The organism is Streptomyces sp. SID3343, assembly GCF_009865215.1.
Lineage (GTDB): Bacteria > Actinomycetota > Actinomycetes > Streptomycetales > Streptomycetaceae > Embleya.
In genome coordinates, this window is the sequence record NZ_WWJX01001556.1 from 1 (window position 1) to 57,193 (window position 57,193).

A 57,193-nucleotide genomic window follows, 5' to 3' on the forward strand; every position below is an offset into this window, starting at 1 on the left:
GGCCGGGTGGGGTGGGTCGGGGCGGGTCGGGCGCTTGCCGGCAGCGCAGCCGGCCCGACGCACTGCGGCCGAGCCACGGCAGGCTCGCCGTCGACCAAGCTGACGCCGGTCCACCGCCGAGTCCTGGTGGCCACCGAAACAAGGAGAAGGACGAGCCTGAACGTGTCCACTGCACCCACGGTCCTCAGTGATACCCCCGGCTCCTTCGCCTGGGGCGTCTTTCACGAGCGGCACCCGAAGCTCATCCGACAGGTGCTCGACGCCCTGCCGTACGGACCGACCGAGCGGGCAGCGGTCGACGAACTCCTGTCCGAGAGCATCGGCGGCGTGCTGGAGCCGCTCAGCGAGAGCGCCCACGATCACGAACAGTGGCTGGTGTGGGGCGAGGGCTTGTTCGGACGGCCATGGGGCGAGGCGCCGTTCCTGTGGGCCGAGAGCTACTTCTACCGCAGGCTGCTCGAAGCCACCGGCTACTTCCGGCCCGGGCCCTGGCAAGGCATCGACCCGTTCGCCCCGTTCAAGAACGCCGAGTTGGCCGGCCCCGCCGTCGACGACGAACTGACGGCTCTCGACGACCTGCCTTCCCTGTCCGCCGACAAACGAGCCGAGGCGCTGCTCTCCTCAGCCCTGTGGGGCAATCGGGCAGACCTCGGTTTCCGCATCACCGCCTCGGCCGGACACACCCAAACCCCCGCCCTGCTCGCGGACGACAGCCCACTCCTGTGGTCCACGCTCGCCGCAGCGACCACCGCGAGGGTCTGCGTCATCGCGGACAACGCCGGCCGGGAACTGCTGCCCGACCTCGTCCTGGTCGACCATCTCCTCACGAGCGGATCGGCCGCCGAGGTCGTCCTGTACGTCAAGCCCTCCCCCTATTACGTATCGGACGCGACCACCGCCGACGTACTCGCCACCGTTGACCGCCTCCGCTCGGCCCCAGGGCAGGAGGCCGGACTGATCGGCCGACGCCTCTGGCAGGCGATGAACGGCGGCACCCTGGCGGTCCGCACCCACCCGTTCCTCTGCGCACCGCTGCCGTTCCACGACATGCCCGCCGACCTCACGGCAGAGCTCTCCCGTGCCACGCTGACGATCAGCAAGGGCGACCTCAACTACCGCCGCCTCGTCGGGGACCAACTCTGGGACCCCACAACCCCATTCGCCGACCGCGCCGCCCACTTCCCATCCCCGGTCGCCGCCCTGCGCACGTTGAAGTCGGACGTCATCGTCGGCCTCGACGCACCCGTGGTCACCGCACTGAACACCACAGACGAACCCTGGCGCACCAGCGGCAAGTACGGCCTCATCCAAACCCACACCGGAACGTAGTACCTCCCCAAGCCCTAGCCGACACCACAGAACCCCAACAGCAGCCACCCCCACCCCCGATCCCGAACACCAACCCACCAACCCCTCCGGCCCACCAACCAAGTCACTGCCGACCGAGTCCCCCACAAACCAGGTCGCCGACCCCGAGGTGATGCCCCGACTCACGCAGGCAGCCCCGGACAGAGGTCCAAAACTGTGAAGAAAACCGCAGCCCGCAGTGTTCGTGCCGGCCAGAAGCCCAAATCCGACCCTGACGCAAGTGGACCGTCAGCGGACCGAACCCTGAACCCGCGGATCAACAAGCTGGACACCGTTGGTAGTACCGGGGGCTGGGGCGGGTAGCGGTGCGCAGTTCCGTCCGACCGCGTCCCGCTGACACCGCCCGCAATGCGAAGCGCGAGCACCTCCGCTCACGCAAGCGGCCCCGGACCAGAGGTCCAGGGCCGTGAAGAAGACCGCTGTTCGCGGTATTCATGCTGGTCAGAAGCCTAAAGTGGGCCCTGACGCGAGTGGGCCGTCAGGGGATCGAACCCTGAACCCGCGGATTAAAAGTCCGCTGCTCTGCCAATTGAGCTAACGGCCCGGTTGGGCGCCGGCGGCGAACCGCGTTTTGCCCACCGGCAGCGTACCGGTAACCGATCGAACCTGCTGCGAGTATCCCCGGACACGCCGTGACCTGCGGGAACGTGGATGCGGGCATGTGAGGTCGGCACGTAGTCACGAGCATCTGAAATACGCATACCAGACATCGCGAGGTGCCCTTCTGGGCTCGCGGTCGTTGTGGCCGGAGCGCGGAAATCCGCGTCAGGGGTCCAAAATCCGCGTGAGTCGAACTCATCCGTGGGTGTCCGCGCTCACCTACGCGCTCACATGGACCGCATCGCCGTGTCCGCAGTGGCGGCAATTTCATGACTGTCCGTGTTCGCAAATCAGCTTCACCGGAGAAGTTGGAACTCCTCGGAGGCTCATGGCCTCCGATCCATGACTCCGTCGGATGCCCTCCGGCATGGGCGAGGCGTGCCTTCTGGAAGGATGCCGTGCCGTGCGCATATCCCCGATACCTCTCGATGGGGACACCGTCGGCGTGCTACGCCGTGATTGGCAGGCGATCGCGGTTGCGTCCGCCATCACCGGTGCGGCCGTGGCGTGGCGGGTCGGCCTGCACGCGGTGTTGCCGGCCTTCCTCGCGTTCACGCTGCTTGCTGTTGTGCTTGTGGTGTGCGATCTACGGCTCCTGCGGCTACCGGATGCGCTGACTCTCCCGGCCTATCCGTTGCTCGTGGCGCCGTTCGCGGTTCCGCTCGACTGGTCCGCGACCGCGCGTGCGTTGACGGCGATGGCCGCGATGTTCACGGGCCACGTCCTGATCGCTCTGCTCGCTGGGGGAATCGGCCTCGGCGACGCCAAAGCGGCGGGCTTGATCGGGCTGGCGCTGGGCTGGTCGTCGTGGACCGCGCTGGCACAGGGGGAGGCTGTCGCGTACCTCTGTGCCGGCGCGTACGCGGTCGTGCTGGTGGTGAGCAGACGCGCCTCGCGCGAAAGCGTCGTGCCGTTCGGGCCCTTCTTGTTAGGCGCGACGGCACTCGTCATGATTGCCAAGGGCGTCTGACCGCCGGCAGTTCGTCTGCGCCGGGTCGGCGCTTGGAGAGCCGGTCGAGGTGTGGGGCGGTCACCCGTGCGAATGGGCACCCCGGGTTTCCGGTCGGGGCGTCCGGGGTGCGCGTTACTCCTCGTCGGTCAACCCGAAGCGCTGGAAACGGCGATCACCCGCCCGGGCGACCCACACCGCACCACTTCCGCGCGGCGGACGATGTGTCGAAACACGTGCGACGGTCGGTGTCGCAGGCAGTTCACACGGAGGGCGCTGGGCCTCGCGCCGTTGTACACGCCTTGCGAGGGGTCCGCTCTGTTGTGGTCGATCACGTTCACGCGGTACGCCGCCGGGCGGCCACGCTGGCCCTGGTGCCGGTGGCGCCTCGGGCAAGGGGTGGGCTAAGGGGTGGGCAAGGGCACAGATGTAGCGGCGGTGGATCGCTGGCAGGCAGCGGCACCGTACGTGGCTCCGGTGGGGGTGAGGATCGTGTCGGGTACCGGCTTGATGCTCTCCACGCGTACGGACGGGTAGGGGTGGCTGTATTCCTCGGTGCCGCGGCGCAGGGCATGGGCGGTGTCGCTCAGGATCGTGGCGACCTGGTGGAGGCGGTAGTCGATGTGGGTGTGCCACTCGGCGCGTTGTTGGTTGCCGGCGGACCTGGGGAGGTCGGGGCGTTCGTCGACGTCGGCGGTGTCGTGGATGGCCGACGCGAGTTGGGCCAGGGCGCGGCTGGTGTCCGCGGCTGCGGCGGTGAGGACGGCGGTGGTGCGGCGGGAGAGGGGCGAGGCGTCGGCGGTGTCGGCGCTCGCGACGATCTCGTCGCCGAACTCGGAGGCGAGTGAGGCCAGCACGCTGTGTGCGGAAGCGAGCCTGGCGACGGGCGCGAATGTGGAGTCGCCGCCGTGGGTGAGCCTGGTCACGGTTAGGTGGTGGCGCACCTGGTCGAGGGCTGCGGCCAGGTGCAGGTGGTCGCGCAGGTAGGAGTGGGGGTACTCCGCGGGGGGGTCACATGTTCCTCCGAAAGGCGTTGTGACCGGCGGCCCTTGGTGTGGTGGATGGGGTCGGCGCCGTTGGAGTGGCGGCCGGGGCGGTCGTGCGCGAGCGGGCCGTGTCTGCGGTGGAGGGCCGGGTCGGCGCGCTGGTCTTGGGGGCGACAATGGGAGCATCGCCCGGCTTCGGGGGGCGGGCGCGCGCGTGGTCGCCGGATCGCGGATCCTCGGCCGGAGCGGGTTCGCCACAATCAGGTGTCCAGCCGAGGGTGCGCAACGTGCTGTCCAAGGTGGCGTGGTCGCGCATGCTGCGGCGGATGATGTCTGCGGGGATGTGTGTCAGGCGTCCCCAGTCCTCCAGGCCCATGCGGCGGCCGAAGGCGGAGTGGGGCGTGCCGTCGCCCAGTCTCGCGCGGTTCTCGGGTTCCTCGGTGATGGCCTGCTCGGGGTCCCAGCCTGCGGCGAGCCGCTTGCGCAAGGTGGTCGTGGTGCAGCCCGCGCGCGCGTCGACTCCCCACCGGTACAACGCCTTTGTCTCGCCGAATGCGGTGAGCGGGAGGGCGAAATGGGGTCCGTCCGGCCCCTTTTCGAGGGCTTCGGTGAACGATAGGCCGGATTGGGTGATGCGGTTGTAGAGCGTGTGGTACTTGATGCCGCTCTGCTCCGCCCAGCCGTGCAGAGTCAACGTCCGGTCGTTGTGTGTGAACTCCAATGCCGGTTTCTCGTGCTTGGCGCGGGTGATCGCGGTCTCGGGCTCCCATCCCAGGGCGAGGCGGGTTCGAAGGGCGTCGCGTTTGACCGAGCAGCGGGTGTCGGTGGCCCATTCGGCCAGCGTCTTGCTCTCCCCGAACGCGAGGATGTCGCCGCGAGACCGTGTCCAGTCGTAGCGGTCCATCCGGGTGTCCCGGGGCCATTTGGGGCGCTTTCCCTGTGTGGTCGAGGGCTCCGGTTCTCGCGTGGGAAGGCTGTCTTCGGCGGTGGTGGGGCCCAGGGGTGGGATGTCGGTCAAGGTCGCCTTCCGCTGCGGGGTCCGTGAGCGGCAGTTGGGTTGGTGGGGTCGGGGCCGGTCGTGGGCCATGTGGCGACGCCGGTGCACCAGGGTGTGGCGGTGGTGGTGGGCGGCGTGTGCGTGAAGGGCGCCTTGGTCGCTGTGATGGCGTTGTGTCGGCGGGCGAGGGCGTCGTCGAGCGGGGTCAGGGCGGTGCGTGCGGCGGTGACGAGTCGGGATGTCGAAAGCGTGGGGTCGCCGGCGTGGGTGCCGACGGCGGCGGCTGCGGAGGCGGCCGTGCGCAGGACGTACGCGCGCAGGACGCGTCGGGCCCGGTAGTCGACGTCGGCGGGCATTCCCGAGGTTGCGATGTGTGCGACGAGTTCGGGGGTGAGGCCGCCGTCGCCGGCGGCGAAGGCTCCTTGGTGTTGGGCCTCCCAGGCCAGCGTCAGCGAGTCCACGGGTTCGCCTCGGAGAACCAATGCGTGCACGCAGCGGTAGAGGGTGGCGTGTGCCGTGTCGGCGAAGTCCGCGGGGGTCAACCAGCGGCTGAGGGCGCTCATCGGTGCGGGGTCGAGGATCAGCGCTCCGATCAGGGCCTGTTCGTCGTCCAGGTTGCCCGGCAGCGGTGGTTCGGGGTTCAACTCGGGCGTCGGCACGGCGGGCGTCGACGTCGCGGTGTCGTGGTCGGGTCGGCGGCGGTGGAGGTCGTCCAGGACGCGGTGGAGGTGACGGTGGTGGGTGAGGGTGTCGGCGAGGCCGTCGCGGGCGTGGTCGGCGGCGGCGACCTGGCCGAGTCGCACGGCGTGTTCGCGGACGAGGCGGTGGTCGGCGGCCTCGACGATCATCCGCGCGTATACGAGCGCGTGGCGGGGGCGGGGGCAGGCGGCCATGAGGGTGTGGGCGTACACCGGGGTGATGCCGGCCGCGTGGGCGCCCGCGTCGCGCACGAGCGCCATGGTGCGGTCCGCCATCGTCAGTCCCGGGTCCGGCGGGCGATCGAGCAGGGCGCGGTAGAGGGCGGCGTGCGCGGGCCGATACATGTGGTGGGGTCGCAGGTGCGGGCGGACGGAGTCGATGCGGGAGGGTTCGAGCAGGAGCGCGCCCAGCAGGGCCTGTTCCGCGAGGACGAAGGGCTGCGTTCCGGTCACCTTCCCCGTCGCGGGCCCGTGTCGCCGGCCTGCGGCGTCGGCCGGGTTGTGGCTGCGGGCGTGGGTGGCGCCTGCGCGCCGGCCGGGCTCACGGTGGTCGCCGCGCCCGTGATCGGGTGCCGGGTTGCCGGGGGTGTCGCCGGGCCGGTGGAGGCGGAGCGCATAGTCTCGGTGAGGCTCGACGCCGTCCGGGTGGCAGCAGCCAACTGGTCCGTCAGGAGGGCGAGACCGGAGAGGAAATCGGTCCCGTCGTGCTTGTGCATGCGTTCGGCCCAGTGATGGAGAACGTCGGTGATGTCGCGTAGCGCCCCGAGCATCTCGCCGCGACCGAGGACGATCTCCGCGACGATCAGGGCGCCTTCGCGCGGGGACGACTTCACGCGCAACGCCTGGTCGAGCAGGAGGTGCGTGGCATCCCGGGCCGGGTGGTCCTCGGCGACGACGAGGTCGTCCGCGACGTCCACGCGGAACCTGCTCGCGGTGAGCATCCGGACCGCCTCGGCGACGCCGTGGCGCTCCGGGACGCGGTTTCCCAGCACGAACTCGACGTGAGTGGTGTGCTCGTCGCGCACGAAGCCGGCTCGTTCCAGGAGGTCACGGGCAAAGAGGTCGAGCCCGCAGTTTGAGACTCGGACCGTGGGCGGCAGGTCTTGCCGCGTGCTTGAGGGGTTCGGGTCGCGCCGGAACCTGAGCGGTGCTCCGTAAGCCCAGGGCGGGTCGAATTCCATGGGGATCTCCGGTGATTGTGCGAGCAGGGTGGGTGCGGCGGGTCCGGCGTGACTGGCGTTCCTGCGTCGTGGGTCACGACGGCCTCGGCAGCCGGTGATGGTGAGCATGCGTGGGGCGCGGGCAGTGATCCCCTTTGATCAGGAATCTGGCCGAGGTCGCGTTCCTCGTGGTGCGGGCGGGAGGGTCCGGGCGGGGTGTGCGGTGTACTGCCTGGGCTGCGTTTGTTCTTCAGCGCACGGGGCGGGCTGGCGGTGGCGGTGGGCTGCTGGGCGGCGGTGTCGGCGCGGTCGGCGCTTTGAGGTCGACCCAGCTGGTCGTGCGTGTCGTTGCCCCTCGGGTCACCATGTGGTGCGGGCGGGGCGCAGGCGCTTCGCCCGGGTCGCGGTTGATGATGTCGGCGGCTAGGTTGAAGAGTTCCGCGGCGTAACCCAGGCGGTCGCTGTACGTGCCGTCTCCGAGGACCTGCGCGGCCCATCGGCCGAGGGCGTTGGTGAAGAGTGCGGCTTGCTGGAGGGCGGCGTTGATCTCCGCGGTGATGTCCGCCGTCTCGTCGGCGTTGAAGGAGAAGCCGAGTTGCTCGGTGAGGTCGGTGATGCGACGCTCCGCCTGACCGATGTCGTGGTCAGTCCAGGGGCGAGTGAGCAGGGAGGAATGGATGTCGACGTCGCAGCCGGCGACGCTCAGGACGCCGAGGGCAGTGCTGGCGATGCGAGCCCGCTGATGACCGTCGGCTCCGTAGGGGGTGCGCCATACCTGGGAGTAGCTGCCGAGGGCGGCGGGTCGGAACCCGGACCGGCGCAGGACCAGTTCGACGAGATCGTCTGCGCCCACGGCGTGGGCCACGCCCAGAAGCGGGTCGTCGCGCATGACGACGGACAAGTGGTGGAAGTCGTCCGTGACGTGGAAGGACATCCTGTTCTGCGCGTACATGCGCGCGCTGATGTCCTGGCAAGCCTGGTGGACCCGGTCCGGGTTCACCAGGAACGGCTTGCCGTCCTCTCCGAGAAGTCGGCGTGCGGCAGCGCGGGCTCGTCGAGGTGGTTGATGACCCAGCCGATGTCGGGGCTGTCGGACGCGTGGACGTGGACGAGGGTCAGCGGCGCCCACGGATTGGCGTCCAGCGCTTCACCGGCGCTTCCGGTTGTGATGTCGGCGAACACGAAACTCCTCTTCGATGGTTGCGATGGCCTCGGCGCACGGTCGGCGTGCGCGCGGGACCGGGGGTTTGGCGTGGTGGTAGTTGTGGCCGTGGGCGCAGCCGATGTCGCCGGGCTGCGCGGAACCGGGCGGAGGTTTGGACGCCGGTGGCATCGTCGAGTCGCGCTCCGGCTACGTGTCCAAAGCACGGTCACGGCAGTGCCGGCGCGCGACGCCGCATGGCGGTATTCCGTTCGTCCACAGGCTGTGGATGGAGGCGGGCATCACGCGGCGAGGTCGAGATCCTCGCGCACCGTGGGCACGTGCGGGGCGAGAAGGTGTCGTGCCAGAGCGGGGGGTACGGCGTTGCCGATCTGCTCGAACACGCGGGAGCGTCCGCCCTGCCAGGGGTAGTCGGCGGGGAACGTCTGCAGCACACCGGCCTGCGCGATGGTGAGTCGCAGGTCGGGGCTGCGCGGCGCGATCGAGGCCACCCGATGGAGGCCGCCGTGGTCGGCGGCCTCCCACCGGGATTCGTTGGCTCGATGTCCGAAGAAGAGAGTGGGCGCGGGTTCGTCAAGGCGTCGAATGGCCGCGTGTGCCTGAGAGTTGCTGCGCAACACCCAGCTTCGCGAGGTCCCGGTCAGCGCCCACGACGGGCGTTCGACGCCGAACTCGTTGCCGCCGTTGCCGCGCCGTCGTCCGCGGGTGTTGACGGTGGCGTCGGTGTCCCAGCCCAGGGCCTGGGCCATGGACACCCAGCGATCCCTGCCCGGGCCGAACAGGGACGGGGGCTGTGCTGCGGCGGCGTGGGTGGGCTCCGGAGGTATGGCGGACCGGGTCCGGGAGGCGATCAGGATCGCCCTCCGTCGCGTCTGCGGGATGCCGTAGTCGGCCGCGTTGACGAGCCCGACCCACACCGAGAATCCCCACCCGCGCAGGATCTGCGCGTACTGCTTCCACAGGGCGAGCACGTCCGGGACCTCTTCCATGACGACCCATCCGGGTCTACCGGCGTGGGTGTGCAGGGCATGGAGGTAGCGCATCGGCTCGGCGGCGAGCAGGGACCGCTCGTCCTGACATGCCGTCAGCAGGCGCTGCCTGCTGTCGATCCCGCGTGAGAGGTCGTCGACCGCCTGGTGCACGAGACCTTGATCGAGCAAGCCCAGCCGTTTGCCCGCCGTACTCCACGCCTGGCACGGGGGGCTGGCGATCAATCCGCTCACGTGGTCGAGGAACGGGCCGACGGGGTGGGCCGCGATGTCCGCGCGCAGCGTGGCGTGACCGGCGGCGAGTCGGGTCGCGCACGCGGCCTCGTCCCACTCGATGCCCACGTCGAACGCGCCGAGTTCGCGCAGTCCCTGCGCCCATCCTCCGGGGCCAGCGAACAGGTCGAGGATCACGCGGCCTCCCCGAAATCCTCGCGGATAGGGGAGCCGGAGCGGCAGGCCCACGGCGAGCAGCCGTCCGCGTCGCCGGACTCGAGTTCGGCGTCGGCGACTGCGTCGAACACATCGCCTTGGCGCGCCCGCCATTCGTGGCTGGTCACGCGGTCGATCGGGGCGATGGACAACGGCAGCAGGCTGCGATGCAGATACGCTTCACCGAGCAGCGGCTTGCCTTCGGCGTTGGCTCTGGCATTGCCCGCGCGGATCGCGGCATCGAATTCGACGACGTCGAGCCACTCGTCCGGCGAATCGTCCCGGAGAGCCCTCCACTGATGGTTTCCGTGGTACGGACAACCCAGGCAACTGGATTTCGGTGTATCGCCGAATCCCCTGGCTCGCAGGAGACGCTGGCAATCGGCGCGCGTGTATCCCAGGTCGAGCAGAGGGTGAACACTGCGCATGTAGTTGATACCGCTGGCCTTGGCACGGTGGATCTCGTCGACCGAAATTCCGATCCACTGCTCCACGAATACACTGCGGGGAACCGGCATCGGATGCGGAAACCCCAGAAGCTCCCTGACCTGGCGTTTGATAGGCTTCAGCTTGTATTCCGACGTGCATTGACGCCTCGTCAGCCCGGCATTTCCGTCGGGGTTGCGAATGTGCAGTGGCATCGAGGCGAACCGGTGGTGGGGATCGAGCGCATCGGTTCTGATGTTTCCGGAGGAGACACGCAGGATGGGAATTCCCGCCGGTTTCGCGATCTCTCGTTCGATGCGATCCAGATGGGAATACACGGTTTTCGGCTCCCAGCCGGTATCACTGAAGATCGCATAGTCGAGGCGGGGCAGATGGCCTTCGGCCGCCAACAGGAGGCACGTGGTGCTCTGGACTCCGGCGCCGAGGCTGAGAATGCGCAGGGCGGGGGTGCTCATGCGGTCTGCCCGAAGTCGTCGCGGACGGTGGAGAGCTTGGCCAGGGCGCGTTCGGTGATCGCGGCCGTCGCGCGGGCGGAGGCGGCGCCGAGTTCCTTCGCGGCGGGTTCCTTGTACCAGGGCTTGAGGTCCAGCAGGGCGGGGCGGATGCCGGTCGCGAACATCAGGGCCTGGCCCTTGGGGAGCGCCCTGACCGCGTCGGCGGCCAGAATGCGCTCCTGGCGCATCGACGTCGATGTGGATTTCCCCGACTCGGAGGACGAATACGACACGGTCTTGACGTCGTGGTCGCCGATCAACCTGGAGAGTTTGTCGGCGAAGTCGGCGTCGTCGATTCCGCTACCGATGACCTTGATGGTGGCGGCGCTCCACAGCGCGTCCATCCCGGCCTCGCCCCACACGCGAACGCCCTGGCGGTAGGACTGGAGAATGCAGATGGGGATGACCCCGCGACTGCCCAGGTGGCTGTACAGATCGGGGAGGTCGCTGATCTTGCAGACGTTGGCCGCCTCGTCGAGGATCGCCAGGCACGGGGCGTCCAGGCGCCCGCCGGAGCGTTCGGCCTGGATGACGGATGAGCGCATGACGGCGTCGGCCGCGGCGGCGATCAACGCGGATGCGCTGCCGCCACCGTCCTTGGACAGCAGGAACAAGGTGTCGCGGCTGTTCGCGAAGTCGGCGGGCTTGAACTCCGGCAGGTCCTCGTGCGGGGTCACCCACGCGGCGATCTCGGGGTCCAGCAGGCACGCGGCGTACTGGCGCGCGGTCTCGTAGATGCCGTCCCGGGTCTCGACGGCGCCGGAGACGGTGCCCTGCAGTTGGGCGGCGACGGCGTCGAGTCCGGCGTCCTGAAGGGTGTCGACCGGAGTGCGGTCGGCGGGGCTGGCCAGCCATGCCAGGACGTCGGTGATGGGCCGCCCGTCGCGGGCGGCGGCCAGGAACAGAGCGCACAGGGTGTTCTGCGCGGCGGTGGACCAGAAGTCGCCTTGTGAGGACTCGTCGACGCTGGCGCTGACGAAGTGGCCGGCGAGCCGCCGAGCGCCGGCCAGGTCGCGGGCGTCCGCGAGGATGTCCCACCACATCTCGCGTTCGGCGTGCGCGATCTGCTGGGGGTCCATCGTCCACACGGTGCCGACGTTCGCGCGGGCGTCCAGGGTGGCGGTGTACGCGTCGCCGGCGGCCTTGTTGGAGGTCAGCAGTACGGGGCCGGGAGCGCGGAGCATCGCGGGGATGGCCAACCCGGAGGTCTTGCCGCTGCGCGGAGCCATGATCGCAAGGATCACGTCCTCCCAACTGGAGCGGACTTCGCGGCGCGACGGCGCGAGCGTTCCGAGGAGGACACCGCGGTCGTCGTCCGGAATGTCCTTGGGTACGACGTCTTTCAGGCTCGGCCGCAGGGACTGGGCCTTGACGGTGATCTCGGGGTCCATGAGCGAGGAGAGTTCACGGCGGGTGGCGAGGCCGTCGGTGGGCTTCCTAAAGCGGGAGTGGATCTTCAGGCCCAGGACGCCGGCGACGGCGAGCACCACGGCGGGGAGCACGTAACAGGTGGTGATCAGCACGGCGTGCGGCAGATGCGGCCAGACGGCGGCTGGTCCCGTGATCGCCGTCACGGGCTCGTACGGGGCCCAAGGGCCCTCGACGATAACCGAGTTGGCGAGGTTCCCGAACAGCCAGCCAGAGCTCCCGGCGGTGAACGCCAGAGCGGTGGCACCGCCCATGAGATACAGGAGGGCGTCGATGCCGGGGGTGGAGGACGGGGCGGAGGCGCGTGGGGACGACAAGGGAAGGGCTCCTTGCGGGCAGGGGGACTCGCCGAGGGGTGGAGGGTGATCGGGGTGGCCGGTGCCTCGACGGCGAAGGGGTTTCGCGGGAGGCGGCGTCGGCCGGGCTGTGGGGTCAGCGGCTGCGGCGCGAGTCGCCGACGGTCGGCGGCGTTGTGGGTGAGGCGGGAGTTGCCGTCACGACAGCGGTGTGGGCCCTGGTCGCCGTGGTTGCCGTGGCGGCTCGGGTTCTGCCGATGTCTTCGGCGTGTGATCCGCCCGCGCGCATGCTCTGGGCGACGGTGCCCAGTTGCTGCACGTCGCGGAACAGGTTCTCGGCACTGGCGTGGATGCGGTTCGCCAGAGCGGGGTCGCCGAGCTGGTATCGACACCAGGAGGCCAGTCGGTCGGTGGTGACCCACAGTTCGGCAAATGCGCCGCGTTGGGGGTCGTAGAGCCGGTCGGCGATCGCGGCCCCGTCTTCGGCGGTGGCGCAGGAGTCGAGGAGGTCGCCGAGGTTCGCGATCGCCTCGCCCGGGCGAGGGATCGGCCCGGGGGTTTCGGCGTGGACGGCCAAGGCCGGGTCGACGGTGACGGTGTATCCGACGGCCGTGAGCATGGCGCTCGCGCGGTCGGCGAGGCGGGTGCGTTCGGCCTGATCGGCTCCGTAGGGGGTGCGCCAGAACCCGTCGGGGTTGTTCCGGAACCCGTCGGGGGTGTCTGCGTACCTGTGTTGCCAGCCGGCACGGGTCAGGAGTTGCCCGGCGAGTGCGTCGCCGCCGTATGCGTGTGCCGCCCCGTTGTCCCGGTCGCGCATCACCACAGTCGACGCCCGCGGGTGGCGGGCGAATTCGTCCTGCCCGGGCGGGAGGAAGCGGTCCTGCTCGGTGATGTCCTCGGCGAGGACGCGGCAGGCGTCGTTCAGGCCGGCTCGGTCCATGGTGAAGGGGCGTCCGTCGTCGCCGACGGTGGCGGCCAGCAGGTGCACGGTGCGGCGGGCATAGTCGTGCACGGCCGCCCAGCGCACGATGGTGTCGCCGTCGGCGCCGACGAAACCGGCGGCTGTCGCGAGGTGGCGTGCGACCTCCCGCCATTCCGTGTGCACGAGTTCGGGCGGACCGTATGGTTGCGCCACCGTCACGTGCCACGCGGTCCGGCCGCCGGCGGGGCTCGTTTTCTGGTGTTGCCGTCGAAGGGCGGGCTCGTGGAGGAGGTGGACCAGGTCGACCAGGCGCGCCCCGTCCGAGCCGGTGTGGTCGTGGAGGACGTCGACGTAGTCGAGGTCGGCGGCGGCGAGGTCGAGCATGTCGTGGGCGCTTTCGCGGTGTCGAACGTGGTTGATGAACATGGCGGCTCCGCGTCAGGTCGTGGGTTATCGGCTGCGGCGCATGGCGCCCGACGAAGGTGTTCCGGTCCGCAGGGACGTGGCCGCGGCCGGTCGCGGGCGATGGAACGGGGAGGGCGCAGGTGCGGCCGGCTGCGAAGCGGTGGCCGGACGGTGCCGTCCGGCCGCCTTGGCGGCGCGCGAGAGCCCCGCGTCTAGGCGCACGTCGTAGCCGAGGGCGTTGAGTTCCTTCGCAGACGTGAGGGCGCATGTGGTCAGGCCGTCCGTGTCGGTGCCGTAGCGGGTGCGCATCCATCCGTCGTCGAACGCGGTGCGCTGGAGTTCGAATCCGTTGCCGAGCAGGATCGCGCGGGCGAGAACGTCACCGCCTTCGGCCGTGACCACACGGCTCGTGTGGGAGCGCAGGACCACCGTGGCCGCCCCCTCGATGGTGTCTGCGGACGAGACCAGCGGGCTGCGGTCGAACGCGTCCTGGGCATTGAGTTCGCCGGTGATGGCCCGAACTTCGTCGAACACGCGCTGGTTGGTGGCGGGGAGAGGGGGCCTGCTGCCGTTGCGGCGGGCCGTGGTGGCGAGCAAATGCAGGTCCTCCGAGCTGCGGTTGCGCACGGCGATCCACGGACAGCCGGGGCTTGTGGCGGGCTCGTCGAAACCGGCGGCGGTCAGGACGCGCCGCGCCACGAAGGTCCACTCGGCGTCGGCGAGTCGGCGACTCCCGGGATTCTGTTCGAGGACGCAGTGCCATACGGGGGCATCGACGCGGGCACCGATGAGGGACGAGCGCGCCGACAGTTGCACGTCGAGGTCTTTCGCGAAGGTGAGCGGATCGTCCGTGTCGGTCCGAGGACGGCCGGTGTTCGCGTGGACCAGGGTCGGTCGCGGCGAGAGCGGCCGGAAGGCGGGCCCGTAGAGATGGTCGACCGCGTCCTGCGCGTCGGTGTGGAACCGGGTGGTGGCGTACACGTCGAAGTCCGTTCGGCAAGGAAAGGGCCGGGTTCGTGGCGGTCAGCGTTGGGGGCGCGTCGCCGCGGGGGGCGCGGTAGAGCACACCATCGGTGCAGCGACGAACCCGCTGCCGTCGGTGCCTGACTCGGGCGGGCGGGGCCCGACGGTCGTTGCCGCGTAACCACCGAAGCGCTTCGCGGCTGGGGTGTGGTCCTGGGCGAGGGAGGCCCGGTAGTCGAGGGGGACGCGGGTGTACGCCCCGGTGACGGTGTAGCCAGCGGCACGCAGGAAGGTGTCGGCGACGACGGCGATCTGCGTGTGTTCGTCACTGTCGGCGGCGTGGGGGACGCGCCAGGCGCTCCGACCGGTCGGGGAGGTCGTGTGCTCGAACCCGGCGTGCGCGAGCAGGAGGCCAGCGAGTCGGTCTGCGCCCTCGGCGGTCACCTCGAAGGGGACCCGGTCGTGGAGGTCGACGGTCATCGGCTGGGTCCGTATGGAGTGAGGGGCAGGTCGGACGCGGCCGAGTCGGCGGAGCATGTAGAGCTCACCGTCGAGGGCGTCGAACTCGTCGAGGTAGTCGTGCACGGACGGGACGAGGAGGGTGGCGTCCAAGCGCGCGGCTGCGGCCACCAGGTGCACGGCGTGGGTGGCGTGGTCGCGGAGCAGGATCCACGGGGTTGCCAGCCGCCCGAAGCCGGACTCCAGACCGGCGGAGTCCGCGACGCGGTGCGCGATGTCGGTCCACGCCCTGTCGCCGAGTACGTTGCCGACGGTGGTGTCGCCGAGGAGGAAGTGCCACGCGGGTTGCACGGGCGTGCCGGTGTGGCGTGCGTATCGTGCCGCCGGTCCGGCGATGGCGTCGGCGAGTTCGGAGTGGTCGGTGCCCAGTCCCGCGATGGGGGACGAGGTGGCCTGGTTGTGGATGACGCGTAGGCCCGAGACCGTTTGCGTGGTGTCGTGGTCGAAGAGGTCGTGAACGAAGGTGCGAACGATCTCGCCGTACACGGCGGGTGGCCTTTCGTGGCAGGTCGTCGGATGGCGCGTTCGGTCGTGGCGTGGTCAGCGCCGACGCCGGGGGGTCGCGACGGCGGGTGCGAGCGCGACGCCGGGTGCGTCGGGGGTGATGGTGTGTCGTCGGGAGCCTTGGGTGGGGTGGGTAATGCGGCTGTGTGCTTGGGCGGATCGGGTGACGCCCAGGGCCGGGTCGACGCGCACGATGTAGCCAGCGGCGGTGAGGCGGTGGCGGGTGGCGCGGGCGAGGTCGGTGATCTCGCTCGGGCCTGCGCCGAACGGGCTGTGGTACCAGGTGTCCTCGTACCGGGGGCCGGGGATCCACGCGAGGTCGCGGATGTGTGCGGCGATGTCTTTGTTGTGGGCGGCGAGGGTGACGAATCGGTCGGGGTGGGCGGCGACGAGTACGACGTCGGCTTCGCGGGGGATGTGCGGGTCGGCGTCCGCGAGCCGGGTCAGGACGTCGGCGAGTTCGCGGCACTCGGCGAGGACTCGGGAGTTGTCGACCTCGCGTGGCTCCTCGTGGAAGGCCACGAGCGAGGCGATCAGGTGCACCGTGTCGAGGTTTTCCCGAACGAGGATCCAGGGGCAGTCGCTGCTGTCCGGTCGGCCCGCGAGGCCGGCGGCCCGCAGGACGTGTGTACCGACGGCGCTCCACTCGCGGTCCGTGAGCAAATGCGAGCGGCCGTGCCGGCGAAGTGCGCAATACCAGGTCGTGTCGGTGTTCTGGAGGTCGTCGCGGTCGATGCGGTACAGGGAACCGGGTAGGTCGATTGCTCGTGCCAGGCGATCGCGTGTGTGATCGCACCAGGGGGCGGTGCCGGAGCGGTCCGCGGTGGCGGCGTCGTGGATCACTTGCATGGGGGCCGGATTGCCGCGCCGGTCGGTGAGGAGATCGAGGACGTCGCGGGTGTCGGCGATGGTGGACATGGCGGGGATCAGCAGGACGAACCTCCCGTCGGTGGTACCGGTTTCAGCGCTTGCGCGGTCGGGGTGCGGCGGTGCCCGTGGGTGTCGACGTCGCGGCGGCGGTGGTGGTGAGTGAGGTGGGTGAGGGCGCCATGCCTTGTGTGCGGGTGCGGCGGGTTGCGGTGGGCGTGGGGAGGTGAGGGCCTTCGTGGGCGGCGCCGACTTGGCGGGAGATGTCGAGGACGTTCCACCCACGCTCGTATGCGCCTTGATCGGCGAGGTGCCAGGCCAGCTCGTCGAGGCACTCTCGAACGCGCTGGACCGTGCCGTCGTGGTCCAGGAGCAGGTGGGTAAGGGTCGGGGTGTCGGTTCGGACGTCGTCGCGGAGGCGGTCGACGACGTCGGCGATGGCCGGTGCCATCCAGGGCCCCAGGTGCGAGTTCCGACCGGCCAGCAACCCGGGGTCGACGTGCACGGTGTGGCCGATCGCGGTGAGCAGGCGGGTGGCCTGTGTGCACCGTTTCTGCACGAGCCATTCCGCGCTGTCGGGCGGGAGTTGGTGTCGGTCGGGGGCGAACGCGGACTCGGCGAAACCGGCTCGTTCCAGCAGTCGTGCCGCTGTGTGATCGGCCCCGTGGGCCACGACCAGTCCGTTGTCGTCGCGAAGTTCCACTTCGGGAAGTGCGGCGTTGGGGGCGCTTCGCGTCGTGGCGGGTGTGGTCTTCGCTGGCACGTGGAACCCGCGCAGGGCGTAGAGGAGGCGGGCGGTCTCGGTCGCGGCCGTGGTCATGCCGGCGGCACGGCGGATGCGCTCGGCTTCCTTGTGGTGGCCCCGGGGGAATTGGCGTTGCCTGAGGGTGTCGAGGGTGTCGTTGACGCGGGTGAGCAGGCCGTGGCCGGGGTCGAGGAGGCAGTGGGTGAGGCTGGCCACGTCGGCGGGCCCGGGAAGGGACTGGATGCCCTCGACCGTGGCGATCAGGGCTGCCGTCGACAGGTGAGGAAGCAGGTCGTTCTCGGGCTCGAACAGGTGGCCAGCGACGGTGACGGGGTAGTCGGCCGCGGCCACTGCGGCGACGGCGCGGGCGCATTGGGCGAGGTCGTCGTGGGGGTCGCCGGAGGTCAGGGAGTATTCGCGGTCGAGTGGACCGGAGTTCGTGGTTTCGCCGAAGCCGGCGGCGAGGAGGACGTCCCGGGAGATCCCGATGCCTCCTTCGGCGATGGGTTCGCGGTCCGGGGCGCGGCGGCTGATCAGGACGGCCGGGTCGTAGGCGCTCTCGTAGTCGATGGGATGCCACTTGGTTTGGCGCAGGTGGGCGCTCGTGGGCCGGCCGTACAGGGGGTGATCGGTCATGAGGTCTCTTCCTGGGAGCGGGGCTATCGGCCGAGAGCGCGCGGCGGGATGGGTGCCTCCGTGGTCGCCGGCGTCGGCAGCGCCTGCGGGGTGAGGGTGCGGCCGAGGGCGGCGGCTTCGCGGGCGTTCCGCAGGATCGCCGTGGACAGTTCCAGCCGGGTGTCGCCGTGGTGCTCCCGCAGCCAGGCGCTGGCCAACGCCAGCGTCGGGGCATGGTGGTGGCTCATCTCGAAGAGGCGTTCGCGCCGGTCGCTGTACATCGCGACGGCCAGGAACCGGCGGTCCGCGTGGGTAGCGAGCGAGTCGTAGGCGACCAGCACGTGCCCGGGCCGGTCCCGCCGGTCGCGCACGACCGCGGAGGCGACGAGGGTCAGGTGTGGCCACCGGTCGGCGACCAGGCTCGCGGAGTCCGCCGAGGACGGTTCGACGGGGATCCAGGTGTCGCTCCCGAGGACGTCCGCGCCCTCCCACGTCGGGGATCGCATCAGAACGGGTTCTCGTGAGGACGGTCGGCGGTGGTGGCCGCGGCGACGAGTTCGGGCAGGTCCGTGGGGTCTGCGTCGCGCTGGTCGATCCACCAGCCGGCCCGGCCGATGGTGCGGGCGGCCTGCTCGATGTCCTGCCAGGCTTGTTCGTCGAGGTCGCCTTCGATGACGAGGCTCGTGTGGGCGGCGGTGACGAGCTGGTGGCGGCAGCGGGTCGCCCACTGGACGGCCTTGTCGGTGCCGGTCAGGGGCTGCATGTCGAACTGGTGGGCCCAGGTGTCGGCGGCCTCCTGCTCGGCGGCGCGGCGCCCGGCGATCCAGGTCGCGGTGTCGTCGGTGTCGGTGGTGCGGGCGGCCTGCCAACAGGCGGTGCAGTCGCGGGTGGCCAGCCACCGGGCGAATCCCGCGCGCTCGTCGGCGGCTTTGTGGGAGAGGTCCTTGTCGGCCTGGTGGCCGCAGACGTGGTCGATGGTCCAGTGGGTGGCCACCCCCGGGGAATTCCGTTTGGGCGTTACGTTCGAGGTCGGGCTGCTGGTCTGCGGCATATCGAGTGCCTTTCGTTGGCGGTTGGGGTGGTGGCTCGCGCCGTTGCGGAGGGTCGTGCATCAGATGCACGATTCATGCGGCGGACGGAGGTGGTCTGGAGAGTGCTTGGCGGTGGTCTCGGGGACGCTTCCGCCTTCTGCGACGTCTCAGCGTGTTCTGCGGATGGCGTCTGTGGCCGCCGTGGCGATGGCGACGGGAGCGCTGGAGGGCTGGGTCAGGTGCAGCAAGGTGGTCCCCGGCAAGTGGCGGGACTTTGCGGTGAGGGTGAGCTGGAGTACGGCGCAGCCGGCGGTCGTGAGCTGCTTGACGCGGGTGACGGCTTGAGCGGTTTCGTCGGGGGTATAGACGGCGTCGGTGACGATCACGAGGAGGCGGCCGGCGCCGGGGCGGCTGAGTTCGAGGCCGTGGTCGAGTGCGTCGATGGCGTCGCCGAGGTTGTGGCTGCGGCCGTTGGCTTTGACCGTCGTCACGCGCTCTGGTGCTCGGTGGGTGGGTCGGGTCAATGCGGTCAGGTGCGTGTCGTAGGCGATGGTGGCGGTAAGGGAGTCGGGGTCGGTGAGGGCTGCCGCGCGTGCCACGATCCAGGCAGCGGACGCGACGGGCGCGCAGGCGGCACTCATGGAGCCGGAGACGTCGACGGCGATACCCACACGCAGCGGTGGGGTGGGCGAGCTGCGGCGGCGGGTGTGGGTGAACGGCTGTGCGGTGGGGACCGACCCGGCCGCGCGCTGGGCGTCGCGGGCGAGGGCGGCGCGCATGTTGAGGCGGCCGGGCGGGGTGGGGCTGGTGGTCCGCTCCTCGGTCCGCTCGCGGTAGGCGGCGGCACGCAGGGCGCGGCTCAGGCGCGCGGCGGCACTCTGCTCGGTGGCGGTGGGCCTGCGGGTGCCGGTGACCGGGTTGCCGTGGGGCGCCGGTGTGCCGTCGGGGTTGACGGTGGTGCCGCCGGCGTTGAACACGCTCTTGGCGATGGTGGCGGCTTTGCGTCGCCGGCCGGCCCGCTGGGCGCGGTCCTGAGCCTGCGCCTTGGACCGCGCGGCCGTGGCGGTGGTCGCTGCGGCCTGTGCCGCGAGGTCGGCGGCGTCGGTGGCTGCCGTGCTGTCCATGACGACCCCCACGGCGCCGGACAGCAGATCGGTGAGGTTCTCCGGCACGGGCAGGGCGAGGGCCGCGGTGTCCAGGGCGTCGCACCAGTCTTGAGCGTGGGCGAGCATGGTCGTGGCGTCGTGGTCGGCGCACCGGTGGGCTGCGGTCCAGATGCGGGCGAGTGTGGCCAGCAGGTTTGCGCCCAGCACCTTTTCGCACAGATCGGCGACGGCCCGGGATTCGCCGGCGTCCAGGATGCCGACGTCACGGCGGCCGAGGACCAGGGCCGCCACGGCGGCGGCGTGCTCGATGCCCTGGAGGGTGGGCTGGGCGACGTCGGGCATGACCAGGGTTCGGGCACTGGTGCGCAGGTACGTGCGGTCCGTGGGACGCGTGCTCAGGTGTGCGCCTTCGACGCGGCTCTCCTCCAGCAGGAGCGCGGCCTCGACGACACGGGGGTTCGCTCCGGCCGGCGCCGTCCAGACGGAGTGGGCCGCGTGCGCGGCCTCGTGGACGAATACTCCCCAGGCGGCGGGATACCTCTCCTCGTCGCCCACGATCCGCGGATGGATCTCGTGGGGCTGGAGCGGGGCGAACAGCGTGGCGTCGAACTCGACCTCGCCCAGAGTGGGGAAGAACGCGGCCGGTGCGCCGCTGCGCGTGCCGGGGCGGCAGGTGACGAGGAGGTCTTGGCGGCCGGAGAGGGCGACCAGCCGATCGCCGAGTTCGGCTCCCACGCGCAGCCACGCGTCCGGGGAGGAACGGGGTTGCGCGGGCGGGGCGCCGTCGTCGTCCCATCGCGCGAGGTCGGCGTCGTCGTCCGGCGTGGTGGCCAGAGACTGGACGTGGTGGTGGGCGCTCATCGCGAGTGGCCCCGGTGTGCGGTGCCGGTGCTGCCCGGGGGCTGCCGGACGGCCGAGGCGGGAAGCTGCTTGCCGAGGGTGAGCGGGGCGACCTCCCTGACGCCGGCAACCTTGACGACGGCAGCGGCGACGGCGTCGCGATCCTCCACAGGAGCGATGCCGACCAGGTTCGCGAGCGCGGCTTTGGTGCCGAGGACGGCCTCGGTCTTCTGATAGCTGAGCAGCTCTCGCAGTTGGGGGGCCCAGCCCAGCTCACCCAGTTCGACTTGGTGGGCGAGGTGTCGGGCGACCCGGACCACCCGGGCATCGATCCTCAAGGCCAGGGCGAGGTCGTAGTCCGTGCCGATCTGGATCTGCACGCTGAACCGGCTCGCGAGTGCCTCCGTCAGAACGGCCCCGTGGACGCCGGGATTGTGGCCCGCCACCACGTAGAAGCCGGGCTCGGCCTTGACGGTCTCGCCCTTGTGGGCCTTGACCTGGATCTGTCGGCGCCCGTCCATCGCGGGATACAGCGCCGCCAGGACCTTGGGTGAGATCAAGGTGGCATCGTCGATCAGCAGGGCACGGCCCTCGGTCATCGCGGTGACCAGCGGACCGTACTGGAAGACGTAGCCTCCGCTGTCAGCCTGCGTGTACTCGCCGATCAAGTCGCCGACCGTGGTGTCGCCGTCACCGGCGACGGTGAGCAGGTCCGGGAACGCCGCCTCCACCAACGACGTCTTGCCGGTGCCCGGAGGACCGTAGAGCAGCAGCGGCACGTCGGCGTCGCGCAGGCGATTCAGAGCGTCGACGTCGGGCAGATCGGCCAGCTCCCGGGGGTGGTAGAGCTGGCCCCCCGCGCGGCGGATCGGGCCGGTCTGCCTGGGCGCTGCTGCGGGAATGGTCGTGCGGGCCGTGGCCGCCGGGGCGCGGGCAGGGTGGGTGCCCGGTGGGCTGATCACAGCGGTCTGCGCGGCTGCGGCGGTTTTCGCGTTCGCGCGGAGCTCCGGTTGTCCGGTTCCGCCTTGGTCGGCCTCGCCGCGTCGTACCAGGGTGAGGGCGGCGTTGCGGACGGCGCCGTGGGAGTGGCCCACCTGCCTGGCCATGTCCCCGATGGTGAACGTGTCCGTCGGCCGGTCGGCCAGCAGTCGGGCCACCTTGGCCCGGAGTTCGCCGCCCCTGGTGCGCGCTGGACCGGTAGGCGTTCCGGGTGTGGTCAAAACGAGGCCCCTTCATGCGGGTGCGGGCGGGGTTGGCGATGAGCTGGAGAGGCCGGCCGCTCTCGGAAGGATCACGGACTGTGTCGACATCGGCGACCGGGCCAACCGGGGCGTACCGTCGGCGCTCACCGGCCGACCGAGGGCTCGGTCCAGGTGCAGGGGATGGTGGGCGACGGGCAGCTCGCCGGCTGCCGAGCAGGCCCGTGCGTCCGCTTCGTACCGGGTTCCGTCGCTCGGCAGGCGCAGCCTGGCGTCTCGTCGAAGCCGGCTTGGAGCAGGATCCGCCGGGCGGCGGCGTTGTAGCCGGTGGTGGTGATCTCGCCGGTGATGGTGTGCCGGATCGTCATGAACGGCTCTGCTGGTGCTTCGTGCAAGGCGGATCTCCTATCGGTGGTGGCGGGAAAGCTCCGGGGCGGGCCTCACCGCCCCGCAGTTACCTGACTCGCCTTTCCGCACGTTCTGGTAGCCGGGTGTACCAACAAGGACCATGGGGTCCTCGCGGGAGGTGGGGTGGTCAGCGCGTGGGGTGGGTCGGGTCCTGGGCTGGGGGGAGCCAGGGCGGAGGCAGCACCGGGCGGGGCGGGGCGGGCGTGTCCGGGGTCGGCGCGGGACGTGTGGCTGCGGCGCGAGCGCCCTCGGGTCCGGTGAGTGCGCGGACCGTCCGTGCCCGGTCGTCGATGCCGGCCCGCTTCGGGGCCTCGGTGGTCTCGCGGACGGGGCGGGGGTTCGTGGCACGTTTGGGGATGGCATCCCACGCCTGGAGATATTCACCGGCGCTGGTGATGAGCTGGGCGGCTCGCGTCAGTTCGACTCGGGCTACACGCAGGCGATCGCGTGCCTGCCCGCCCTGGGGGGCGTCGTAGGTGCCCTTCGCGGCGGTGGCCAGGAGCTTGTCCAGGGCCGCGAAGAGGGGACTGTCGTCGACTGCGGCGAACAGGATGTTCGCGACGTCATTGGGGTCGGCGGCGGAGAGAGCGGTGGTCAGCGCCTGGAGGTCCTCGACGCTCGCGGGCGGGGTACGCGGCTGCTCGTCAGGGGTGGGCACCAGCGGCCTCCTTTCGGGTGTGTGAGGGTGTGCGGGCGGCCGTCCGAGCGCCGCCGGTCATCGGCGCGTACGTGCTGGAGGGCTCGGCCGCGCGACCGTTTCGGCGGGGTTGGGGAGGGCGGTGGCCCGACTGGTGGCGGCGGAGGTCGTGCGCGCGGCGGTGGCTCGGAGGGCGTATGCCGCGAGGTGAAAGTCGGCGGTGGGCGCGGGTTTCGCTTTGGGGGGATTCCACTGCGCGAGGTGGTGTGCGGCGAGGTCCAGGTCCTGAATGGCGGCGGCCAGATGGGTCGCGGCGCTGTGCAGGGCCGAATCGATGGAGTTCCGTTCGGGACCGGGATGGTCTTCGACGCGTTCGCGCAGAGTCAGGACGAGGAATTCGATCCCGCTCAGGGCCCCGTAGTCGTCGTCCAGGAGCGTCTCCACCAGCGCTGCCTGGGCATGGGGATGGGGGCGGAGCGAGACCTGGTGGGCGACGTGGGGGAGGCCGAGATTCGTGTCGAGCGGTTGTTGTACGTGGATGGGCAGATCGCGCAGTTCGCTGTCGACCAGGAGCAGGACGTGGCCCGCGCTCAGCGCGGCGACGGCAGTGGACGCAAGGTCGCGCTCCTCTTGGAACGAGAGCCCCTCACGCAGGGAGAATGCGGATTCGTCGGGGGACCAACGGAATCCCGTGCCCATGAGCAACTTCGCGACACGATCGTCGCGTTGCTCGTCGAAGGAGCGGATGACGATGCTGCCACTCGCGGTGCTGCGATGCATGATCTGGTCGTATTCGATGCTCATGGTCTCCTTTTGTTCCTGACTGTCGCGGGTCGGTGGTACTGCGGGTCGAACCGATGGCGGTGCCGCGGGGCCTGCCGCGGACCGAGCTCATCGCGAGCGGGCGTTGTCTGCCGGGGTACGCGCGGGCTGTGCCGCCGCAGGAGTCGTGGGAGTGGGCGCGACTGCGGCACCTGTCCGGGTGGTCGAGCGTGCGGCTGCCGCTCGTGCGGAGACCGGCGTGGTGAACGGTGTCGCGGCGGGCGTGTCCGCGAGGTGGTCGCTGACGTACAGCAGCGAGTGGCCGATGTTGCCCAGGCGACGGGACGAGGCGGCCAGTTCGGTCGACAGTTCGGCGCCGAGCTCACCCGGGAGTTCCGCGCAGCGCTGGGCGGCCGAGTCGACCAAGCGGTGGGCGTTGGCCAACGGCCCCGTTTGGGAGGTGAGTTGGTCCAGGGCGCGGGAGATGGTCGCTGCGTCGGCTCCCTTTCCCACGAAGGCGTCGAAGGCTTGCGGTTCGACTTCGACCGGGGGCGGCGATTGCTTCGTGGCGGGGGCTGGATCCGTGACGGCTTCGGCCGGCCGGCCGGAGCGCAGGCGGTCGCTGGCCGCGTCGAGGCTGGCACCGACCTGCTCCAGACGGGTTGCCGCGTCGGTCAGACGTTCCGCCAGCGAGGGCCCCAGAGTCGCCACGCGGGCCGCAGACCATGCCGCAGCGGCGCGCAGCAGCCGCCGCAGGGCATCGACGAGGGCCCGCGCGCCGGTCGGCCCGTCGAGGACTTCGGCCACGTCGACCGCCCTGTCCTTTTTCTCGCCCTGCCACGGCTTGTCGGCGTCGAGAACCGCGGAGCGATTCGGTTCGGGCTTGGGATCGGTGAGCGTGCCGGGCAGGATGTGAACGGTGGATCCCGTGGCGCGCAGAACCTGCGTCGCGGCGCGAACACTCTCGCTGGCGGCGACTGGGTCCGTACCGGCTGGCAGCGTGTACACGTCGAGATCCTTGGCGCGGCGGAATCCCGCGACCCCCAGCACCATCGCCGCGTTGGGGTGGTTGTCGGTGAAGGCGGCGGTGATGCCGTCGGTGGGGTGCATCCCGAAAGCGACATCCGCGCCGTGGGCGGTGGTTGGGACTTTGGCCAGTCGAGGAGCCTGGGCCGGGGCGGCGGCGCGCAGGGTTCCCGGTTCGGGTTCGAAGGCCACGTCGGCCGCCACGTCGAGTTTCGCCGCGCGCAGGATCGCGACGGCCTGGGCGGCGCGGTCGGCTTCGGGCTGGTTGCCGGCGGTGAGGGCGTACAGTCCCCGCTCCGCGGTCCGTTCGAAGCCGAGGGCGTTGAGAAGGTGGGCTGCGGCCGGTCGCTTGCTGTGATTGGCGGCGACGATGCCGACGCCGTCGCGGCGGCCGATGACGATGTCGGGATCGGCGACTTCGGTGGGTGCCATGGGCGTTCCTCGGGTCAGCGCCGCGGGGCGTGCGCGGTCGACGTCACGGGATCGGTGGTGAATCGCCTCGGTGGCTGGGAGGCGGCTACGGGGACGGTGTCCGTCGGGGCCGCCGTTGCGGCTGCTGTGAAGCGCGGTTCGGGAGTCGGCGGCAGGTCGGAGCGGACGGGGATGCCGGCTTCGCGGAGGACCGTGACCACGTTGTGGGCGTGTCGCAGGTCGAGAACGTCTTCGTCGGCGTAGTCCAGGACGTGCGTGCCGACTCCCCGGGCGTCGAAGCCGGCGATGTCGAGGAGGCGAGCGGCCAGGGGCGGGGCGTTGTCGGTGGTCAGGGCGACGATGCCGAATTGCGGATGCAGGCCGACTGAGACTTCCGGCTGGGGAGTGGGTGCCATGGGGTTCGTTCCTTCGAGGGGTCAGCGGTGGCGCGGCGGCGCGCTGTGAACGCGCCCCAGTGCCGAGGGCTGGAGGGGGAGGGACGCTGGGACCGGGGAGGCGGTGCTCGTCAGGACGAGCGCGGCGGCGCTGCGTCGGTTCGCGTCGGGGTCGCCGAGGCTGGGATCGCGGCGGATGCGGACGGATTCGCGCGTCAGGTGCCTGAGCAGGTGCTCTGTCGAGGCCGCGGTCTCATCCGTGGGCATCAGGAGGTAGCCGCAGTGGGTCCACGGCCGCATGGCGTGGTCTTCGAGGGCGCGCGTCACGGCCGGGTGCGCGGTGTCCGGGACACGTGCCCGCAGACGGCCGTGTCGGTCGCGGCCGAGGACGACTTCGGTTCCTCCGTCCAGCGCGGCGGCGCGCAGCCGAATGGTCGCGGCTTCGTGTTGCGGCCACCACTGGGTGGCGATCACATCTGCGGCGCGTTCCGGGTCGGTCGGGACGGTGATGCCTACGGGTCCGTTGCCGTCGAAGGCCCAGTCGTGGTCAAGGTTCACGTGGCGCGGGGCGAGCGATCCGGCGACGAAGCGTTTCGGATCGTCGGGATCGCGCACGACGAGGAGTTCGTCTTCGCGCTTGCCGACGAGAAGCAGGCTCTGGCCGGGGGTCCTCAGGAGCGCGTCCCGAAGGCGAGTCGGGCCCCAGGTGCGCTGGGCGAGTTCGGACATGTTGTGGTGGTCGGTGCCGGAGCGTTTGATCGGCAGCCAGCCGAGCACCGCACGCACGCGTTTCCCGAGGGTCTCCAGGGCCTGGGCGAGGTCGTGGTCGTAGGCGGCGTCGCGCTCACGCACGGTGCCGAAGCGTCGTGTCCAGTGGTTCAGGGGCGGGGAACCATCGGCGAGCATGGGGTCCTCCTTTCGAGGAATCGGCGGGCGGGGCCGGGTCGTGTTCTCGTTCGGGCCGTCGACCCTTGGAGCGGTGCCGTCTTCCTTCGGCGCGTCAGCGGCGGCGGGGGGCGGTGGGGGCGCTCGGTGGTCGTGGGCGCGTTGCGCTGCTGGGTGGGGCGGTGCGCCTGTGGGATGCGGTCTTCATCGCAAGCGCGAGAGCGGCGAGGGAGTTCGCTCTCGCCAGGTCCGCGTGGACGACGACGCCGGCTTCGCGTAGGGACCGCACGGTGCGGCGGGCCAGGGGGATGTTGCCGCCGTAGAGGCTGAGCCGGCCCGGTCCCGCGTCTTCGAACCCGTGGTCCCTGAGGATGTCCAGCGCGTGCGGCGGAGTGGTCTCTGTGATGTGGGCGACCGCCATGTCGAACAGCGGAAAGCGGCCGACGCGCACGTGGGGTTCGAGGTTGGTGGGCCCGGTGTCGATGCGGCGCTGCGGAATGCGGTCGAGTCGGTCCAGGGCGGCGTGCAGCGGCGGAAGGAGTCGGGTCTTGATGATTGCCGCTGCTTGTTCGGGGTCGTCGGGAATGGCGACGACCGGTGGGGCGAGGGGGTCGTGGGGCCAGTCGTGCCGGGGATCGGCGCCCCACGGGGCGAGGGAACCGACGATGTGGCGCTCGCGGTTGTCGGGGTCGGGGGCGACCAACAGTCGCTCGACGCCGGGTCCGATCAGGACCGCTGCGTGCGGGCACGGGTACTCGGTGACCGCGCGGACCAGCATGGTTGTTTCCCACACGGTCTCGGCCAGCACGCGGCGGCCGGAGACGAGGAGGCGGCTGGCGTTGGCTTGCCACCAGCCCTGCAGTCGGTCGGCGATGGCGTTCGCCAGGTTGTACAGGGCGGGGAAGTCGGGCTGCTGGTGGTGGCGTTCGTTCTCGTTGCCACGGTTGTCGGGGGTGATGTCGTCTCCGCTGGTGGTCGGGCGCTCCCGGGTGGATGGGGTTGATGCGGCCCGTTCACCGAGCGGCAGAAGGCGCACCGCGACAGGCGGTGGCAGGTTCAGGCGGTTCGGGGCTGGGCCGCGAGCGTGCTCACGCCCGGGGGAACCGACTCGGCCGGGTGGCCGGGGCCGCCTGGGCGGTGGATGCGGAGGGGGTGTGCGGCGCGGCGAGTGTGGTGCCGGCGCTCGTGCGCGTTCCCCGTGGCGGCAGTGAGTGGTCTCGGCGGACGCGGAAGTCGCATTCCTGCAGGTGCTCGACGAGGTGGTTGGCTTGTTCCAGGTCCCAGTCGCGCAGGGCGTAGACGCAGTCGCCATCGGTCGTCAACCCGTGGTATTCGAGGTCGTGCATGAGGTTCCACGGCGCGGTGTCGGTGACGTGGGCGGTGAGTCGGCCGGGGTGCGGCCATGTCCGGTCGATGCCCACGACGACTTCCGTGCCTCCGGCGACCGCGGCCTGTCGCAGCGCGGTGACGGCCGCCTGTTGCTGGGGCAGTAGGTGTGTGGCGATGGCGTCGACGGCCCGGTGCGGGTCTGCCGGGATGCGCAGTACGGCGGGGGCGTGGGGGTCGTGGGTCCAGTCGTGGTCCAAGTTGACGCTTGTGGGGGCCAGGCACGCGACGAGGAAGGTGTCCGGGTCGGTCGGATGACGCACGACCAGGACGTCGCCCTGGCGGCGCAGGCACAGCGTCACCTTCTGTCCGGGAGCGGTTGTGAGGGCTTCGCGCATCTCGTCGGCTCCCCACAGCTCCCTGCCGAGTTCGATCATGTCGGCGCGGTCGAGATTGCTTCCGCCCCAGTGAAAGGGGATCGGCAGTCGGGCGACGGCCACGGACGCGATGGCGTCCAAGGCGTGCCGGAGGCGGGGGTCCTGGGCGGCTGCCTTCTCGGCTGGCGAGGCGTGCCGCACGGAGGCGACGCGGTGGCGGTCGTTCAAGTGACGCTCCTGTGGGGGTGATCGAGGCGAAGCCGGTGCGCGGCGTTCGCGCGGCTGTCGAGGCAGTCGGCGGGGTTCGGCCGGGCTTGGAGGGGATGTCGGTCCTCGTTCCCGGTGAACCCGTGGGGGTTTTCAGTGCATGCGGGCGTCGGTGTCGAAGAGTGTGAGTTCGTGGGGGTGCAGGAGGTGTTGGACGACGAAGCTTCGTCCGGCGACGCGCCACAATCCGCGTCCCTTGACCAGCGCGGACACTGCCTGGGTCTCGACGCTCGTCAGGCCCAACAAAGATGCGGAGGAGGCGAGTTGATCGGCTTCCTGGCGGTAGATGATGCGCGTGCTGCAGTCCGCGAGGAGGCCCTCGGCCAGGGCCCGGCCCTTTGATCCGGCGTCGCCCGCGCTGAGCAGGTCGGAGAGGCGGTGGATCACCATGAGGTTCGAGATTCCCAAGCCTCGGGAGAGCTTCCACTGGGATTGCATGCGCTCCAGGAGGGGGACGTGGCGCATGACGCGCCACGCCTCGTCGTAGACGACCCAGCGGCGGCCTCCGCCGGGGTCGGCGAGCGCGGATTCCATCCAGGCGCTGGCGCAGGTCATGGCGAGGACGAGGGCCGTGTCGTCGCCGGCGCCGCCCAAGCGGGAGAGGTCGATGGACAACATGGGTGCGCGGGCGTCGAAGCTGGCCGTGGATTCGGCGTCGAACATGCCGGCCAGGTCGCCGGAGACCAGACGGCGCAGGGCGTGGGCGAGGTCCTCGGCGGCCAGGCCCAGGCGCCCGTTGTGCTCGCCGAACGCCTCGTCCAGGAGGTCCGGATGGCCGAGGACGTGGGCGACGTCGCCGAGCAGCGGGGTGCGTCCGGCGGTTTGCGCGTTGTTGACCGCGTGGTCCAGGGCGACGTCCAACGCGGTGTGCTCCATGGGCAGCAGTTCGCGGCGCAGCACGGTCTTCGCCAGGGAGTTGAGGAGCAGGAGCCGGCGCTTGCGGACTTCTGCGACCCAGTTGCGTGCGTCGACGGAGGACGGGCGGGCGGGAGCGTCCAGCGGGTTCAGCCGGCCCGGCAGTCCGGGGCCCAGGGCGATGGTGGTGCCGCCCAGGGCGTGGGCGACCGCAGACCACTCGCCCTTGGGGTCGCACGGCACGTAGATGCGGTAGCCGCAGGCCACCGCCCGCACGGCGAGGCTCTTGGCCAGGGCGGACTTGCCCATGCCGATCACCCCGGCCAGCAGGATGTTCGGGTTGGTGAAGCCCTCCAGGCGTTGGTACAGGCTGAACGGGTCGTAGCAGAACGCTCCCTCGGCGTGGAGATCCCTGCCGATGTAGAGCCCTTCGCTTCCGAGTCCGCCCTCGGCGAGGAAGGGGTACGCGCCACCGGCGGTGGCGGTCGTCATGCGGTGGGCGGGGAGGCGGAGTTTGCCGCCGCGGGCGGACGCGGGGCCCGAGCGCCCGGACGTCGGGTAGGTCGGGCCCAGATCCGGGTCGGGGGCGGGGCTGGTGCGGCGCTTCTCGCGGACGGCCGCGCGGCGGGCCCGGCCCTGGGCGCGGTCGAGTTGGGCGCGGGCGGCCTTGCGTTCGGCGCGCGGGGCGGCGGCCGGGGTGAACAGCGGGCTGGCGCTGGCGCGGCGGAGGCTCACCTCTACTTCTCCTTCGTGCGGTGGGCCGGTCCCGGTGCGCTCTTGCGCAGGTCGGCGGGTGTGGCGTGGCGGCGGACTCGGGTCAGGGCGCCGATGTGGCGCTGGCACACGGTCAGTTCCGGTGCGCCTTCGGGGGTTCGGCGGTGGCAGACGTCGCGGTCGGGGGTGGCGCCGTCGGTGTGGGGTGCGTGGTGGTAGGCGTGGTGGAGTTGTTCGGCGGCCTGCCACAGGTGGGTGCGGGCGGCCTTGAGGTGGTCGCCCTCGGCGGCGGCGATCGGCGCGGTGCGGGTGGTGTGTGCGTCGATCAGGTGGTGCAGGGCGATCAGGTGGCCGTGGAGGTCGTCGAGTTCGCGGCGGGTGGCGGCGCCGGTGAGGCCCGGGAGGTCGACGGTGCGGTGGCAGTCGAGGGCGATGGCGGCGAACAGGAGGAAGTTCGATTCCGGCGCGTCTGGCTGCTGTGGGGTGCGGGGCATGGCGTCCGTCTTTCGCGGTGGGGGTGGGTGACGGCGCGTCAGCGTCAGGCGGCGAGGGCGAGGGGCAGGGCGGCCGTGGTGAAGGCTTCGCCTTGCTGCCAGGTGAGGCGGCGCAGGTCGACCAGGGCGGCGACGGCTGCGGTCTCGATCTGCGCACAGGCGGCGTCGAGGTCCTTGCTCGTCTCGGCGCTCACGGTGACCAGTCCGGTCAGGGCGACATCGGCGTGGCCGGCGATCAGTTCGCGTTCGCGCTGTTTGATGTCGGCGTATTCGACGCTGTCCGACTCGCTGTCGACCTGGCCCTTGCGGATGCGCTCGTTGGCGTCGGCGATCACCGTGGCCTTGCGGCGCTGGACGTCGCGCAGCGCGGATTCCAGGCCCTGCGGGGTGTAGACGAGGGAGAGGGTGCGCCGAACCCCGGAGGTGAACAGCAACTGGTGGAGGAACCCGGAGTGGGTCTCGGTGCGCGGCCAGTTCTCGATCCAGAACGTGGCGTGGAAGGCGGTGTCGGTGCGGATGCGGTCCGCCTCCTCGACGACCACCACGGGTCCGGCCGCCGCCGGTTCGGCCTGGGCGCGGCCCTCGTCGGACCAGCGGTCCAGGGCGGTCAGCGACGCGGGGTCGTAGGCGGTGCGCACAACGGCGGCGATCTCTTGAGCAGTTAGCCATCCGTTCGGTATGACCCCTGCCGGTCGCGCGGCCTGGTCGAAGGTGGTGGTCAACTGCGCAAGGACGGCGAAAGCGCCGGTGAGGCCACCGCCGGCCTGGTTGATCAGGCGCCGGGCGGCGGTGAGGTCCAACGCGACGGCCACGTACGCCTCGTGGGGCGCCGCCGCAGGTCCGGCGGCGGTGAGCAGGTCGGTGTAGATGTCGGCGGCGAACGGCGCGTCGGGGTTGCCGTTCTCGGCCCAGTAGCGCTGGAGGGCGTCGCCGCTGGAGGGCACGGTGCGTTCCAGGACCTGGACCCGGGCGATCTGCCCGGTCCGCGCCATCGACGCCAAAACCCGGCCCCAACCGTGCACGTTGTGGTTCTGCGTCGCCGGGTCCAGAAGCGCGAACGCCCTGGAGGCGACGCGAACGACGGCGGTCAGGGTGGCGGCGTGCGGGTCGTGGACGGCGGCGAGTTCCCCGCCGGGGGCGGTGACCACGCGCACCGACGCGGCGGTGCCGGGCAGGTGCAGTACGCCGTCGCGGCGCGGTCGTGAGGCGGGACGGGCGAGCCAGACGAGTTGGCCGCGGGCACGGCGGCGGGCGTAGCGGCCGGCGATGGGTGCCCATTCGGCGAGGGATCGGCCTCGGTGGCGGACGATCACCAGCGCGGCCAGCACGGCCCACAGGGGGATCAGTTTGAGGGCTGTGAGCAGGCCCAGGGTGAGCATGGTGGCCAGGAGCAGGATTCCGATGGTGGCGGCGACGATGAGCTGGGGCCAGGTGAGGCCGAGGAGGACGCCGCGCCGGGAGCGGTGCGGGAATCGCACGGTGGCAGGGGGTTCTTCGAGGGTCATGGGGTGGTTCCTTCGACGGATGGTCGGCGGGGCGGGGCCGTGCCCGCCGCCGCGTCATCGGCGGCGGACACGGCGATCGGGTGGCGTCCGTCAGTCGCCGGTGGGCGGCTTGTTCGGGTAGACCCAGCGGTTCGGCGTCGCCGAACCCTGCGGGGACGGACCGGTGCGACCCGCTCCGGGAGCGACGGCCGGATTGATCGGCGCGGGGCGTCCGCTCCCCGTTGCGGGCGAAGGGGTCGTCCCTCCGGCGCGAGGCGCGGAGCCCGGTGCCGGTGCCGGTGCCGACGAGCCGCTCCCTGTGGGGGCGGGGCGTGAGGGTGCCCCCGAGCGGACCGGGGCGGTGGCCGGTGTCGACCCTCCGGTCGCGGGCGGCGTCGATCCCGACTCGGGTGCCGGCGCGGCGGTGCCGGCGCTCGTGGAGGCGGACACGCCACCGGTGGGCGCGGGCGTCGAGTCAGGTGCGGCTGACGAACCGGACTCCGGGGCCGTGACCGAGGGGCCGGGTTCTCCTGCCCGGCGGATCAGCGGCTGGCCCTGGTCTCCGTCGGACTGCGGCCTCTTGATGAGCGGTTGGCCCTTGTCGCCCGAAGCGCTGGGGTCCTCGCCGAACTTGAACTGCGTCGGCCCGCCGCCGCCTCCGCCACCATCACCGCCTCCGCCGGAGGGGTCGATCCCGCCGAGGACGCCGTCCTTGCCCATGCCGGGGAACTTCAACGGACCTTGCGGGGCGCCGCCCTTGGCGCCGCCGCCCATGGCCATGCCGCCGGCCTTCTGCGCAGCCGCCGCGGCGGTGGACAGACCCGCCGAAGCGCTGCCGTGCAGGTCCTGGCCGTTGCCGCCTTCCCCTGCCCAGTGGATGAACTTGTACGTGATCATCGGGCAGCACAAGACGATCGCCATCACGACGATCCCCGCCATGACGTCGCTCAGGGCCGCCAGGCCGTCGGAGCTGTCCGACTTGCCCATGGCCGCGACGCCCAGCACGAAGACCACGGTCATCAGGAGTTTGCTCACGACGAGCGTTGCGGTGGCCTCGATCCAGCCGCGTCGCCAGCGCCGTGCCGCCTCCCAGCCGCCACCGGCCCCGGCGAAGACCGCCAGCGTGACCATGATCAGGATGGACACCTTGCGGAAGACCATCACGCCCCAGTACAGGAAGCACGCGACGGCGCATCCCAGGGCGACGAGTGCGGCGACGGCCCAGCCGAGCGGGTACATCGATCCGAAGCTGGACACCTGGACGATCCGGCGGATCGACGCCTCGATCGACGAGTCCGCAGCGTCGAACAGCCCGGCGGACAAGGCGTCCACGACGGTCAGGGCGACGGATGTGAAGGCGATCGCGCCGAACTGGAACATGACGCCGATGACGGTGCCGGTGACTGCTTGGGCGAGTGCCTGTTCGTCCCGGCGGAACGCGGCCCGGATGAGCTGGGCGCAGAACGTCCCGACGATCATGACCAGGCCGATGGGCAGCAGCAGCGCGTAGTTGTCGCGGAACCAGCTCGCGTTCAGGTCGACGCGGGTGGTGTTGTCGACGGCGCGTGCGGCCAAGTCGGCGGCGCTGGCGGCGAGTTCGCCCATGCTCTTGGCCATCCACGCGCCGATGCCGTCGGTGATGGCCGCGCCGGTACTGGAGACGACGCCTCCCACCGCGTCGCAGACCTTGTCGACCAAGGGCACATTGCAGACCCCCATGGGGATTCCTCCTTTCTACGTGGGCGGGGTCAGGGCGCGACGTTCGGCGTGATGCCGACGAGGGCGCAGTCCTTGTCCGGTCGGCACTGGACGGCGAGGGTGACCGTGCGCGGTTCCGCGCCGCCGCCCGAGCCGTTCCAGCGGATGGTCTGCTTGCCGGTGACGGTCACCGCGTAGGCGTAGGCGTCGGTGATCCGGTCCGGCTCGGCGTTCAGCGCGGCGGTGAACGCGGCGGGGATGTGGCCTTCCGCGACCTCGGCGGTGGCGTACTGTCCGCCGTCGCGCATCCGCGACCACAGGATCGGATCCGGGACCGCGCGGGCGACGGAGTCCGGGTCGGCGTAGTCCCTCTCGTGCGTCAACCAGCTCTGCAGCGCGGCGAGATGCCCGGTCTGGGTGTCGACGCGGGTGTCGTAGGACCAGAGGTCCTTCGCGAACGCCTTCGCGAACACCACCGGATCCGAGGTTCGGGAGAGCCCCGTGTCGGGGGCCGTCGGAGCTTCCTTGGTGGCGCCCTTGGGCGCCACCGTAGGGCGGCTCGCCGCGTCGGGTCCGCGATGCGAGGGGGCGTCGTCGGTGGTGGCCCAGGCCAGCAGCGCGGTGGCTGCCATCAGGACGAGCAGCACCGTGCTGCCCAGCAGGATGCGGGTGCGCATGTCCAGGTTCGCGCCGTACGTGACGGGGTTCTTCGTGCGGCCCTTCACTGGATTTTGGTGCCCATGGCCGAGAAGAACGTGACGATGCCGTTGGCGCCGCCCAGCAGCAGCGCGGCGCCGCTGCAGATGAGCACGCCCTTCTTGCCGTTGGCCTCGGCCTGGTGGGAGCCGGAATGGTTGCCCCAGGCCCACACGGCGCCGGACACGCACAGGGCGCCGACGATCGCGATGATCCCGAAGAGGTTGACGGAACTCACGACGTCCTTCAGGACGGACAGGCCCGGCAACCCGCCTTCCTTCGGCGTGACGCCCGGGTCGAAGGCGAGGTTCTGGGTCTTTTCGAGCAGCTTCATGAGAACTCCTGGCGCGATGCGCGATGAGAGGGAGGAGTGCCGCGGCAGAGCGCCTGCGGCGAGAGATCACGTGGCCCCTGGGGCGGCGCGAGGATGCTGTGGCCGGGTCAGCCGACGACGATGCGGCGGGCCGCGAGGATCTGCGGCTTCCACGCGGCGATGGTCGCGATCCTGGTCACGTCGCCCGTCTTGGGCGCGTTGACGATCAGACCGCCGCCGATGACCATCCCCACGTGTTCGGGGACGGCGGCGGTGCCGCGGGTGAACACGAGGTCTCCGGGGCGCAGGTCGGCGACGGTGACGGCCGTGCCCTCGTTGACCTGGGTGTACGTGGTGCGGGTGAGCTGGACGCCGGCCGCCGCGTAGGCCCGCTGCATGAGCGAGCTGCAGTCGCAGCGACCCATCGGGTCCGGGCCGCGCGGGTCCGTGCAGGTGCCGCCCCACTGGTAGGGCGTGCCGAGCTGGCCCAGCGCCCAGCGGATCGCCGTCTGCACGGCGGGCGGCGCGTCCGTGGGGATCGCGTAGCCCTCGGGCAGCGCCCCCGCGGGGATGGTTCCGAACCCCGAACCGTCACCACCGGCCCCGGAGCCGGCGGTGGAGGTGCATCCCGCCAGGCCGGCCCGAGCCGGCGGCGGGGGTGGTGCGGCTGGCGTCGAGGGCGTGGTCGACGACGGTGTGGTCGCGGGGGCGGGACTGATCGGCGGTGCCGGGACGCCCGGGGTCGGCCGGTCGATGGGGTTGACGGCGACGGGCAGCGCGGCGGGGTGGGCGGGCGTCGTTCCGATCTGGGGCAGGACTCCTTCGATGGCCTTCTGGAGGGCCGTGGCCAGGGGTTCCCATTTGTCGTACGCGTCGGGGAATCCGGATTGCTGGACGGTCTGTGCGGCCTGACCCAGCGTCAGTTGCTCCCAGCCCTTGACCTTCTTGAGGGCCGCGTAGAACTTCGTGCTGGAGTAGACCGGATCCATGATCTGCTCGACCGAGCCCCAGCCCTGAGAGGGGCGTTGCTGGAACAGGCCGACCGAATCCCTGTCCCCATAGGACAAGTTGATCAGCGTCGATTCCTGCATCGCCACGGCCAAGGCGATGCTCTGCCCGCGGGCCGAGACTTTGAGGGCCTGACCGGTGGCGACGATCGTCTGGGCGTTGGGGATCTGCTCGCGCGGGTTGGCCAGTTGCGGGATGTGCACGTTGCCGCTGAGGCCGGCCAGGATGCGTTTGACCTCCTCGGCGATCGCCGCCGAGTCGACCGCGCCCTCCGCCGAGGTGTTCGCACACTTGGCCGAGGCGGTGCCCGACAGCGCGATCACGATCGGCGCGATCATCACCAACGGCGACAGGGCGATCGCCCCGACGATGAGCCCCGCCTTCTTCACGGACGACCCTCGCGCATCCGACAGGGCCAGGAGTGTCGCTGCGCCCGCGAGATATCCGGGGGCGGTATCCGTTTCGATTTCATCACGCCTCGATTCATTGGCGGGCGCGCACCGCTTTCGGTTTCCGGTTGCGGCGCGCACCCGACTTCGTCCGGAGACCCGGTGTTACCGCACCGGGAATCCGATTCACCCCGCCTGGACACGGGGCAACACGCGGGCGTCGATGTGAATCCCACCATTTACGCCACGCTGTTCCGCAGATCGATCGGCTTCGCGCCTCACGGTCGGAGAACGCCCCGGGTGTCGGGGTCTTCCTTGGAACACGACCGGAGACTAGACCCGAGTCGTGACGCCGCAAAATCGTGAGGATTCACGAGTCCCGTGTGAATCAATGAATACGGACGGCACGGCATGGCGCGGCATTCCCCGACATTCCACAGGGTCTCTGCCTGCATGTTTGTTCCAGTCGACGCAGCTCCCGGGGGTCGTTCGACGATTCTGCGGCATCCGTGTGCCGCACCGGCGGAATCGGGAGAACGATTTTGTGGCGTCACACATCGGGTCTAGTCTCCGTTTCCCATCGCCGGTGCGGATTGATCTTCACGACCCCGGGATGGCCTCCTCCGTATTTCGAGAAAGGCTCGCGCCTATGCCCTACGCCCTGCATCGAGGTGACGCTTTGAGCGTTCTCTCGGGGCTCCCCGACGAAAGCGTCGACGCGCTCGTCACCGACCCTCCGTACAACTCCGGCGGGCGCACGAGCATGGATCGGACCACGCGCAGCGCGCGGTCCAAGTACACGTCCGAAAAGGGTGGGCTCCCGGATTTCGGCGACGAGAACAAGGACCAGCGCAGTTTCACCAGGTGGATGACGGAGATCCTGCGGGAGTCGTATCGGGTCACGGTTCCCACGGGCACCGCGATCGTGTTCATCGACTGGCGGCAGTTGCCGTCGCTCACGGACGCGATGCAGATGGCCGGGTGGACGTGGCGCGGCGTCGCCGCCTGGCACAAGCCCGCGAGCCGGCCGCAGAAGGGCCGGATCAAGCAGTCCTGCGAGTTCATCGTGTGGGGCAGTAAGGGGGCCGTCGATGCCTCCAGGAACCCGGTCTATTTGCCGGGGTTGTACACCGCGTCCCAGCCGCGCAAGGACCGCAAGCACATCACGCAGAAGCCGCTGTCGGTGATGCGCGAGTTGGTCACGTTGTGCCCGCCCGGCGGCGTGGTCCTGGATCCGTTCGCGGGTTCGGGCACGACCGGGGTCGCGGCCCTGATGGAGGGCCGCCGGTTCATCGGCGTCGAGTACTCGCCGCAGTACGCCGACATCGCCGAGGCACGACTGGCCGAGGCCGCCCAGTACGAACTCGCGGCCTGACCCCCGAGCGGCCGGGTCGAGCCCCGGCCTCAGGATCGACCCGGCCGCCTGCCCCCGCCCCGCCGAGAAAGGGCCATTTCCTCATGACCGAACCCGACTTCGAGCCTCTGTCACCGGGACTACTCACTGCCGACACCGACACCGACACCGACACCGACACCGGCACCGACGTCGCGCCCGATCCGGGCGCGGGCTCGGTCGCGACCGAGGAGGTCGCGACAGAGGAACTGTGGGCGATCATCGACCGCCTGACCCGGGAACTCCTCGCACAGCGCCAGGTCTTGGACCATCTCTCCGTCGCGAACGAGGACTCCGACGACGCCGCACCCGAACCGTCGAGTGCGGACGGCGCGGGGAGCGAGACGAAGCCGAAGACCACGTCGATCTGCATCCTGGCGTTCGACCCTCCGCAGTACACCGCCGAGCTGGCCGCGCTGCGCATGTGGGTCGAGGACCTCCTGCTCCCCGTGTACGGACGGGAGATCAGCACCAACCGGCCGTGGTGCGCGAGGTGGCAGGAACACCCGGAGGCGGTGGTGCGCCTGCACGGCCTGTGGCTGGCGTTCCAGCAGCTCACCGACGCCGAGGCCGGCCTCACCGGGCCCGCGACGTGGCACCGCGACCACCTCGACCCCACCCTCGCCCAACTCCGCGACCCGGGCGGCCCGTTCGGCGCGTGCACCACCAACGCCGCCCGCCCCAACCACCGCCTCCTGACCGGCCCCGCCGGCGCGCCGGTGGCCGCCCTCGTCCCCACGCCCGGCCTCGTCGACCTGCCGTCTGCGGCCTGAACCCGTCCGAAGGGAGTTTCGTGTACGACTTCGACCTGGAGGACTGGACACCGGCCGACGACGAGGCGGCCGAGGCGATCGAGGAGTTGTGCCTGCACGCGCCCGACCTGCTTCCGGTCTCCGCGCAGATCGACGCCAGTGAACAGTTCCTGGCGCTCGGCGACCTGGCCGCGCCGTGGGCCCCCGGCGGCTACCCGTGGCTTCGCGTGGTGCATATCGCACGGGATCCACTGACGGCCACCGCCCGCGTCGAGCACGCACAGGCCGCCACGCTCGCCCTCGCCGAGGGTTGGCTTCTGGAGCGCGGCGCCGATCCCGACCGGCTGGTGCGCGATCCCGACCAACTCGCACCCGCCGACCCGCAGACACACGAGATCGAGGGCCGCACGCGTGAAGCCGGCAACCGGCTCCGCGTCCTGGAGCACTCCAGCGACTACGACACCGACCAGAGCGCCGAGACCTGGGTCGTCATGCACGACGACCAACCCGTCGATGCCGAGCTGCCGTTCGTGGTGCAGATCGAACAGGTGCTGCGCGACCCCTGGCGCTACTCGGTGCGCGAAGGGCGCTTCCCCGACCGGGACACGGCCGTGCGATGGCTCACCACACGCGAAGACCCCCTGTCGCAGGCGACCCCCGTCGACCCGGTGGGCCGCTCACAAACGGCGGCGGCCCGCAGCCGCACCGCAGCGCCGTCGGGCCCGGGACCGACCGGACCGACCCTTGCCCATCCCGCACGGTCGGCGGGGACGGCTCCGACCACCGGGCCCGGTCGATGAGCGTCGTGCGGTGGGGATTCAACGCCCTGCCCGAAGCCATCGAGGACCTGGACCGCATGCCCCGCGACATCCGCGCCGACGCCCTGGCCCTGGTGCACGACGTCATGCGCACCCACATCCGCGGCCCCCGACTCGACAACCACCAAGCCCGCGAACTCGACGGCTGCCGCAAGCTCTACGTCGGCCCAGCCGCCGACTGGCGCGTGGTGTACATCGAAATGCCACAGCCTCCGGGGCCCCGCGACCACCAGGACATCGTCATCGTCGCGGCCGGCCCACGCGCCGACCTGAGCGTCTACGAAGCCGCGGCGGCACGCCTGCGGACCAACCACGCCGGCAACGACCGCACCCCGCAGGCCGCCCGCGCCCGCTCCTCGCACGCCGGCCCCGCACCGACCACGCCGACCGCGCGCGTTCCCGCTGCCGCGCCCTCACCACGCCCGGCACCGCGCCGCTGAACCACCCGTACGAGGACCCCATGGACAAGGAACTCCCCCCGCCCGGCCCCCTCCTGGGAACCCGCGTCCTGGACGAACTCCTGGGCCCGGACGCTCTGGCCACACTGCGCCACCGGCACCACGAGAACCCCGCGCAGGAACAGATGGCTTCGCTGATCTTCCACTGCGCCCTCAACCTCAACACCCGCGACCTGATCTTCCGACAGGTCGCGCACGCCGCCGCGAACGCCCTGGCGGCTATGGGCACCGACGCGGAAACACCACCACAAAACACGTCGGGAGTGGCCACCGCACGGATCGAATTCCTGGCGGGAGAACGCGAACAGGCCCGCCACCACCTGTGCCTGCTCATCGGCGCCTACAACGCCTGCACCCCACCACCACCCCCGGAGCACGGGCAACGCAGGACTCACGAAATCGACCCCGAGCACCGCGCGCTGTCGATCGTGCCCACCCCTGCCGAACCCGCGACCCACCGGACGGCCCAGCCCCCCGTCCCACCGTCGACCACGGCCGCCGGCGCCCAGGCCCCCGACCTCGGCCGACGCCGGGCCCGCTGAAACCGAACCCGCCCCCTCCCCACCGCACCTGTCAAGAGGACCGTCATGCCCACGATCACCTCCCCGCTCGCCGACGAACACACCGAACGTGCCGTGGCGATGCTCAACCCGCGCTGGTCGACCTGGGTCCTGCAGACCATGGCCCAAACCCCGGGCGAACATCTGCGTACGGGTGAGGTGGCCCGCGCGCTTCCGTGGCTCTCCGTCAGCCTGGTGTCCCAGCGGATCGCCCGCCTCGCCCAGGACGGCCTCGTCGAAGCCGCCACCCACCAGGGCCGGCACTCCGGCTACCGCTTGACGACGGCGGGGCGGTCGCTGGAGCCGGTGCACACCTCGCTCGCCGCCTGGTCGCGCGAACACCTCGCGCACACCGGCCCGCTCCCGCAGGCGGAGGCGGCCGAGCAGACGCTCGCCGCGTTGCGCAACCGCCACACCCTCCCGATCCTCCAAGTCCTGCGCGACCGGGACCTGGTCAGGTTCGGCGACCTCAAGCAGGCCGCCCCCGGCCTTCAGGACGCCATGCTGGGCCTTCGCCTGCACCAGCTCCAGGACGACGGCCTCGTCGCCCGCACCGACGGACATCGCGGCCAGTACGCGCTCACCGAACGTGGGCGAGCCCTGGACCCGGTCATCGGCGACCTGACCGTCTGGGCCCACCGGCACATCGCTCCCGCCAACAGCCCCTCCCCGACCGCCGTGGCACTCACCGCCGTCCGGACGTCGGCCCGTCCGACCACGCCGCCGAACGCACCTGCGCACGACGCGACCCGATCGGCGGCGACCGGCCGAAGCACCGTTCACGTCGCCGTGTTCGCGGTGACCTTCTCCCACCCCGGCGACACCCTCGGCCCCGGCCCGGCCACCCCCACCGTCGCCGGACCCCCGCGCGCCGGGCAGCGCCGGTGACGCCCGAGGAACTGGACGCCCTCACCGCCCACGACGACCTCGAAGAGCTGTTCGTCTCGCCGCGTCACCTGGCCGGGTCGCGCGCCGACGGCGACGAAGCGATCAAGCCCTTGCTGGACGCGGGCTGGTCCCACCGGTACGACGATCTCGGGAACGTGTACGTCGACTCGCCGTGCATGAGGGTACGGGTGGCCTTCACGCCCGAGGGCGAGGACATCGGACTGTGGCACGTCACCGCCGCGACCCTGCCGATGCACTTGCCCAGGTGGAAGATGGTCGCCGACGCGCGGGTCCCCGTCGAGGCCGTCGCCGCCTTCACCACCGCCCTGGCCGCGAGTGTCGCGGCAGACGGCGAGGAGTTCCTGGTCGCCCCCTTGGGTGCCACGCCGGGCTGGTACCCGCTCTCCGAGGCGGGCTGGCGCGAACGCATCGACGACGCCCTGGCCGAGTTCGTCTCTCCCGAGGGTTTGGCCCACCTGGTGTGCAATCGCTCCCCCAGCTCCTACGCGGGAGAGATGTCGAGCGGTCCACACGCGTGGGATCTGGAGATCGGGGGCGGTCGATATCGCGATCACGCCACGTTCACCAGCGACACCCCCGCGCACCTGATCGCCGCCTTCACCACGGCCCTCGCCGATCCGACGCCCGTGCCCCGCACCCGACGCGAACTCCCGAAGGAGTACCTGCGGCACCTGACCGCGACGCCCGCCGGGCACGCGCCTGCCCGCGCGAACGCGGCGGCGAGCCGCACCACCACAAATGCCCGGGCCGCGCCGCCCGTGGCCGCACACCCGACCGGAGCGGTCGCCGCGGCTCCGCATCGCACGACGGCGAAGCGATAGCACCCGCTGCACGCCTGCCTCCCCGCGTCGGGGTGGCGGCCGTGCCACATCAGGCGGATCGAGCCGCACGGAGAAGGGAGTTCCCTTGCACACGTACACGGAGACCTCCGAGATCTTGGAGGAGGACGTCGAGTGCGAGGCGTGGATCGCGCCGCCGTACCTGGCCGGGATCGGCGACAGCGACCTGGCGTTCCGCGCCCTCGAAGAGGAATTCGGGTGGACATGGGTCAAAGGCCCCGGACACACCGAGAGCGCCCACAGTCCATGCGAACGAGCCAGAGTCACGCTCGCAAAGCGTGAAGACGATCCGGACGAGCAGTGGGACTGGGAGATCCACGTCGACCCGGGCTTCGGCGCCGGTGAGGAATGGCGGGCCGAGTTCGAGCACGAGACGCCGGTGGAGGTTGTCCGGGCGACGGCCACCGCCATCGCCCGCGACCTCGCCGGCGACGGGCCCACGCGGACACCCACCGGCATCGGCTTCACCGCGGTGGTGGACCGCGCGGGTTGGCCCATCCACCTGCACGGCCACACGGCGGTGGGCACGATCGCCCCGAACGGGCTCCTGGCCGTCACCCGCTCGCACCCCTCGGCGGGACCACGCTCCGACGACTGGACCTGGCACCTGCGCGCGGGCGAGATCAACGACCTCGTCTGGGCCGGACGCCTGTCCGCGTCGATGCCACGGCACGTCGTCGCCGCCGCGATGGACGCCCTCACCGATCCCCAACCCGTCCTGCGCGAGGCCCGTTGGCTGCCCACCTCCTCCCTGCACCTGATCAGGGTCCGCCCCTCCCACTGGGTGCCCACCGCCGCGATGAACACCGCAGCCGTGCCACCGGCCCGCGCACCACGCGTCCCCACCGGCCTCACCCCGGACCAACTCGCCCTCGCCGCCCGGCACCACACGAACAACCCACCCACCACCTCGACCGCGCCCCCCCGATGACCAACCACGCCCGAAAGCAACGGAGTTGACGTGACTCGAATACGACCCCAGGCCCGAACAGTGTGGCTGACCGACCTCGACGCGATCCCCGACCGACTGGCGACGGCGGTGACCAGCGCCCTGGAATTCGTCGAGGAACACCTCGCCATCGAAACGAGCTTCACCGCGACGCTGCGCGACCTCGGTGTAGTCGTCTGTGAGGAACACGAGCTGTCACTCGGCTTCTCCCGGGTGATCGAAAGCGAGGTCGTACGCCGTATGACGGCCGCCGGCGGCGCATTCCCGCCGCCGCTGATCTCGCGGGACACGGACTACGAGGCAATCCAGGAGATCGAAGCCCTCCCCACGGTCCTCCAGAAAGCCCTCGCCGCGACCGCGATCACCCAACTACGCGCCAACACAAACCCGTTGCCTTCGACGCGAGCGCGTATCGCAGGACCCGACCGATCCCCCGAGGCGGCACCGACCGGCCCGCAATCGGTCGCGGGAAACCCCGCCCTCGTACCGGGCGCATTGTCTCGCCGTGGGCGCTGACCGGACCGCGCCACCCCGGCCACCTTCGTCTCGGCGCCGGTACGCCATGCCCACAGGAGTCCTGTGCACTACCACGATCTGGGCGACTGGCTCGAAGAACGCCCAAGGCGAGAGCTGCTCGTCGCCCCCCGATATCTCGCCGGATCCGTACAGCACGACAGCGTCATCGAGCGCCTGGACCAAGACCACGGCTGGGCACGCGAGAGCGACACCGCCGGCGGCGACTATCTCGCCAGCCCGTGCCGACGCGTCCAAATCGCCCACCGCCCCGAGCGTGGCCTCACGTTCTCCTGGCAGATCAGCGCCGCCGACCGACCGCTGGGACCGGCCCGCTGGGAGGCACTGTTCGACGAGGGGATCCCGGACGAGACGGTCCACGCGTTCCTGGACACCCTCGCCCAAGACGTCGACGACGGCCACGACCGCTTCCTGAACGGAGCCACGCTTCCCGGGATCGCCTACGGGCCGCTGCTCGCCGCCGGATGGGAACCCACCGTGGGTGATCGCCCCGGCGTCCTCGGGGACGGCCCACGCGTGATCACCGCACCCCGGGACACGGCCCAACTCGTCCACCAGGGGCACCTGCCCGACGACACCCGGATCGTCCGCGACCACCGATACCACTGGGAGGTACGGGGCGGAGACCCCTTCTGGGATCCGACCTGGCGCGCCGCCTTCGCCGGAGCCGTCCCCACCCACCTGATCGCGGCCGTCACCACCGAACTCGCCGACCCCCGACCCGTGGCCCGCACCGCGGACCAGCTCCCCTCGCAGAACTGGACACTGCTGCGCGTCATGCCCACCGAATGGCTCCCCGCCCCGGACGTGGCCACCGCAGCTCAGGCCCGCACCACCGCGGCTCCCTGCCCGCCGACCGCCGGGAGACCCACCACCACCGGTCACCACACCACCCGCCCCGCGACGCTGACCCACCGCTCAGCCCAGGAGAAGCCCATGGCGAACCCGGACACCGTCCTCCCCGGCCTCGACCACCTCATCGCAAGGCACCTCGGACGCTCCGTCGCCGACCTGTGCGCCGAACGCGAAACGGCCCCGTCCACCGACGCGCGCGTCGACCACATCCTCGACCGGTACCGCGCAATCCAAGACGCCGAAGAGGGAATGGCGGAGTTCCGCGAGGTCCTGGTCGAGACCCTGGCAGCCGGCGACTGGTATTTCAACCCCGAAACAGCCCAGGCCACCGTCGCCACCGCCGCCGACCTGCTCGCCCTGGCCGTGCGGCGGCACGAGACGACCGAGGACCTCTGGCGCGTCGTCCCCCTGACCAACCTCCACGCGTCGCAAGGCCCGATCCCGCAGGAGCCCTCCCGCGCCGCCGTCGCCCGGAACCGAACCACCATCCCCACGACCATGCCCACCACGAGCGACAGTACGACTCCCCGGCACCCGACCGAGGAACCCATCGCGCCCCGCCCACGCCGCTGACACCCACCGAGAGGCAGCCGATGACCGACACGACCGCCCCCACCAACCCGGCCGGCGAGACCGTGTGGCTCACCGATCTCCTGCCCGACACCGGACACGCCGTCCACGCGATCCTCGAATGCGTCGCGGAGGAGATGTCCTTCGACGAATCCTTCTCCGAGGCTCTCAAGGGATGGACCCAAGCCCTCCGAGGTGCCTTCAAGATGAAGCCCGACCTGGTGCCTCTCCTGGAAAACGAGGCCGTGCGCCGCGTCACCGCCGCAGCCGGTCACACCCCCTCCGGCCTGCTCGACCCACCCGACCACGCCATGATCGCCGCCATCGACGCCCAACCCGCCCCCGTACGCCAAGCCCTGATCGACCGAGCCCTGCACCACCTGCGGCTCACCCCCGCGCCCACCGGGGCCCTCGCCCGCAGCGCCGCACTCACCACCTCCGTTCCCGCCCCCGTGTCCGGGACCGCCCCCACCACCGTCGCGACCACCACGCCGACCGCGACCGCGGCACGCCGGACCGCCCACCGCGCGCCCTGACCACCCTGGAGACCCCGCCCGTGGCACCCACCCCTTCCGCCGACCGCGGCGGCATCCACGCGACACCCCGGCCCGGCACCCACCGAGCGACCACCACGCTGGGCGCGCCACCACGGAAGATGATGAACACCCTTCCGCCGGACGGCCCACACCTGGTGATCGTCAAGCTCGTCCAACGAGCCGCGACCCATCTCGACGAACTCGACGACGAGTTCCGCTCCCACGCCCAGTGGCTGGCCACCGACCTCACCCACGCCGCAGACCGCTCCCACCGCCTGTTCAACCCCTCCGGCGTCGTGCAGATGGCCGGGCAGAAGATCGACCTCCTCGCCACCCGCATCAAGGACGCCGACACCCACCTCCAGGCACTCCTGGACGCCTACACCGACCTCGGCCCCGCACCCGCCCCCACAACGACCCAACCCACCCGGGCCCACGCCGCCGACGCGGAGGCCGCGCCCACCCGCGCCGCGGCGACCCGCCGAAGCCCCACGTCCCGAAGCCGACCCACCCCACCCGAGACCGAAACCACGACCAGCGCCCCGGCTTCGCACGCCGGCGCATCGCGGGGCCGCCGCTGACCGAACCCCGCGACCCCACCCCATGACGAACCGTGGAGCACCGTGTTCATCCTCAGGCCGTACAACACCGACTACCGGGACCTGGAATACGTGCGGCGAGACGGACGTCGCGAGGGTTCCCTGCACGCGTGCCTCAACCACTACTTCGGGAACATGGACGCCGTGGTCCTCGCAGGTAGCGAACGAACGGTCTTCGACCGTCGGCACGCACAGCCGGGCGACCGCGTGCGCATCCGGGACTTCTCCAACCACGGCTTCAACGGCGTCCTGGCGTCGACCTACACGACGGACGGCCGATTCGGCGGACATCTCGCGCTGGACCGCCTCGCCGTCATCCCCACCGACATCGACCAGATCCGCGCCCACGCCGCACGCAGGGATCCCTCACTCACCGACGGCGCCGGAACGCCGCTGATCGACGTCGCCATCCTGCGGCGCGAGACGGGCCCCGCGGTGGCGATCACCCCGGGCGTCGCCTTGGGCGAGGGCTTCGTTCCGGCTGGATACAGCTACGTCGAGCCCGTTCCCAGCAACCATTCGGCGGCCCACCTGGTCGCCTACGCCCGCGAGGTCGCCGAACGCTACCTGCCGCACAGCCCCGTGCCTTTCCGATTCCGGACCCCCTGGCGGCCGGGAGCCCGCGAGAGCGCCCGAGCGGCCCCCGCCGAACGCACGACCGCCCCTATCCGTGCCGGCAACCTCACTTCCGCCCAGGTTCGTGCCCTGGACGCCATCGCCGACGGCGGCATCGTCCTGCGCGACCACCGGACCAGCATCAAGAACAACCCCGGCCGTCCACGCGTGTCGGCCCCCACCTACATGATCCTGCGCGACCACGGGCTCGTCGCCGCCGACACCACCGCGAACGAGGGCCGGGAACTACGCCTGACCCCCCTCGGCGAACAAGTCCACGCCCGCCTCGCCCGCGACGCGGGACCGCCCACACGGGCCGCCGCCGCGATCAGCCGCACCACCGCACCGACCCAGACCTCCCCGCCCTCACACGGCCCAGCGACACCCCACACGAGCCCCACCGTCGGCAACTCCACGCCGCGACACCGACGGTGACATCGCGTCACATCTGAGTGCCCATCACCACGCTGCCCTGCCCGGGAATTCGCTCCGGGTGGGGCAGTCCCGATACCGGGTGAGCCCTGTCAATCGGCCAGTTCGCCCACGGCAGACACACATGACTGGATACACCCCGCCGACCGATGCCAACGTACGGACGTCGGCAAAACCGCCGACGAAACCGCAGGTCAGCGAAGGGGTTCCGTATGCTCGACAACCCGTCCCACCACACCCGTGACGCCCTTGCCGATGCCGCCTCGACCGGCCCGCACCCCCGCACCCCGCCTCTCGCGGCCTCGACCGACGACGGTCGGGCGTGGCTCACCGACCCCGGCGCGCCCCACCACGTCCTGGCCACCTTGCGTGACGCCGGTTGGGGCGTCGCCGAGGACCGCTCGGCCAACGTCTACACGTCCTCGCCTGACGCCTGCGCGTTCGTGCGGTTCACCCCCGAACACCCCGGCGGTGCGCGCGGACCACTGTGGGAGGTCGCCGTCGACGACCACCGAGGCGACGACTGGACCCAGACCTTCGACGACTCCACTCCGAGCGAGCTGGTCCACGCGTTCGTCACCGCCCTGCTCACCACGCGGCGGCGCACCGAGTCCGTCTGACCGACCGGCAGCCGACCACACCCGACGTCGAAGGGCTCACCCGTGCACCTGACCCTCCTTCCCGCCCCCACCCGCCATGTCCCGACGACCGCCCCGCACCCGGATCTCGTCCACATGGAGGGCGACCGATGGATCAAGGGAGCGGGCACCCCCTACCCCGTGCTCGACCTCCTGGTCGCGGACGGCTGGTCGATCGTCCTCGACCACCGCGCCGACGTACACGCCGGTTCCCCCGACGGCCGTGCCTACGTCGGCTACCTCCCGGAATCTCCTCACACCCGCCTCGGCGACCTGTGGCACATCACCGTCGAGGGCACCGCCGACAGGCCCGGCTGGGAACAGGTCTTCGGCGCCGCAGTGCCCGCCGAGGTCGTCGCCGGCTTCGTCGCCGCCCTCCTGACCGCACGCGACCGGCCCGACGAGTTCTGACACCCCTCACATCACGGCGGGTCCGGCATCCGAACTCCCGGCGATACCCCGTCATCCCCCGAAAGGACCGGCGCTGCTCACACCCGACGAATACGACCTGATCCGCACCCGCGCCCTCGGCGGCAGCGCGGGACCGTGGTCGGTCCGCACCGAAACCCGCGACCGCCACGCCATCCTTCGCCTCCTCGACCGGCACGGGCGCATCGTCGCGACCACCGTCGCCTGCCTGCACGATGATTCCGACGCGTTGGACAGGGCCGAGAACGATCTCCTGTTCATTGCCTACGCCCACCAATGGACCACGAGTCTGCTTGAGCTTCCCCCGTTGTGTGGGAGGTGTTGATCAGCTGGCCGATCGGCTGCACGCCACGGATCGCAGCACGACACCGCACCGCGCCATCGCTTCACCGGTGTCCCCAGCCTGACTGCGCGCAAGGCCCGAGCCGCACACGCGAACGGCGTGTGCGGCTCTCGCCGTTCGGGTCGCCCGGGATGTCACCAGGGCGAAGAACCCCTTGATCGCGATCCGAACGACGGCGGCAGCCGACGCTCCATGGACATGAGGCCATCGTCCTCCACACGCTGTCGGGCTTCCTCGGCCACATGGGGCTGCTCATCTCACAGCAGTACCAAGAACCCGAGTGGCTCGGCGTCATGACACTCTCCGGGATCCCTGCGGTCGAGGTCCCCTCGGACGACTCCGCTGATCCCGCCATACCGCGTCGACGTGTTGACGAGTCCCGACCTTTGGCGCCCACCGCATTGCCGGGACACGACGCCGGCGTCGCCTGGCACACGGCCGGATCCGGCAAAGACGAGATGGTGGTCGTGCTCAGCGGCCTGCTTCCGCTCGGGGTGGCTCGCCGCAGGCCCGAGGTTCTCCCTGATCTCGACGGGTTCCTCGTCGAGATCGAGCGCAAGTCATACGCCGGCACGGTCATCCGCGAGGTACACGCGCGGCTTGCCCCGGCCGTGCGCCAGCACGACACGATCCTCGACAGCAGGTGCCTGGTCTGCGGGGACCCAGGCCCGACGCGCTTGTCAGCACGCGACGCCGGCCCGGCGCCATGCCGCCAGGACGTCGTCGCACGCCGCACGCGCTTCCGGGCCGACTTCCGCGTTCAGCACGAGGTGGATTACCAGCTTGCGGACGGCGGGCAGATCGAGACTGAGCACCGCGAGGACTCTCTCCAGAGCGTCGATCAGACTGCGCAGATCAATGCTGTGGATGGGGTCGGGGTAGTCCGACAGCAGGCTGACCAAGCACGCGCCGCCGTCGTCGCCGTCGGCGGTGGCTTGAACCAGTGCCGCGTGGCAGGCCCACACCGCGTTCAGGGCGTAGACGGGCAGGGCAAGGGCCCGCACGTGCTCGGCGTGGTAGTCCGTGGTGGCGCAGTCGCCGACCAACTCGGCGGCGATCTTCCAGGTCAGGGCCGGCTGCAGATAGCGGGTGTCGTCGAGGGTGCACGAGGCAGCCGACCCCACGGTCTCCAGGACCTCGCCGACCAATCGGGCGTCGGTGTTCCAGGCGAAGCTGGAGGGAAGAAGGACAGGGCGATCGCCGGCATGCGGGCTGCTCATACGGAAGGTCTGCCCGGACAGCCTGTGGGCGACGCCCCCCTTTTGGGCTACGTGGCAGCCGCCGCCGTGTCCAATGTCGGGAAGCCGGGCGGGAAACAACGGATGAGGGTCGCCACCGGTTCGGGTGGCGACCCTCATCCGTTCCATCCAACGTCGATCGTTCGTGTCGATCGTTGCGCTCGTCGGCGTGGGCGATGTTGTCGTGGAGACCGGGGCACACTCCGTCGGAACCTATGGAACGGCGACACCGCGGCCATCGGGGGAACGGTGATCGCTGCGCTCGGGGCAGACACGTCCACCAACGAGGTGGAACCGACCCGTGATGCGCTGACGCGCCACCGGTCAACGGCTAGAAGTACGTTCCGCGCAAGGTGCCGTCAAAGCCCATGGACGCGACGGCCTCGTCGAAGGAGGGCCAGTACCGGTCCGGGGGGCCTGCGCCCAGTTCGTCGAACTCGTCTACGGTCAGCTCGGGTTCGTGCCATTGGTGGGCGCAGCGGCAGCGGATCCACACGGTGCCGCGGTGGAGGATGACCAGCCAGTCGCGGCGCGCGGAGCAGGAGGCGCAGCGGATCGGGATTCCTCGTGCGCGCAGTTCGTCGGGGTGTTCGGTGCACCGTGCGAGTTCGTCGTGGTCGTAGGTGCAGGGGTCGGGCATGGGGTGGAGGTTGGGCGGCGCGTCCGGGTCGGGGGGCCGCCAGGCGAAGGGGTCCGTGTCGGGTTCGGGCTCGTGATCGGGTCGCTGCAAGGGTGAGCCTCTCCGTCGGGGAAGGAACACCATGGACGTGAAGCGGGCCGAAGTCCATGGTGTTCCGAATCACATCCGGGAGATTCCGTTGCAGGTCAACGTCGGTGTTCGCGTTGCGGGGTCTCGGGCCGCACGAGAGCTGCCGCAGGTGCCGGTGCAGGCTTCGATGGGCCCGACGTGCGCTTGGTGGCGCGTCGGGGAGCGGGCGCGGGTAGGTGGGCGATGTGGCGCAGTCGCCAGATGAGGACGTCGGCGGTGTTGTCGGCGCTGTCGAGTTCGCGCATGGCCGTTGCTTCGGTGAGGAGCGTCTTCGGGTCGTGTCCGGCACGTTCGGCCTGGTCCAGGGTGGCGGCCAGTGCGTCCCATCGCGCGTCGTCGCCGGGGCCGGTGGTTGCGTCGGGCAGGGCGGTGGCGATGGTGGCCCGGTGGCGGTCACGTTCCACAGCGGGCAGGGCGCGGCCCGCGTTGTGCAGGGCCCGCATGGGTGGTGCGGCGGCGTTGCGGTAGGCGGCGCGCAGGTGTTGGGCGGTGGCGTGTGCGGCGGCGGCTTGTTGTGCGTGGCCGTGGGCTGTGTGCCAGCGTGCGGCGGCGACGGTGATCAGGACGAGGGTGCACAGGACGGTGGCGGTGGCGGCGCCGTCCTCGCCTCGGCCGAGTGCTCCTCCGGCGTAGACGATTTCGCGGGCGATCGAGCGCAGGGCGCGTTGGTCGGCTCGTCCGGCGCGGATGTGGGAGCGGCTGGCGCGTTCGAATTCTCGGGCTGCGGCTCGTAGTTCGGCGCGGACGTCGGCGGAGGCGGTCTGGGAGAGTGCGTCGAGGACTTCCCCGACCCCGATCAGGCGGGCGGCCGTTCCGGGGTCGTCGTCCTCGTCGAAGTCGGCCGCGGCCCGGTCGAGGGCGTCGGTGGCCCGGCGCCGGGCCTGCGCCGGGCGCGAGCGTGTGGGCCCCGTACGTCCGCCGCCGTGGGGGCGTTCGTGCGTTCCGGTGGTGATCCATTGGTCTTCGGGGTCGTGGTCGAGGCGGCGTCGGATGGCGGGCAGGGAGAGGTCGGGGGCGAGTTTGGATCCCGAGTACCAGATCGGTTGTCCGTCGGCGTTGTGGTCTCCGGGTAGGGCGACGGTGTAGCCGATGATGTCGCCGGAGGGGGCGCGGCGTTGGTTCACGCGGACGCCTTCGCCGCGTAGGCGGGTGAAGAATTCGGTCTCGTCGGCGGCGCCGGCGAGGGAGCGGCGGACGGCTTCGCGGAGCAGTTCGCGCGGGGTGGATTCGAGGCCGCGTCGTTTGGCCTTGTGTCGTTCGGGGCTGGTGGGGCGCTTGGCGGCGGTGCCGTCGCCTGCGGCGAGTTCGCGCAGGCCCAGGTCCTTTTCGATGCGGCGGGCCTCGGCTTGGGCTCGCTTGCCCTCGAAGTCGCTGTCCGGTCGGCGGCCGTCCTCGCGGACGAGGTTGGCGATGATGTGGATGTGGTCGTCGGCGTGGCGCACGGCGACCCATCGGCATCCGGCGTCGTCGCCGTCGGGATCGATGCCGGTGGCGGCGACGATGCGGCGGGCGATGTCGCCCCATTCCTGGTCGGTCAGGACGCGGTCGGTGGCTGCGGCCCGCACGGAGCAGTGCCACACGTGTTTGTTCGGTCGCTCCTCGGTGGGAAGTGCGAGGAGCGGTCGGTCGAGGACGCGTTCGAGGGGTTTGAGGGAGTCGCTGGGGTCGCGGCCGGGGTCGGGGGCCATGCCGTCGAAGGAGGCGACGATGTGTGGGTCGACGTGTTCCTCGGCTTTGCCGGGGCCGTAGAGGTAGGCGAGCAGGCCGATGGTGCGTGGTCCACGTTTGTGGATGCGGGGGATCACGCGGCGTCGCGGTGGTCGAGGAGTCGGTCGGTCACCGCGTCCAGGCGGGCGACCGCGTTGACCACGGCGGTCAGGACGGCGTCGGTGTGGGGGGCTGGTCCGCCCGAGTTGAGGACCTTGGCGACCTGGTTGAGGTTGGTGCCGATGTGGGCGAGGTGGCGGCGGGCGGCGAAGAGTTCGGCGACCAGCTCGCGCTCGCCGGCCACTACGGCGGCGGTGGCGTTCAGGTCACGGGCGGCGGCCAGGGCCGCGTGGGCGAGGAAGCCGGCGGGCGTCATACCGCAAGCTGCTGCGGCGGCGCAGATCAGCGCGAGTTCTTCGTCGTCGAGGCGGGTGCTCTTTTGGTGGGCGCGCTTGTGCTGGGGGGCTTTGTGCGGGCGATCACGCACACGCGGCTCGGGCTGCGGGGCGTGTTCGCAGTCGGCGTCGTGGCAGAGGTGTTGCTTCTCCCCTGTCTGCGGTCCGCCCTCGGTCGCAGCCTCCCCCTCCGGCGCCCCCCGGCGCCGGAGGGACCCCGCCACCCCTGGGGCGGGGCTGCCCAAAGCAATGCTCCCGACGGGTGCATTGCTTTGGGGACAACTTGCTCCGGCAACGTCGGGAAGCTTTTGACCTGCGGAAACGCCTATCGGGGGTTCTTCGCGGGAGGTGTTCACGCCGCGTCCCGGAGTGCGGTTCGACGGGTGGCGAGCTGCATTCGCGCCACGAAATCGGCTGCCTTGTCGGGGGTGTGCAGGACTTCGGGGCGGGCGTCGCTGGTGCGGCGCACGATCCAGGTGCCGTTCGGGCCCTGGGCGGCGTCGTGGATCACGTCGAATGCGATCAACGCGAGGAGCCAGGCGTCGATCTCGGCGGGGGTGGTCGGGCTGTCGGACACGGGGAGCCTCCGTTGCGGCTGGAGTCGGGTTCGGTCCAGCCGGCGGGTGTTCCGGCCTCGCGAGGCGGTCGGAACACCCGCCGGCGGTTTCGCGGTCGGGTGGGACGGGTGGGGTGTCCGGCCGGCGGCTATCGCAGCTTGCGCATGAGGACGGTCAGCCGGTCGTTGGACAGCGGTATCCCCTGTCCTCGGATGGCGCCGGCGACCACCGCCCGGGTCACCTGTCCGCTGTCCGCGACGGCTGTCCTGGCCAGCGCCAGGAGGTCTTCTTCGGTCACCGGATCCCTCCGGTCACCCTGCTCCGCCGGCGTCTCCGGTCGGTCACCTGACGGAGTCGGCCGGTGACCGGGCAGGGTGGCCGGTCGGGTGTCCGCCGGGTGTCCTTGCTGGTCGTGGCCTTGGTCGGTGTCCGGGTCGGAGGGGACGGCGTGAAGTTTGCGGGTCGCTGTCCGAGGGTCGGTGCGCGGTGACCGGTCCCCGTCCGCCGATGTCGATGTCCCCGGGGCCGACGCTTGTCCGCCGAGGTGACCACCTTCGGGGGCGGTCGTCCGAGCGGGCGGCGGGGTGTCCCACTCGCCCTCGGGCTGGTGATCTGGCGTTGTCGCGCCGGTCGGCGTGAGCGGTTGTCCGCGGGTCTCGGACAGGGTCGCGGTGGCCGGTTGTCCGGTGTCCGGGCCGGTGGCGCGGGCGATGAGGATGTACAGGTGGACGGCGCCGGCCAGGGCCAGCGGCGCGAGCGTGGACAGGACGCCGACGGTCGCATCCCCCAGCCGTAGTCCGCCGGTCGCCGGGTCACTCCACTCGTTGAGGCGGACCGCGTGCAGGGCGTTGGCCCAGATGCTCGCGGCGGTGGCGCTGCCGAACAGTGACCAGGCGTAGATCCGGGCGGCCAGGGGTGCGGTGCGCAGGACCAGGAGCGCGCGGATGCCGTAGGCGATGAACCCGTCGATGAGCAGCGGGAAGAGGAGGGTGAGGGGTCCGCGTACGTGGACGGCCTGGGCCATCTGTCGCAGGGCGTCGTAGGACAGGGCGAAGCCGGCGGCGCCGAGCAGGGCGATGGCCGCGCGGTCCCATCCGGTTGCCCGGTGGGGTGTCGCGGGGGCGGTGTTCACGCGGCCTCGGTGCGGGGGACGACGATCGGCGGGCGGGTCTTGCGGCGGGGCTTGCTGCGGGTCTCGCGGAGCAGGCGCAGCACTCGTTCGGGTTCGCAGTCCAGGAGCAGGGCGATGCGTGCCACGGGGATCCGGGCGATGGTGGCCTGCAGGGCGACGGCGCGTTGTTCGGGCATCGTCAGGTGGATGCGGCGCCCGGTGAGGGCTGCGGCGACGCGGGCTGGGTCCAGGCGGCGGTACCTGTTGCGCCGAAGCGGCTTGCGTTCCTTTTCGGTGACGCCGCCGCGTATGCCCCAGCGGTCGCCCTCTTCGAGGGAGGCGTCCAGGCAGGTCGAGCGGACCGGGCACCAGTGGCAGATGGCCTTGGCGCGGTTGATCCGGTCGGTGAACTCTGTGCCTTCGCCTTCGGGGAACCACAGGTCGGGGTCGGTGTGGCGGCGGCAGGACCCGGTGTCCTTCCAACTCTGGTCACCCAGGGTGCGAAAGAGCGGTTCGGGCGTGGGCGGGGTGGTGGCGCTCATGGCGATGCTCCATTCCCCCGCCGAGCCCGGGTGTGGCAGGCCGGGGCTCGGCGGGGTTCGTGCGGGTCGTGGAAAGGCGAGGCGGGTGCCGGGTGTTCAGGCGGCGTCGCGGGCGTGCGCGCGGTCGAGTTCGCGTTGCGCGCGGATGGCGCGGCGCAGGTCCTCGCCGGTGAGGTGCACTTCGGTGGCCATCTCGATCAGGCGGGACGCGATGCGATCGCCGAGGTAGTCGCCGAGGTGGTCGAAGCGCAGGTTCGTCGTGATCAGCGTCGGGAGCATGTGCTCGTACCGGCGATTGATCAGCCGGTAGATCAGCTCCTCCGTCCATTCGGACGGCTTGGCCGCGCCCAGGTCGTCGAGGATGAGCAGCGGACTGTTGGCGACGGCCAGGAATTCGCGCTCGTTGTCGGCGTCCTTGCGCGGGCGCAGGTGGGCATGCAGGTCGGGCTGGTTGTACGCGGTCCAGCGGGTCGCGCAGCCCGAGGCGATGAGGCGGCGCAGGGCGCCGAAGGCGTTGTGGGTCTTGCCGGTTCCGGTGGTCCCGCCGATGAGCAGGGTCGGTCCGGTGGTGATCCTGCGCATGCCGGTGATGCCCCGGTCGGCGGCGCGCAGGACCTCGTCGACCCAGGACAGGACGTCGGGGTGCCACGGCTGGGCGTCGCGGAAGAGCGGCGGGATGCGCTCGCCGGCCAGACGCAGGGCCTCGCCTCGGGGGTCGTCGGGTTCGAGGCGGACCTCGATGGTGGGGTCGATGCCGCGCGCGGCGAGGATCTCGGCCATGCGGCGTTCGAAGCGGCCGATCCGCTGGGGCTCGGTCACAGCGACCCCCACGAACCCGCGCCGGCGCCGACCAGGCCCGTGTCGGCGGGGGCCGGGTTGGTCCAGGGCCTGTAGCCGGTCACGCCCGGTCGGCCTGCCATGGGGGCGGGCGGGTTGAGGGCCTCGTTGACCAGGCTCGGCAGGGTGCTGGGGTGCAGCGCCTTGGCACGCAGCCCCTCCAGGCCGGCGCGGACGGCGTCGGGGGCGATGCCCTCGTCCAGCAGTCGGGCGACCAGCTTGGCGGTGTGACCCAGGACGTCCTTGGGCGGGCGCGTTCGGCAGGCGCCGACGTGTTCGGCGATCAGCTCGCGCGCCGTCGGGGCGTCCGTCGTGGTCGCGTCCGTGGTCACCGGCGGGTTGTGGCCGAGGTGTTCGGCAGCGGTCGGTGCGGGCGCGCTGCGCCCCCCGGAGGGAGAGGTCCTAGGTCCTACGGTCCTAGGTCCAGGCGTTGAGCCTTCAGAGAACGTTCCGGGAGGGTTCGCGGACTGTTCCGAGAAAGGCGTTTGACCTGCGGGTTCGACACCCTCGGCCGTCGAGGCGTCGGATACGGGCACGTCGACAGCGGCGGGGTGCGCGGTGGCGGCGGGGACGGCCCCGGCGGTCGTCGCGACGACCGCCGGCGGCGTCCTCGCCGCGTCCGGAGCCTTTCGGGAAGGCTTCGGGAGGGCTTCGGGAGGCGTCGGGGCAGACCCGGAGTCACCGGTGCACGGACCCTTGCACTTGGAGCACGGCTGGGTCGGCTGGTGCACGGGGCACGAAGGCCAGTGGGGCGCGCCCGGCTTGTCGATCCGCTGGTGTTCCTTCCAGTTGACCGTGTGCAAGTAGGTCTTGCCGTCGCAGCCCACGTATCGGCAGATGACCCCGACGGCGGCGAGTTGGCGCAGGTCGTCGGCGACGTCTTCCTCGGAGTGCTCGTCGACGCGCATGCACCAGATCTTGGCGCGGATGTACTTGGGGTGGTCGCGGATGCGGCCGAAGTCGTCGGAGAACGGCCACAGTCCGCCGAAGGTGCGCTCGGCCGACAGGGTCACCATCGCCAGCGTCTCGGAGTCGTAGAACTCGGGCTTGGTGCAGCGGATCCTCGGCACTCAGCATCCCCTCGCCGTCGCGGCGGTCAGACGCGCGGTCGCGGGGTGGAAGTCGTGGGGCAGGTCCCAGGCGATCCCGGGGAAGGCGCGCTGCAGACGCCAGGCGACGATGGCCCCGAGGTGAACCGGCAGGTCCAGGAGGACGCCGCGCTCGTCGAGCAGGCGCGCGGTCAGGGTCCCGGTCGGGCCGAGGGCGGTGCGGACGAAGGCCAGGTCGCCGGCCAGGTCGCCGATCAACCAGGCGAGATCGTGGTCGACCGCACGGTCGCACACGCAGTGATGGGAGCAGGGGTTTGGCGGCGTGACGTGGACGTGCCCGGCGGCGCCGGGCGCGGGCAGGTCTGTACGCACGATGTCGGTCATGCGAGAATCCCCGAATCGTAGGTGAAGTGACCGGCGCTTCCCTGGACAGGTGGGCCGGTCGCTTCGGTTATGGAATATCCGAGCCTCTTCGTGGGGTTCGAGCCCGGCGTCCGGGGGTTACCGCCCCCGGGCGCCGTTGCGCTCTCACCACCCCGTAGCGGCGGTGCTGGTGAGCTAGGTCATGGGATCGCGCGCTCCTCGGGTGGGCCGCAGGGCGGCTTCGGACGGACACCATGGCACCCGTCCGGAACCAAGTCCACCCTCGTTCGCAACACCGGGTCACCGGGTCACGACAATGTGAAGCCACGTCGGGTGACTCCCCGTCGCTTCGCCGTGGGCTGTCCGTAGTAGATCATGAAAACCAGCCACCGCGAAGAGGTGATCTACACAACCTCGACTTGCCTCCGGATTGGTAGGTCGTGCACAGTGGGGGCCATGGGACACGACAGGGAGGTGACGCCATGACCGGCGAGGTGGACGAAGCGGTGCCCGAACCGGGCATGCTCGCCCG

61 protein-coding genes and 1 tRNA gene (1 of these 62 cut by a window edge) are annotated in these 57,193 nt (G+C 71.1%); 18 read left to right on the forward strand and 44 right to left on the reverse strand.

Translation table 11 applies throughout. From position 1 onward, the window contains the following. Positions 1-123 precede the first annotated feature (123 nt). The gene (locus tag GT354_RS49530) at positions 124-1,329 is read left to right on the forward strand and encodes a damage-control phosphatase ARMT1 family protein (RefSeq protein WP_346012526.1); all 1,206 of its coding nucleotides are present in this window, start codon (positions 124-126) and stop codon (positions 1,327-1,329) included. Between the two features lie 510 nt (positions 1,330-1,839). Here the strand turns inward: GT354_RS49530 and GT354_RS49535 are convergent. Further along, a tRNA-Lys gene (locus GT354_RS49535) sits at positions 1,840-1,912 on the reverse strand. Between the two features lie 459 nt (positions 1,913-2,371). On the opposite strand from GT354_RS49535, the gene GT354_RS49540 reads away from it, so the two are divergent. After that, positions 2,372-2,938: an A24 family peptidase gene (locus GT354_RS49540; RefSeq protein WP_161364779.1), complete on the forward strand. Its 567-nt coding sequence runs from the start codon at positions 2,372-2,374 to the stop codon at positions 2,936-2,938. 383 nt (positions 2,939-3,321) lie between these two features. On the opposite strand, the gene GT354_RS49545 is transcribed toward GT354_RS49540, so the two are convergent. The 33 genes from GT354_RS49545 to GT354_RS49705 all read right to left on the reverse strand — a co-directional run bounded on the left by GT354_RS49545 (position 3,322) and on the right by GT354_RS49705 (position 35,813). Further along, positions 3,322-3,843 (reverse strand): hypothetical protein, encoded by a 522-nt coding sequence (locus tag GT354_RS49545; protein WP_161364781.1) that lies wholly within the window; start codon positions 3,841-3,843, stop codon positions 3,322-3,324. Positions 3,844-3,928: 85 nt separating this feature from the next. Next, positions 3,929-4,921, reverse strand: coding sequence for a hypothetical protein (locus GT354_RS49550; RefSeq protein WP_161364783.1), 993 nt, complete (start codon positions 4,919-4,921; stop codon positions 3,929-3,931). Further along, the gene (locus GT354_RS49555; RefSeq protein WP_161364785.1) at positions 4,918-6,051 is read right to left on the reverse strand and encodes a DnaB-like helicase N-terminal domain-containing protein; all 1,134 of its coding nucleotides are present in this window, start codon (positions 6,049-6,051) and stop codon (positions 4,918-4,920) included. The genes GT354_RS49550 and GT354_RS49555 overlap by 4 nt, the downstream gene beginning before the upstream one ends. After that, complete coding sequence (locus tag GT354_RS49560; RefSeq protein WP_161364787.1) at positions 6,048-6,623, reverse strand: hypothetical protein; 576 nt, start codon at positions 6,621-6,623, stop codon at positions 6,048-6,050. The genes GT354_RS49555 and GT354_RS49560 overlap by 4 nt, the downstream gene beginning before the upstream one ends. Before the next feature lie 385 nt (positions 6,624-7,008). Next, positions 7,009-7,758, reverse strand: a complete 750-nt coding sequence (locus tag GT354_RS49565; RefSeq protein WP_161364789.1) for a hypothetical protein — start codon at positions 7,756-7,758, stop codon at positions 7,009-7,011. Further along, positions 7,755-7,940 (reverse strand): hypothetical protein, encoded by a 186-nt coding sequence (locus GT354_RS49570; RefSeq protein ID WP_161364791.1) that lies wholly within the window; start codon positions 7,938-7,940, stop codon positions 7,755-7,757. Before GT354_RS49570 ends, GT354_RS49565 begins: the two co-directional genes overlap by 4 nt. A gap of 261 nt (positions 7,941-8,201) precedes the next feature. After that, positions 8,202-9,320 carry a DNA cytosine methyltransferase gene (locus tag GT354_RS49575; RefSeq protein WP_346012525.1) on the reverse strand — a complete coding sequence of 373 codons (1,119 nt, stop codon included), beginning with the start codon at positions 9,318-9,320 and terminating at the stop codon, positions 8,202-8,204. Further along, positions 9,317-10,240, reverse strand: coding sequence for a hypothetical protein (locus GT354_RS49580; RefSeq protein WP_237536226.1), 924 nt, complete (start codon positions 10,238-10,240; stop codon positions 9,317-9,319). The genes GT354_RS49575 and GT354_RS49580 overlap by 4 nt, the downstream gene beginning before the upstream one ends. Then, positions 10,237-11,961, reverse strand: a complete 1,725-nt coding sequence (locus tag GT354_RS49585) for a TraM recognition domain-containing protein (protein ID WP_161364805.1) — start codon at positions 11,959-11,961, stop codon at positions 10,237-10,239. Before GT354_RS49585 ends, GT354_RS49580 begins: the two co-directional genes overlap by 4 nt. Positions 11,962-12,139: 178 nt before the next feature. Then, the gene (locus GT354_RS49590; RefSeq protein WP_161364795.1) at positions 12,140-13,351 is read right to left on the reverse strand and encodes a hypothetical protein; all 1,212 of its coding nucleotides are present in this window, start codon (positions 13,349-13,351) and stop codon (positions 12,140-12,142) included. Positions 13,352-13,375: 24 nt separating this feature from the next. Beyond that, positions 13,376-14,311 carry a hypothetical protein gene (locus GT354_RS49595; RefSeq protein ID WP_161364797.1) on the reverse strand — a complete coding sequence of 312 codons (936 nt, stop codon included), beginning with the start codon at positions 14,309-14,311 and terminating at the stop codon, positions 13,376-13,378. A 42-nt stretch (positions 14,312-14,353) separates the two neighbouring features. Next, on the reverse strand, positions 14,354-15,298 hold the full coding sequence (locus GT354_RS49600) for a hypothetical protein (RefSeq protein WP_161364799.1): 945 nt from the start codon (positions 15,296-15,298) through the stop codon (positions 14,354-14,356). Positions 15,299-15,352: 54 nt separating this feature from the next. Continuing rightward, entirely contained in the window at positions 15,353-16,234 is an 882-nt protein-coding gene (locus tag GT354_RS49605) for a hypothetical protein (protein WP_161364801.1), read from the reverse strand. A 43-nt stretch (positions 16,235-16,277) separates the two neighbouring features. Further along, on the reverse strand, positions 16,278-17,564 hold the full coding sequence (locus GT354_RS49610; protein ID WP_161360383.1) for a hypothetical protein: 1,287 nt from the start codon (positions 17,562-17,564) through the stop codon (positions 16,278-16,280). Between the two features lie 23 nt (positions 17,565-17,587). Then, positions 17,588-18,049 (reverse strand): hypothetical protein, encoded by a 462-nt coding sequence (locus GT354_RS49615; RefSeq protein ID WP_161360382.1) that lies wholly within the window; start codon positions 18,047-18,049, stop codon positions 17,588-17,590. Continuing rightward, positions 18,049-18,537: a hypothetical protein gene (locus GT354_RS49620; RefSeq protein ID WP_346012321.1), complete on the reverse strand. Its 489-nt coding sequence runs from the start codon at positions 18,535-18,537 to the stop codon at positions 18,049-18,051. Before GT354_RS49620 ends, GT354_RS49615 begins: the two co-directional genes overlap by 1 nt. Before the next feature lie 204 nt (positions 18,538-18,741). Further along, on the reverse strand, positions 18,742-20,541 hold the full coding sequence (locus GT354_RS49625) for a hypothetical protein (protein WP_161360380.1): 1,800 nt from the start codon (positions 20,539-20,541) through the stop codon (positions 18,742-18,744). Beyond that, complete coding sequence (locus GT354_RS49630; protein WP_161360392.1) at positions 20,538-21,677, reverse strand: AAA family ATPase; 1,140 nt, start codon at positions 21,675-21,677, stop codon at positions 20,538-20,540. The genes GT354_RS49625 and GT354_RS49630 overlap by 4 nt, the downstream gene beginning before the upstream one ends. A 188-nt stretch (positions 21,678-21,865) precedes the next feature. Next, complete coding sequence (locus tag GT354_RS49635; RefSeq protein ID WP_161360391.1) at positions 21,866-22,087, reverse strand: hypothetical protein; 222 nt, start codon at positions 22,085-22,087, stop codon at positions 21,866-21,868. 167 nt (positions 22,088-22,254) lie between these two features. Next, on the reverse strand, positions 22,255-22,785 hold the full coding sequence (locus tag GT354_RS49640; RefSeq protein ID WP_161360379.1) for a hypothetical protein: 531 nt from the start codon (positions 22,783-22,785) through the stop codon (positions 22,255-22,257). Between the two features lie 57 nt (positions 22,786-22,842). After that, positions 22,843-23,568 (reverse strand): hypothetical protein, encoded by a 726-nt coding sequence (locus GT354_RS49645; protein ID WP_161360378.1) that lies wholly within the window; start codon positions 23,566-23,568, stop codon positions 22,843-22,845. Positions 23,569-23,655: 87 nt separating this feature from the next. Further along, positions 23,656-24,984 (reverse strand): hypothetical protein, encoded by a 1,329-nt coding sequence (locus tag GT354_RS49650; RefSeq protein ID WP_161360377.1) that lies wholly within the window; start codon positions 24,982-24,984, stop codon positions 23,656-23,658. Positions 24,985-24,998: 14 nt separating this feature from the next. Then, entirely contained in the window at positions 24,999-25,379 is a 381-nt protein-coding gene (locus tag GT354_RS49655) for a hypothetical protein (protein ID WP_161360376.1), read from the reverse strand. Positions 25,380-25,400: 21 nt separating this feature from the next. Continuing rightward, the gene (locus tag GT354_RS49660) at positions 25,401-26,264 is read right to left on the reverse strand and encodes a hypothetical protein (RefSeq protein WP_161360375.1); all 864 of its coding nucleotides are present in this window, start codon (positions 26,262-26,264) and stop codon (positions 25,401-25,403) included. Positions 26,265-26,358: 94 nt separating this feature from the next. Next, positions 26,359-27,279 (reverse strand): hypothetical protein, encoded by a 921-nt coding sequence (locus tag GT354_RS49665; protein ID WP_161360374.1) that lies wholly within the window; start codon positions 27,277-27,279, stop codon positions 26,359-26,361. Positions 27,280-27,331: 52 nt separating this feature from the next. After that, positions 27,332-28,174 carry a hypothetical protein gene (locus GT354_RS49670; RefSeq protein WP_161360373.1) on the reverse strand — a complete coding sequence of 281 codons (843 nt, stop codon included), beginning with the start codon at positions 28,172-28,174 and terminating at the stop codon, positions 27,332-27,334. 132 nt (positions 28,175-28,306) lie between these two features. After that, positions 28,307-29,803: an ATP-binding protein gene (locus GT354_RS49675; protein ID WP_161360372.1), complete on the reverse strand. Its 1,497-nt coding sequence runs from the start codon at positions 29,801-29,803 to the stop codon at positions 28,307-28,309. A 2-nt stretch (positions 29,804-29,805) separates the two neighbouring features. After that, on the reverse strand, positions 29,806-30,276 hold the full coding sequence (locus GT354_RS49680; RefSeq protein WP_161360371.1) for a DUF6238 family protein: 471 nt from the start codon (positions 30,274-30,276) through the stop codon (positions 29,806-29,808). 44 nt (positions 30,277-30,320) lie between these two features. Further along, a complete protein-coding gene (locus GT354_RS49685) occupies positions 30,321-31,781 on the reverse strand; it encodes an SCO6880 family protein (protein WP_161360370.1) in 1,461 nt (486 codons plus the stop codon). Between the two features lie 90 nt (positions 31,782-31,871). Next, a complete protein-coding gene (locus GT354_RS49690) occupies positions 31,872-33,479 on the reverse strand; it encodes an ATP-binding protein (RefSeq protein ID WP_161360369.1) in 1,608 nt (535 codons plus the stop codon). A 29-nt stretch (positions 33,480-33,508) separates the two neighbouring features. Further along, on the reverse strand, positions 33,509-34,183 hold the full coding sequence (locus tag GT354_RS49695) for a hypothetical protein (RefSeq protein WP_346012320.1): 675 nt from the start codon (positions 34,181-34,183) through the stop codon (positions 33,509-33,511). Further along, positions 34,180-34,488, reverse strand: a complete 309-nt coding sequence (locus GT354_RS49700) for a DUF6112 family protein (protein ID WP_161360368.1) — start codon at positions 34,486-34,488, stop codon at positions 34,180-34,182. The genes GT354_RS49695 and GT354_RS49700 overlap by 4 nt, the downstream gene beginning before the upstream one ends. A gap of 107 nt (positions 34,489-34,595) precedes the next feature. Continuing rightward, the gene (locus GT354_RS49705) at positions 34,596-35,813 is read right to left on the reverse strand and encodes a C40 family peptidase (protein WP_161360389.1); all 1,218 of its coding nucleotides are present in this window, start codon (positions 35,811-35,813) and stop codon (positions 34,596-34,598) included. A gap of 700 nt (positions 35,814-36,513) precedes the next feature. Between GT354_RS49705 and GT354_RS49710 the strand changes: the two genes are divergently transcribed. From GT354_RS49710 to GT354_RS49780, 15 genes are all read left to right on the forward strand, one after another. After that, entirely contained in the window at positions 36,514-37,239 is a 726-nt protein-coding gene (locus GT354_RS49710; RefSeq protein WP_161360367.1) for a site-specific DNA-methyltransferase, read from the forward strand. 83 nt (positions 37,240-37,322) lie between these two features. Beyond that, the gene (locus tag GT354_RS53140; protein WP_202512634.1) at positions 37,323-38,030 is read left to right on the forward strand and encodes a DUF4913 domain-containing protein; all 708 of its coding nucleotides are present in this window, start codon (positions 37,323-37,325) and stop codon (positions 38,028-38,030) included. Between the two features lie 20 nt (positions 38,031-38,050). Then, on the forward strand, positions 38,051-38,809 hold the full coding sequence (locus GT354_RS49720) for a hypothetical protein (protein WP_161360366.1): 759 nt from the start codon (positions 38,051-38,053) through the stop codon (positions 38,807-38,809). Continuing rightward, complete coding sequence (locus GT354_RS49725) at positions 38,806-39,267, forward strand: hypothetical protein (protein WP_161360365.1); 462 nt, start codon at positions 38,806-38,808, stop codon at positions 39,265-39,267. The genes GT354_RS49720 and GT354_RS49725 overlap by 4 nt, the downstream gene beginning before the upstream one ends. A 20-nt stretch (positions 39,268-39,287) precedes the next feature. After that, complete coding sequence (locus tag GT354_RS49730; protein WP_161360364.1) at positions 39,288-39,827, forward strand: hypothetical protein; 540 nt, start codon at positions 39,288-39,290, stop codon at positions 39,825-39,827. Positions 39,828-39,872: 45 nt separating this feature from the next. Then, on the forward strand, positions 39,873-40,733 hold the full coding sequence (locus tag GT354_RS49735; protein WP_161360363.1) for a winged helix-turn-helix transcriptional regulator: 861 nt from the start codon (positions 39,873-39,875) through the stop codon (positions 40,731-40,733). Further along, complete coding sequence (locus tag GT354_RS49740; protein ID WP_161360362.1) at positions 40,730-41,575, forward strand: DUF317 domain-containing protein; 846 nt, start codon at positions 40,730-40,732, stop codon at positions 41,573-41,575. Before GT354_RS49735 ends, GT354_RS49740 begins: the two co-directional genes overlap by 4 nt. An 85-nt stretch (positions 41,576-41,660) precedes the next feature. Continuing rightward, complete coding sequence (locus GT354_RS49745; protein WP_161360361.1) at positions 41,661-42,524, forward strand: DUF317 domain-containing protein; 864 nt, start codon at positions 41,661-41,663, stop codon at positions 42,522-42,524. A gap of 30 nt (positions 42,525-42,554) precedes the next feature. Then, the gene (locus GT354_RS49750) at positions 42,555-43,058 is read left to right on the forward strand and encodes a hypothetical protein (RefSeq protein ID WP_161360360.1); all 504 of its coding nucleotides are present in this window, start codon (positions 42,555-42,557) and stop codon (positions 43,056-43,058) included. Positions 43,059-43,121: 63 nt separating this feature from the next. Next, positions 43,122-44,504, forward strand: coding sequence for a DUF317 domain-containing protein (locus GT354_RS49755; protein ID WP_161360359.1), 1,383 nt, complete (start codon positions 43,122-43,124; stop codon positions 44,502-44,504). A 20-nt stretch (positions 44,505-44,524) separates the two neighbouring features. Next, positions 44,525-45,037 carry a hypothetical protein gene (locus GT354_RS49760; RefSeq protein WP_161360358.1) on the forward strand — a complete coding sequence of 171 codons (513 nt, stop codon included), beginning with the start codon at positions 44,525-44,527 and terminating at the stop codon, positions 45,035-45,037. 20 nt (positions 45,038-45,057) lie between these two features. Continuing rightward, positions 45,058-45,618 (forward strand): hypothetical protein, encoded by a 561-nt coding sequence (locus tag GT354_RS49765; protein WP_161360357.1) that lies wholly within the window; start codon positions 45,058-45,060, stop codon positions 45,616-45,618. 42 nt (positions 45,619-45,660) lie between these two features. Then, positions 45,661-46,686 (forward strand): hypothetical protein, encoded by a 1,026-nt coding sequence (locus tag GT354_RS49770; RefSeq protein WP_161360356.1) that lies wholly within the window; start codon positions 45,661-45,663, stop codon positions 46,684-46,686. A 209-nt stretch (positions 46,687-46,895) separates the two neighbouring features. Then, on the forward strand, positions 46,896-47,303 hold the full coding sequence (locus GT354_RS49775) for a DUF317 domain-containing protein (protein ID WP_161360355.1): 408 nt from the start codon (positions 46,896-46,898) through the stop codon (positions 47,301-47,303). Positions 47,304-47,345: 42 nt separating this feature from the next. After that, entirely contained in the window at positions 47,346-47,732 is a 387-nt protein-coding gene (locus tag GT354_RS49780; protein WP_346012319.1) for a DUF317 domain-containing protein, read from the forward strand. 1,041 nt (positions 47,733-48,773) lie between these two features. Here GT354_RS49780 and GT354_RS49785 read toward each other — a convergent pair. From GT354_RS49785 to GT354_RS49830, 10 genes are all read right to left on the reverse strand, one after another. Then, positions 48,774-49,313: a hypothetical protein gene (locus GT354_RS49785; RefSeq protein WP_161360354.1), complete on the reverse strand. Its 540-nt coding sequence runs from the start codon at positions 49,311-49,313 to the stop codon at positions 48,774-48,776. 349 nt (positions 49,314-49,662) lie between these two features. After that, positions 49,663-49,971: a hypothetical protein gene (locus GT354_RS49790; protein ID WP_161360353.1), complete on the reverse strand. Its 309-nt coding sequence runs from the start codon at positions 49,969-49,971 to the stop codon at positions 49,663-49,665. 185 nt (positions 49,972-50,156) lie between these two features. Then, a complete protein-coding gene (locus GT354_RS49795; RefSeq protein ID WP_161360352.1) occupies positions 50,157-51,905 on the reverse strand; it encodes a mobilization protein in 1,749 nt (582 codons plus the stop codon). Beyond that, entirely contained in the window at positions 51,902-52,294 is a 393-nt protein-coding gene (mobC, locus tag GT354_RS55445) for a plasmid mobilization relaxosome protein MobC (RefSeq protein ID WP_346012318.1), read from the reverse strand. Before mobC ends, GT354_RS49795 begins: the two co-directional genes overlap by 4 nt. A gap of 260 nt (positions 52,295-52,554) precedes the next feature. Then, entirely contained in the window at positions 52,555-52,779 is a 225-nt protein-coding gene (locus tag GT354_RS49805; protein WP_161360351.1) for a hypothetical protein, read from the reverse strand. Positions 52,780-52,907: 128 nt separating this feature from the next. Next, on the reverse strand, positions 52,908-53,891 hold the full coding sequence (locus tag GT354_RS49810; protein WP_161360350.1) for a DUF2637 domain-containing protein: 984 nt from the start codon (positions 53,889-53,891) through the stop codon (positions 52,908-52,910). Then, positions 53,888-54,412, reverse strand: coding sequence for a WhiB family transcriptional regulator (locus GT354_RS49815; RefSeq protein ID WP_161360349.1), 525 nt, complete (start codon positions 54,410-54,412; stop codon positions 53,888-53,890). The genes GT354_RS49810 and GT354_RS49815 overlap by 4 nt, the downstream gene beginning before the upstream one ends. 96 nt (positions 54,413-54,508) lie before the next feature. Next, positions 54,509-55,231: an ATP-binding protein gene (locus GT354_RS49820; RefSeq protein ID WP_346012317.1), complete on the reverse strand. Its 723-nt coding sequence runs from the start codon at positions 55,229-55,231 to the stop codon at positions 54,509-54,511. Then, on the reverse strand, positions 55,228-56,319 hold the full coding sequence (locus GT354_RS49825) for a hypothetical protein (protein ID WP_161360348.1): 1,092 nt from the start codon (positions 56,317-56,319) through the stop codon (positions 55,228-55,230). Before GT354_RS49825 ends, GT354_RS49820 begins: the two co-directional genes overlap by 4 nt. After that, positions 56,320-56,682 (reverse strand): hypothetical protein, encoded by a 363-nt coding sequence (locus GT354_RS49830; protein ID WP_161360347.1) that lies wholly within the window; start codon positions 56,680-56,682, stop codon positions 56,320-56,322. A 461-nt stretch (positions 56,683-57,143) separates the two neighbouring features. Between GT354_RS49830 and GT354_RS49835 the strand changes: the two genes are divergently transcribed. Beyond that, positions 57,144-57,193, forward strand: partial view of a helix-turn-helix domain-containing protein gene (locus GT354_RS49835; RefSeq protein WP_202512632.1) — the 5' end (the start) only. It continues 412 nt past the right edge of the window; 50 of the gene's 462 nt are visible here — the first part of the coding sequence; its start codon is at positions 57,144-57,146; its stop codon lies off the right edge, out of view.

Coding starts and splice junctions, on each gene's coding strand:
- GT354_RS49580 (WP_237536226.1), bottom strand. CDS start 10,240: ATGAGCACCCCCGCCCTGCGCATTCTCAGCCTCGGCGCCGGAGTCCAG.
- GT354_RS49585 (WP_161364805.1), bottom strand. CDS start 11,961: ATGGGCGGTGCCACCGCTCTGGCGTTCACCGCCGGGAGCTCTGGCTGG.
- GT354_RS49590 (WP_161364795.1), bottom strand. CDS start 13,351: ATGTTCATCAACCACGTTCGACACCGCGAAAGCGCCCACGACATGCTC.
- GT354_RS49605 (WP_161364801.1), bottom strand. CDS start 16,234: ATGTCCACCATCGCCGACACCCGCGACGTCCTCGATCTCCTCACCGAC.
- GT354_RS49610 (WP_161360383.1), bottom strand. CDS start 17,564: ATGACCGATCACCCCCTGTACGGCCGGCCCACGAGCGCCCACCTGCGC.
- GT354_RS49615 (WP_161360382.1), bottom strand. CDS start 18,049: ATGCGATCCCCGACGTGGGAGGGCGCGGACGTCCTCGGGAGCGACACC.
- GT354_RS49625 (WP_161360380.1), bottom strand. CDS start 20,541: ATGAGCGCCCACCACCACGTCCAGTCTCTGGCCACCACGCCGGACGAC.
- GT354_RS49635 (WP_161360391.1), bottom strand. CDS start 22,087: ATGACGATCCGGCACACCATCACCGGCGAGATCACCACCACCGGCTAC.
- GT354_RS49645 (WP_161360378.1), bottom strand. CDS start 23,568: ATGAGCATCGAATACGACCAGATCATGCATCGCAGCACCGCGAGTGGC.
- GT354_RS49650 (WP_161360377.1), bottom strand. CDS start 24,984: ATGGCACCCACCGAAGTCGCCGATCCCGACATCGTCATCGGCCGCCGC.
- GT354_RS49655 (WP_161360376.1), bottom strand. CDS start 25,379: ATGGCACCCACTCCCCAGCCGGAAGTCTCAGTCGGCCTGCATCCGCAA.
- GT354_RS49660 (WP_161360375.1), bottom strand. CDS start 26,264: ATGCTCGCCGATGGTTCCCCGCCCCTGAACCACTGGACACGACGCTTC.
- GT354_RS49680 (WP_161360371.1), bottom strand. CDS start 30,276: ATGCCCCGCACCCCACAGCAGCCAGACGCGCCGGAATCGAACTTCCTC.
- GT354_RS49685 (WP_161360370.1), bottom strand. CDS start 31,781: ATGACCCTCGAAGAACCCCCTGCCACCGTGCGATTCCCGCACCGCTCC.
- GT354_RS49690 (WP_161360369.1), bottom strand. CDS start 33,479: ATGGGGGTCTGCAATGTGCCCTTGGTCGACAAGGTCTGCGACGCGGTG.
- GT354_RS49700 (WP_161360368.1), bottom strand. CDS start 34,488: ATGAAGCTGCTCGAAAAGACCCAGAACCTCGCCTTCGACCCGGGCGTC.
- GT354_RS49705 (WP_161360389.1), bottom strand. CDS start 35,813: ATGATCGCGCCGATCGTGATCGCGCTGTCGGGCACCGCCTCGGCCAAG.
- GT354_RS49710 (WP_161360367.1), top strand. CDS start 36,514: ATGCCCTACGCCCTGCATCGAGGTGACGCTTTGAGCGTTCTCTCGGGG.
- GT354_RS53140 (WP_202512634.1), top strand. CDS start 37,323: ATGACCGAACCCGACTTCGAGCCTCTGTCACCGGGACTACTCACTGCC.
- GT354_RS49725 (WP_161360365.1), top strand. CDS start 38,806: ATGAGCGTCGTGCGGTGGGGATTCAACGCCCTGCCCGAAGCCATCGAG.
- GT354_RS49730 (WP_161360364.1), top strand. CDS start 39,288: ATGGACAAGGAACTCCCCCCGCCCGGCCCCCTCCTGGGAACCCGCGTC.
- GT354_RS49735 (WP_161360363.1), top strand. CDS start 39,873: ATGCCCACGATCACCTCCCCGCTCGCCGACGAACACACCGAACGTGCC.
- GT354_RS49760 (WP_161360358.1), top strand. CDS start 44,525: ATGACCGACACGACCGCCCCCACCAACCCGGCCGGCGAGACCGTGTGG.
- GT354_RS49775 (WP_161360355.1), top strand. CDS start 46,896: ATGCTCGACAACCCGTCCCACCACACCCGTGACGCCCTTGCCGATGCC.
- GT354_RS49785 (WP_161360354.1), bottom strand. CDS start 49,313: ATGAGCAGCCCGCATGCCGGCGATCGCCCTGTCCTTCTTCCCTCCAGC.
- GT354_RS49790 (WP_161360353.1), bottom strand. CDS start 49,971: ATGCCCGACCCCTGCACCTACGACCACGACGAACTCGCACGGTGCACC.
- GT354_RS49815 (WP_161360349.1), bottom strand. CDS start 54,412: ATGAGCGCCACCACCCCGCCCACGCCCGAACCGCTCTTTCGCACCCTG.
- GT354_RS49830 (WP_161360347.1), bottom strand. CDS start 56,682: ATGACCGACATCGTGCGTACAGACCTGCCCGCGCCCGGCGCCGCCGGG.